At 62.2% G+C, this 56,217-nt stretch carries 54 protein-coding genes and 1 riboswitch (2 of these 55 running past the window's edge); of the genes, 12 read left to right on the top strand and 42 right to left on the bottom strand.

What is annotated here, in order from left to right; all coding sequences use genetic code 11:
* The 9 genes from ABD847_RS01070 to ABD847_RS01030 all read right to left on the bottom strand — a co-directional run.
* On the bottom strand, positions 1-788 hold the 5' portion of the coding sequence (locus ABD847_RS01070; protein ID WP_345009187.1) for a zonular occludens toxin domain-containing protein. Its footprint begins 313 nt before the window's first position; the window shows 788 of its 1,101 coding nt (coding positions 1-788); the start codon lies at positions 786-788; its stop codon lies beyond the left edge, outside the window.
* Entirely contained in the window at positions 785-1,057 is a 273-nt protein-coding gene (locus tag ABD847_RS01065; protein WP_345009185.1) for a DUF2523 domain-containing protein, read from the bottom strand. Before ABD847_RS01065 ends, ABD847_RS01070 begins: the two co-directional genes overlap by 4 nt.
* Positions 1,050-2,399 carry a virulence factor TspB C-terminal domain-related protein gene (locus ABD847_RS01060; RefSeq protein ID WP_345009183.1) on the bottom strand — a complete coding sequence of 450 codons (1,350 nt, stop codon included), beginning with the start codon at positions 2,397-2,399 and terminating at the stop codon, positions 1,050-1,052. Before ABD847_RS01060 ends, ABD847_RS01065 begins: the two co-directional genes overlap by 8 nt.
* 426 nt (positions 2,400-2,825) lie before the next feature.
* Positions 2,826-3,041, bottom strand: coding sequence for a major capsid protein (locus tag ABD847_RS01055; RefSeq protein WP_345009181.1), 216 nt, complete (start codon positions 3,039-3,041; stop codon positions 2,826-2,828).
* A gap of 59 nt (positions 3,042-3,100) precedes the next feature.
* The gene (locus tag ABD847_RS01050) at positions 3,101-3,454 is read right to left on the bottom strand and encodes a hypothetical protein (protein ID WP_345009179.1); all 354 of its coding nucleotides are present in this window, start codon (positions 3,452-3,454) and stop codon (positions 3,101-3,103) included.
* A gap of 14 nt (positions 3,455-3,468) precedes the next feature.
* Positions 3,469-5,025, bottom strand: coding sequence for a replication initiation factor domain-containing protein (locus tag ABD847_RS01045; protein ID WP_345009177.1), 1,557 nt, complete (start codon positions 5,023-5,025; stop codon positions 3,469-3,471).
* Complete coding sequence (locus ABD847_RS01040; protein ID WP_345009175.1) at positions 5,018-5,263, bottom strand: hypothetical protein; 246 nt, start codon at positions 5,261-5,263, stop codon at positions 5,018-5,020. Before ABD847_RS01040 ends, ABD847_RS01045 begins: the two co-directional genes overlap by 8 nt.
* A 106-nt stretch (positions 5,264-5,369) precedes the next feature.
* The gene (locus tag ABD847_RS01035; RefSeq protein WP_345009173.1) at positions 5,370-5,624 is read right to left on the bottom strand and encodes a hypothetical protein; all 255 of its coding nucleotides are present in this window, start codon (positions 5,622-5,624) and stop codon (positions 5,370-5,372) included.
* Positions 5,621-6,295 (bottom strand): hypothetical protein, encoded by a 675-nt coding sequence (locus ABD847_RS01030; RefSeq protein WP_345009171.1) that lies wholly within the window; start codon positions 6,293-6,295, stop codon positions 5,621-5,623. Before ABD847_RS01030 ends, ABD847_RS01035 begins: the two co-directional genes overlap by 4 nt.
* A gap of 128 nt (positions 6,296-6,423) precedes the next feature.
* On the opposite strand from ABD847_RS01030, the gene ABD847_RS01025 reads away from it, so the two are divergent.
* From ABD847_RS01025 to queE, 3 genes are all read left to right on the top strand, one after another.
* Positions 6,424-6,780 (top strand): DUF3693 domain-containing protein, encoded by a 357-nt coding sequence (locus ABD847_RS01025; RefSeq protein WP_345009169.1) that lies wholly within the window; start codon positions 6,424-6,426, stop codon positions 6,778-6,780.
* A gap of 878 nt (positions 6,781-7,658) precedes the next feature.
* A complete protein-coding gene (locus tag ABD847_RS01020; protein WP_345009166.1) occupies positions 7,659-10,847 on the top strand; it encodes a diguanylate cyclase domain-containing protein in 3,189 nt (1,062 codons plus the stop codon).
* Between the two features lie 80 nt (positions 10,848-10,927).
* Positions 10,928-11,599 carry a 7-carboxy-7-deazaguanine synthase QueE gene (gene queE, locus ABD847_RS01015; RefSeq protein ID WP_345009722.1) on the top strand — a complete coding sequence of 224 codons (672 nt, stop codon included), beginning with the start codon at positions 10,928-10,930 and terminating at the stop codon, positions 11,597-11,599.
* Positions 11,600-11,653: 54 nt separating this feature from the next.
* On the opposite strand, the gene ureG is transcribed toward queE, so the two are convergent.
* The 19 genes from ureG to ABD847_RS00920 form a co-directional block, all read right to left on the bottom strand.
* Positions 11,654-12,280 carry an urease accessory protein UreG gene (gene ureG, locus ABD847_RS01010; RefSeq protein ID WP_345009164.1) on the bottom strand — a complete coding sequence of 209 codons (627 nt, stop codon included), beginning with the start codon at positions 12,278-12,280 and terminating at the stop codon, positions 11,654-11,656.
* Between the two features lie 52 nt (positions 12,281-12,332).
* Positions 12,333-13,061, bottom strand: coding sequence for an urease accessory protein UreF (locus ABD847_RS01005; protein WP_345009162.1), 729 nt, complete (start codon positions 13,059-13,061; stop codon positions 12,333-12,335).
* 3 nt (positions 13,062-13,064) lie between these two features.
* The gene (locus ABD847_RS01000) at positions 13,065-13,619 is read right to left on the bottom strand and encodes a HupE/UreJ family protein (protein WP_345009160.1); all 555 of its coding nucleotides are present in this window, start codon (positions 13,617-13,619) and stop codon (positions 13,065-13,067) included.
* A gap of 27 nt (positions 13,620-13,646) precedes the next feature.
* Positions 13,647-14,201 (bottom strand): urease accessory protein UreE, encoded by a 555-nt coding sequence (gene ureE / locus ABD847_RS00995; RefSeq protein ID WP_345009158.1) that lies wholly within the window; start codon positions 14,199-14,201, stop codon positions 13,647-13,649.
* 23 nt (positions 14,202-14,224) lie between these two features.
* On the bottom strand, positions 14,225-15,928 hold the full coding sequence (gene ureC, locus ABD847_RS00990) for an urease subunit alpha (protein WP_345009156.1): 1,704 nt from the start codon (positions 15,926-15,928) through the stop codon (positions 14,225-14,227).
* Positions 15,925-16,260: an urease subunit beta gene (locus ABD847_RS00985; protein ID WP_345009153.1), complete on the bottom strand. Its 336-nt coding sequence runs from the start codon at positions 16,258-16,260 to the stop codon at positions 15,925-15,927. The genes ureC and ABD847_RS00985 overlap by 4 nt, the downstream gene beginning before the upstream one ends.
* A gap of 13 nt (positions 16,261-16,273) precedes the next feature.
* On the bottom strand, positions 16,274-16,576 hold the full coding sequence (locus ABD847_RS00980; RefSeq protein WP_345009151.1) for an urease subunit gamma: 303 nt from the start codon (positions 16,574-16,576) through the stop codon (positions 16,274-16,276).
* Positions 16,577-16,627: 51 nt separating this feature from the next.
* On the bottom strand, positions 16,628-17,473 hold the full coding sequence (locus ABD847_RS00975) for an urease accessory protein UreD (protein WP_345009149.1): 846 nt from the start codon (positions 17,471-17,473) through the stop codon (positions 16,628-16,630).
* Entirely contained in the window at positions 17,470-18,165 is a 696-nt protein-coding gene (gene urtE / locus ABD847_RS00970; RefSeq protein WP_345009147.1) for an urea ABC transporter ATP-binding subunit UrtE, read from the bottom strand. Before urtE ends, ABD847_RS00975 begins: the two co-directional genes overlap by 4 nt.
* Positions 18,159-18,998 (bottom strand): urea ABC transporter ATP-binding protein UrtD, encoded by an 840-nt coding sequence (gene urtD, locus ABD847_RS00965; RefSeq protein ID WP_345009145.1) that lies wholly within the window; start codon positions 18,996-18,998, stop codon positions 18,159-18,161. Before urtD ends, urtE begins: the two co-directional genes overlap by 7 nt.
* Entirely contained in the window at positions 18,995-20,080 is a 1,086-nt protein-coding gene (gene urtC, locus ABD847_RS00960; protein WP_345009143.1) for an urea ABC transporter permease subunit UrtC, read from the bottom strand. The genes urtD and urtC overlap by 4 nt, the downstream gene beginning before the upstream one ends.
* Positions 20,081-20,083: 3 nt before the next feature.
* A complete protein-coding gene (urtB, locus tag ABD847_RS00955; RefSeq protein WP_345009141.1) occupies positions 20,084-21,658 on the bottom strand; it encodes an urea ABC transporter permease subunit UrtB in 1,575 nt (524 codons plus the stop codon).
* Positions 21,659-21,762: 104 nt separating this feature from the next.
* Entirely contained in the window at positions 21,763-23,049 is a 1,287-nt protein-coding gene (urtA, locus tag ABD847_RS00950; RefSeq protein ID WP_345009139.1) for an urea ABC transporter substrate-binding protein, read from the bottom strand.
* Between the two features lie 68 nt (positions 23,050-23,117).
* Positions 23,118-23,864: a GntR family transcriptional regulator gene (locus ABD847_RS00945; RefSeq protein ID WP_345009137.1), complete on the bottom strand. Its 747-nt coding sequence runs from the start codon at positions 23,862-23,864 to the stop codon at positions 23,118-23,120.
* A gap of 8 nt (positions 23,865-23,872) precedes the next feature.
* Positions 23,873-27,541: an urea carboxylase gene (gene uca, locus ABD847_RS00940; RefSeq protein ID WP_345009135.1), complete on the bottom strand. Its 3,669-nt coding sequence runs from the start codon at positions 27,539-27,541 to the stop codon at positions 23,873-23,875.
* Positions 27,535-29,370 carry an allophanate hydrolase gene (gene atzF / locus ABD847_RS00935; RefSeq protein ID WP_345009133.1) on the bottom strand — a complete coding sequence of 612 codons (1,836 nt, stop codon included), beginning with the start codon at positions 29,368-29,370 and terminating at the stop codon, positions 27,535-27,537. Before atzF ends, uca begins: the two co-directional genes overlap by 7 nt.
* Positions 29,371-29,674: 304 nt before the next feature.
* Positions 29,675-30,118: a YcgN family cysteine cluster protein gene (locus ABD847_RS00930; protein WP_345009131.1), complete on the bottom strand. Its 444-nt coding sequence runs from the start codon at positions 30,116-30,118 to the stop codon at positions 29,675-29,677.
* A gap of 14 nt (positions 30,119-30,132) precedes the next feature.
* Complete coding sequence (locus ABD847_RS00925; RefSeq protein ID WP_345009129.1) at positions 30,133-31,068, bottom strand: lytic murein transglycosylase; 936 nt, start codon at positions 31,066-31,068, stop codon at positions 30,133-30,135.
* Positions 31,069-31,094: 26 nt separating this feature from the next.
* Positions 31,095-31,382 carry a YcgL domain-containing protein gene (locus ABD847_RS00920; RefSeq protein ID WP_345009127.1) on the bottom strand — a complete coding sequence of 96 codons (288 nt, stop codon included), beginning with the start codon at positions 31,380-31,382 and terminating at the stop codon, positions 31,095-31,097.
* A 104-nt stretch (positions 31,383-31,486) separates the two neighbouring features.
* Between ABD847_RS00920 and minC the strand changes: the two genes are divergently transcribed.
* From minC to minE, 3 genes are read left to right on the top strand one after another with little or no spacing between them, the layout of a single operon-like run.
* Complete coding sequence (minC, locus tag ABD847_RS00915) at positions 31,487-32,191, top strand: septum site-determining protein MinC (RefSeq protein ID WP_345009126.1); 705 nt, start codon at positions 31,487-31,489, stop codon at positions 32,189-32,191.
* Positions 32,192-32,211: 20 nt separating this feature from the next.
* Positions 32,212-33,024, top strand: a complete 813-nt coding sequence (minD, locus tag ABD847_RS00910; RefSeq protein WP_345009124.1) for a septum site-determining protein MinD — start codon at positions 32,212-32,214, stop codon at positions 33,022-33,024.
* A 2-nt stretch (positions 33,025-33,026) separates the two neighbouring features.
* Positions 33,027-33,326 carry a cell division topological specificity factor MinE gene (gene minE, locus ABD847_RS00905; RefSeq protein ID WP_345009123.1) on the top strand — a complete coding sequence of 100 codons (300 nt, stop codon included), beginning with the start codon at positions 33,027-33,029 and terminating at the stop codon, positions 33,324-33,326.
* A gap of 67 nt (positions 33,327-33,393) precedes the next feature.
* Here minE and rnd read toward each other — a convergent pair whose 3' ends face one another.
* From rnd to ABD847_RS00885, 4 genes are all read right to left on the bottom strand, one after another.
* Complete coding sequence (gene rnd / locus ABD847_RS00900; protein ID WP_345009121.1) at positions 33,394-34,503, bottom strand: ribonuclease D; 1,110 nt, start codon at positions 34,501-34,503, stop codon at positions 33,394-33,396.
* A 66-nt stretch (positions 34,504-34,569) separates the two neighbouring features.
* A complete protein-coding gene (gene fadD / locus ABD847_RS00895; RefSeq protein ID WP_345009119.1) occupies positions 34,570-36,264 on the bottom strand; it encodes a long-chain-fatty-acid--CoA ligase FadD in 1,695 nt (564 codons plus the stop codon).
* A 123-nt stretch (positions 36,265-36,387) separates the two neighbouring features.
* Positions 36,388-38,427, bottom strand: coding sequence for a response regulator (locus ABD847_RS00890; RefSeq protein WP_345009117.1), 2,040 nt, complete (start codon positions 38,425-38,427; stop codon positions 36,388-36,390).
* The gene (locus tag ABD847_RS00885) at positions 38,424-39,542 is read right to left on the bottom strand and encodes an FIST signal transduction protein (RefSeq protein WP_345009116.1); all 1,119 of its coding nucleotides are present in this window, start codon (positions 39,540-39,542) and stop codon (positions 38,424-38,426) included. Before ABD847_RS00885 ends, ABD847_RS00890 begins: the two co-directional genes overlap by 4 nt.
* 340 nt (positions 39,543-39,882) lie before the next feature.
* Between ABD847_RS00885 and ABD847_RS00880 the strand changes: the two genes are divergently transcribed.
* Together ABD847_RS00880 and ABD847_RS00875 are read left to right on the top strand one after the other, a co-directional pair.
* The gene (locus tag ABD847_RS00880) at positions 39,883-40,479 is read left to right on the top strand and encodes an acyltransferase (RefSeq protein WP_345009115.1); all 597 of its coding nucleotides are present in this window, start codon (positions 39,883-39,885) and stop codon (positions 40,477-40,479) included.
* A 4-nt stretch (positions 40,480-40,483) separates the two neighbouring features.
* Entirely contained in the window at positions 40,484-41,515 is a 1,032-nt protein-coding gene (locus ABD847_RS00875; protein ID WP_345009114.1) for a glycosyltransferase, read from the top strand.
* Positions 41,516-41,537: 22 nt separating this feature from the next.
* Here ABD847_RS00875 and ABD847_RS00870 read toward each other — a convergent pair whose 3' ends face one another.
* The 10 genes from ABD847_RS00870 to ABD847_RS00825 all read right to left on the bottom strand — a co-directional run bounded on the left by ABD847_RS00870 (position 41,538) and on the right by ABD847_RS00825 (position 53,568).
* The gene (locus tag ABD847_RS00870; protein ID WP_345009720.1) at positions 41,538-42,938 is read right to left on the bottom strand and encodes a sigma-54-dependent transcriptional regulator; all 1,401 of its coding nucleotides are present in this window, start codon (positions 42,936-42,938) and stop codon (positions 41,538-41,540) included.
* A gap of 33 nt (positions 42,939-42,971) precedes the next feature.
* Entirely contained in the window at positions 42,972-44,483 is a 1,512-nt protein-coding gene (locus ABD847_RS00865; RefSeq protein WP_345009113.1) for a SpoIIE family protein phosphatase, read from the bottom strand.
* Between the two features lie 131 nt (positions 44,484-44,614).
* A complete protein-coding gene (locus ABD847_RS00860; RefSeq protein WP_345009112.1) occupies positions 44,615-44,977 on the bottom strand; it encodes an STAS domain-containing protein in 363 nt (120 codons plus the stop codon).
* Between the two features lie 146 nt (positions 44,978-45,123).
* Positions 45,124-46,233, bottom strand: a complete 1,110-nt coding sequence (gene thiH, locus ABD847_RS00855) for a 2-iminoacetate synthase ThiH (protein WP_345009111.1) — start codon at positions 46,231-46,233, stop codon at positions 45,124-45,126.
* Complete coding sequence (locus tag ABD847_RS00850) at positions 46,230-47,024, bottom strand: thiazole synthase (RefSeq protein WP_345009109.1); 795 nt, start codon at positions 47,022-47,024, stop codon at positions 46,230-46,232. The genes thiH and ABD847_RS00850 overlap by 4 nt, the downstream gene beginning before the upstream one ends.
* Position 47,025: 1 nt before the next feature.
* Entirely contained in the window at positions 47,026-47,262 is a 237-nt protein-coding gene (gene thiS, locus ABD847_RS00845) for a sulfur carrier protein ThiS (protein ID WP_345009107.1), read from the bottom strand.
* Positions 47,263-48,048 carry a HesA/MoeB/ThiF family protein gene (locus ABD847_RS00840; RefSeq protein ID WP_345009105.1) on the bottom strand — a complete coding sequence of 262 codons (786 nt, stop codon included), beginning with the start codon at positions 48,046-48,048 and terminating at the stop codon, positions 47,263-47,265. It lies immediately after the preceding gene.
* The gene (gene thiE, locus ABD847_RS00835; RefSeq protein WP_345009104.1) at positions 48,035-49,540 is read right to left on the bottom strand and encodes a thiamine phosphate synthase; all 1,506 of its coding nucleotides are present in this window, start codon (positions 49,538-49,540) and stop codon (positions 48,035-48,037) included. The genes ABD847_RS00840 and thiE overlap by 14 nt, the downstream gene beginning before the upstream one ends.
* Positions 49,537-51,423, bottom strand: a complete 1,887-nt coding sequence (gene thiC / locus ABD847_RS00830; RefSeq protein ID WP_345009102.1) for a phosphomethylpyrimidine synthase ThiC — start codon at positions 51,421-51,423, stop codon at positions 49,537-49,539. Before thiC ends, thiE begins: the two co-directional genes overlap by 4 nt.
* A 154-nt stretch (positions 51,424-51,577) precedes the next feature.
* Positions 51,578-51,679: riboswitch (TPP riboswitch) on the bottom strand.
* Positions 51,680-51,717: 38 nt separating this feature from the next.
* Positions 51,718-53,568: a glycoside hydrolase family 36 protein gene (locus tag ABD847_RS00825; protein WP_345009100.1), complete on the bottom strand. Its 1,851-nt coding sequence runs from the start codon at positions 53,566-53,568 to the stop codon at positions 51,718-51,720.
* 123 nt (positions 53,569-53,691) lie between these two features.
* On the opposite strand from ABD847_RS00825, the gene ABD847_RS00820 reads away from it, so the two are divergent.
* From ABD847_RS00820 to mltB, 4 genes are all read left to right on the top strand, one after another.
* Positions 53,692-54,063, top strand: a complete 372-nt coding sequence (locus ABD847_RS00820; protein WP_345009098.1) for a CidA/LrgA family protein — start codon at positions 53,692-53,694, stop codon at positions 54,061-54,063.
* Positions 54,060-54,737, top strand: a complete 678-nt coding sequence (locus ABD847_RS00815) for an LrgB family protein (RefSeq protein WP_345009096.1) — start codon at positions 54,060-54,062, stop codon at positions 54,735-54,737. The genes ABD847_RS00820 and ABD847_RS00815 overlap by 4 nt, the downstream gene beginning before the upstream one ends.
* A 144-nt stretch (positions 54,738-54,881) precedes the next feature.
* Entirely contained in the window at positions 54,882-55,793 is a 912-nt protein-coding gene (gene cdd / locus ABD847_RS00810) for a cytidine deaminase (RefSeq protein WP_345009095.1), read from the top strand.
* A 171-nt stretch (positions 55,794-55,964) separates the two neighbouring features.
* Positions 55,965-56,217, top strand: partial view of a lytic murein transglycosylase B gene (mltB, locus tag ABD847_RS00805; RefSeq protein WP_345009094.1) — the start only. The gene runs 890 nt beyond the window's last position; 253 of the gene's 1,143 nt are visible here — the first part of the coding sequence; its start codon is at positions 55,965-55,967; the stop codon falls past the right edge of the window.

Raw genomic sequence — 56,217 nt, 5'->3', positions numbered from 1 at the left:
CCACTGACCCCCACTAGGTAAATGTCATGGGCATAGCGAGGCATCACAAAGCCGTCTGATGGCAGCTCAGGAGCCTGGGGAGCAACCGGAGCACCAGGGCGAGCCTGTGGAGGATTGGACAACTGGACAACCGGGTCATCATGCACAAGCCCCATACGCTCCATGATGCGCTTCGAGAAATGGTAAGCCAGCACCAGGGATATGATGACCGAGCCAATAAACACCTTGAGCGCAGGCGGCACACGAAATTTGACCTTAGTGTGCAAACTGGCGGACTTGTACTTGCCGAACGCTGACTTAGGATGAGACCAGCGAACCTTGGTAAGGGCCGAGCGGACAGAGTCAGGATTGGCACACTCAGACCATTCATAGGCATAAACACCAAGGGCAGTTCGACGGAGATGGATATGCTTGCCCACCAAACGACGCACGTTTGAATGAATCAGACTGGGATGTTGGGTAATAACGATGAAGTCAATACCACGGTGCCGGTGAGTCTCAAGCGCTGCAATATCATCCGTCACCTTGGCAGCCGCAGACGTAGGACGCCAAACACGCTGGCACTCATCAACGACAATCAGACAACCGTCAGGAGCCCACTCATGCCACTTGGTAATGTCGGGAGCAACTTCATGCTCAATCAACAAGTCAGGAATACCGTCCACAAAGATTTTACGACGCTGCTCAGGTGGCAACTTCTGATTAGCTGCATCCAGAGGTAACAAGACCTCAGCGACACAATAGAGCGTTTTGCCCCCACCAGGGACACCAGTAATTAACGTGATCATTTGAATTTCATCCGCTTGAATTGCATCAGTGTCAGGTGAGAGACAATGCCACCGCAAACGATACCCAGTGCGGTATTGAATCCCCCCATTGCCAAGAACACAGCCACATCAGCAGAAACGCCAGAGTAGGAGTTGCGGATATAGTCGATGCAGTAATTAACCGCAGTATCAACGCCGACGTAAGTAACCAAACTCAAACCCAACTGACTCAATACCCGCGTTGCTATAGGCCCACAAACAGACAACACCCATTTGGTTAAGCTACTCATTACCCTTACCCCCTAAACCGAGTGATAGGAGAATGGCGGAAAGCCACGCCACAGCGATGACAATAGGACGTATGCCAGTGAAGAAATCACAGACAGGTTGATATGAAAACTCGATAGACTGACCAAGGATGATTAAAGGCTTAGGAGAAGGGCAAGCAGCATCATCAGCACCAAAAGGAGATAAAGCATTAATCGAGAAATCGATTGTATCAACGTCCAGATCCTCGCTGTCGGGGGAATCAAGAGTTGCACAGCCTGACCGAGTAGGATTATCAACACAGTAATCCACTGAATCAACTTCGGTGACTGAGGAACTAGAAGAACTGCTGTTATCAACGTTAGTGATTGTATCAGCGACATTAGGAGTTGTGGTCGTGTCATCAGATACAAGCACAGGCTCAACCGTCGTAACCGCCGAAGTCCCCGAAGGGTAAACAGTGGTCGTCGCATAATCAGCATACCAAGCACCATCCTTAATATAAGCATTGCCAATCAGTTTGGCGTCAGAACCGCCAACGCTGACAGGGGTTGAATCAATCGGTAATTCATCATCAGAACCGGCAACTTCATTCGCATAGGCCACAGCAACAGCTTGTGATGGTGCGGGAAGATTTGACCAATCAGAGTCAACAACAGGGCGAATAGAATCCGGCAAATAGCAAAGTGGGACACCGTCGGCGTAACGTAACTCAGTGTAGGGAGAACCATCCTCAGGAGGGCAAGATGGATTAGATGCACAATAAGAAGAACCGGAGACATGTGTATCATTAGAACAGTAACCGACCTTATACTGATATGTGAAACCTGTGGCATAACAATATTGGTAAGTTGAACCGCCAACGGAACCACCAACAACAGAGCAAGCCTGCTGCTTAGTCAAGCCGTAATATTCGGTATAAACCAGAGTGCTCGAATTATAATAAACAAGTACATAAACGAGTGGATTTGGAGTCGTAACTTTTGGATCTACATGCTCAGTAGACTGAGCTCTAATAACATATTCACCATCCTCTAAAGAGATCCCGCCCTCAGCCAAATAAGCTAAAAGAGTCGCGCCTAGAATTAACGGATTTGCGGCCCTTAACCCGAGGCCAATAATCGTCCCCATGCGTGCAGCTGCAAGGCGAGCAGTTGCCGAGACGGCAAACTTGCTACCAAGAGCGCGAACCTCACCAGCTATTAGAGCGTCGCCCAGGGGGCTGAACACCGTCACACCCTTACGGATTGTCCCCGCAGAACCGCCAAAGGTGACACCCTGCTCCCACGCTACAGCAGACATGGTGCTGGCCGACGCAGTACCCACCATCAGCATCAGCGAGACACCCAAGAAGAAATAGCGCATAACGCCCCCTATCGGAAATAGAGCCAAGCCGCACCCAGCAGCGCAGCAACAAGGAAGTAGGAGTAAACGGTCATTGCTGCCCCCTATCGTCAACAGAGCGGCCCATCTGGCGATAGCCCCAGGCTATGAGCCAACAGAGGATGACGCCCCAAGAAAGGCCTATGGCCTCAGTAGATTCAACAAGGTGGCAAGGTTGGAGATTCGGAGAAACATAAACGACAGCACCCGTCGAATATGTGGTGACAATGGCAGAGCCATCAGCAGAAACAGCACTAGACCAACTGGCATCAGCACCAGTGCCAAACATGGTTGACGCCATCACAGAAAGCGCCGTAGACGCATCCGAATAACAGCTGTCACCTACTTGATAAGACATAGCGCCCCCAGATCGAAAAAAGGCCCCGAAGGGCCTTTAAATGGCCGGAATCACTTCGCAGAACGCAGATACTTGAACGCCGCGATAGCGATAACGATGACAAGGCCAAGGCCCCCCATGGTGGCCGCATCAGTCTTGGTTTCAGCCATCTGGGTAGAAACTTCGGTGGGCAGCTCAGCGAACGCAGGGGCGGCAGTCATCAGGGCAACGGCGGCACCAGTGGCAACACGGGAACCGTACTTACGAGCAGCTTGGAAATATTTCATGGTCAAATCTCCCTATATGGGTTGATGGAATTTCGACAACGACCAATTGCCGAAATTAGTTAAGCCTTAATAGGCTCAGGCTTTTTTTGAACGAACTCAGTCAGTTTTTGTTCAACACGAACAATAACGTTTTTGGAAAGGTCCTCAGGATGATTGGCGACGTAAATATCGCATGGCTCCAGGAAGACGAGCCTTTCAAAATCATCAAACAACGCATCATCGACAATGCCGCTGATTTCGCGATATTCGAAACCCCAGCCCTTTTTCGAGAAACCTTCTTTTTCGTAATCACGTGCAGGCAGCAGGTAAAGAACCTTTACCATGTCATAGCCCTTATTGGTTTTAGCAGAGGTGCCTGTCAGACGCACAGCAGAGCAAATCCGAACGCCCGGAATTTTTTGACCTTCAATCATTTTTAATTACTCCATTAGATGGCCACTAGGCCGCCGTAATAAACCGGACGCTCATCCGGCACAAACTCCTCAGGGATTGGAATAGACAGCCGTTTAGGCACATCGCCTAATTCCAGGTGACTAATCATCAGTTGCACAATCTCAGTGGGTGAGAGTTGTTCACCGTGATAGAGATAATTCACGACCCGGCCCGCTTGAATAGCAGCGTTGTGCAGAACGGCGGAACGGGTGGCCTTAACCTTCTCAATAAACGCCTTGCCGGTTTTTGATATACCGGACATATCAACGCCGTTAGCCGTGACGGCCTCAGGAATATCAATGGCGCCTTGCTTGGTCTTAATGGCCACAGGCTCAGCAGGTGCCACCAGTTGAGCCAGACAGGGATAAGCACCGGCAAAATACTTGTCTGGATCAATCAAGGCATCCAAGGGGATAACCCTGTCCTTATTGCGAATTTCGACTTCGGCCCGTTGCCAGTTGGGATACTCTTCGGATTCAAGTTGCTTACCCTTCTCATAGCAGCGAAACATGAGGCCATAAGTACGATTGCCAACGTAGAAGGAACGCCCACCACAAGGGTCAAACCCATAGGAACGCCGTTTCTTATCGGCCTCCTTTTTGGTCAATGAGCCAGATTCGATATAGCAGTAAGAAGGCGGCTTACGCTTAGTGAAAAGGCCATCCTCAGCCCACTCCTTGGCCTTGAGAACGTCGAAGCGCTCACCCTCAAAGTCATCCAGAGCAATGTCCACGCGAGTCAGGCGGAAGCCTGGGATTTTACCCAGAACCTTGTAAAGCTCGGCCATGTCCAGGGCAGCACAGCCGACACCAGAGAACGAAATGAGGCAGCCATGGTTTGCAGAGCCCCAGGCAGCAAGGCCAGCCTGCTGGCCGTCACACAGCAGAACGGCAGCGTGGCTATAGCCGAACATGCCGCCATTACGCGATTCCACAGTCCAACGACCATAGTGCGGGCCCTCAATAGACTGATGGCCGGAGAGCTGGGCGTTCAACTGGTACACGAAGTACTCCAGCTCAGAGGCGCACAGGGCGTCGAGCCATTGCACGCCGTACATGCCCAGCAGCTCAGAAAAGTTGCTTTGGAAGTCGCCACCCTCGAGAACGAATTCATCATCCTGTATCGAGTCGGCCATGAGCTGGCGCAGTTCGCGGGAGACACGAAAGCGGGTTTCGTCGCTGCCAGCCGTAACGACGGTTTGCATCGCCTTGTACAGCTCTTTGCGGTACTCGATCCATTCAGCATCCGGCGTGGAGGCCGGCTCAAAATGTTTACCGGCAGCATAGGCAGCGGCGCGGCGCTTACCATTGGCATCCTGCTGGAAGGTATTCCAAGGCAGTTCATGCACCGGAGTATCCGTGGGGGCCTGATTGACATGGATAGGCTCACCCAGTTGATTGAGGCCGAAGTTACCGCCCCAACGCTTGGCAGCCAGGGAGACAAAACGGGGAATGCCCTTGAGCTTGGCGCCCATCTTGGCCATGGCCGTGATGCGCTGGAGGGGCAGGGGAGACCAAGTGCCTGATACGAAGTCAATGATGCACTTACTCATCAAACACCCCCTGGGCTACCAGCTCCAAGCGCTGGGCTTCGGAGGTGATCTCGACAAACGAAACCGAATAACCGAAGTACTGCACAGTGCAATACATATCCAGTTGGCCAAACGAATCGAACTGGTCCCATCCCTGGCCAGGCAGCCATGCAAACACACCAAAGCCGGGTTCGGTCTGCCAGTAGACAGTGACCGGCGGCAGGGCGTCAGGTTGATAGTCGTCGGCAAAGCGCATCATTGCTTGCTCCCGTACTTCACGACCTTACGAATCTCGATAGCGATGAAGACCAATCCGCCAACGCAAACAGAGATGGCCAGGAACCAATAGAGATAGACAACCCAGTTCATTGCTGGCGTCTCCGCTCAATAGCTCGCAAGGTCAGATACTGATCCAAAGCAGCGTAATGACGGCCCCACAACTCAGAGTCCAGATACCAACCGAAGAACATGGCAATCAAGGAATCAAAGAGGCCAAGCAAATCAAGCGGCGAACCCTGAAAAACCAGAGCAAGCAGGAGCCCAGCACAAACCAGGGACACAACAGCAAACCCATAGGCTTGGAAAAGGAACGGATTATGGTCGAACCGGGAGAGCTTCATTCTTCGGCCCCCAGGTAATCCTCAAGGGAACCGTGATCCGAGTCTGAACAGTAATCAGCAGGCGCTGACTGTTCAGATGGATGCAACCAGGAAGGCGCACCGCAAAACTGACAGATATAGGGAGGTTGCTGGTCTGCTGCATTCTCGTCGTCGGCCCCCAGGTGAACAGCAGGGAAACCGTACTTGGCGCGGTACTGTTGATGATCAACACAATCAGCCACCAAGCCCATTGCATCGAGAACGCCACGTTCCCAGGAACCAGGACGGCGAGAACCGTAACACACAGAACGCAGAACGTACTGAATAAGATGCTGCACAGTATCGAACTTGCCCGCAGCACAACCATGGACGTTATACAGCGTCCACATATAGAGAAATTCGTCGTAGATTTCTAAGGGGACAGATACAGAGGGCTCAAAAGGCGAAACAAGCTCAAAGACAACAGATTCAGGCTCAGGGCCAGCAACCATGACAATCGGAAAATCAAGCTCAGGGATTACTTCAGCGCAAGCATCAGCAGCGGAAACTTCATCCTCAAAGCCGCCTGCACTGACATAGATTTCATTGTCACGGTAAAGCACAAAGCCCCATTGGAACGAAGCCGAAAGGGAAACCTCGCCACGATAGGCCGAAGTATCGGTTACTTGCTGGTCTGCTGCTGTCCGTGTCATGGTGTCACCCTGTTAGCTAATCGGCTAATGGGGCAAATCTAGCCAGCCATTTAGCTAATCGTCAATAAGCGAGAAAGCTAACCAGATGATCTAGAATCAACAAAAAACAGGAGGCGGAGAACAACGTAATGAACTCAAAAGACCTGATAACGGCATACATGACCACCAAAAACCTAGCGCAGTTTAAACAGATGGCCGCAGAGCTAGGAATCTCCGCCGGATACCTAGCGGAAATCAACAACGGAAAAAAGGAATTTACCGACAAAACAGCGATTTACATCGCTATCGAATGTGGACTAGATCCACAAGAAGTTGTCATGGGTCTAGCCGAAGCAAGAGCCAAATCACCGGAAGAAAAACGAGTGTGGGCACAACTGCTAAAAAGGTATTGCGCAGGCGCTGAGGCCGCAGCCTGCGCTGGTTTGGGACTGTTTGCGGCCCTGGCTACCACCCAATTTAAGTTCGCATTATGTATATTATGTTAAATATCATAAATGATGAGTCAGTGATGGCGTCCTAGGCACCTTTGCGGTGTTACCGGGCAACTCCCCCTTGTTTTTCAGGCGATTGCATACTCGGCCGTGACAACCGCTTAGCCAGCCAAGACCAGGCGCAGGCCCAGTCATTCCCGGTTTGCTTTCTTTGGCTGACAGATGGTGACGAACAGGCTGAGTCTATGGCCAAGGCACAGTTGTGCTGCTCTCACGGCGCCAGTCGCACATGCAGACACGCCGGCTGGGCCTGTCCCAGCGGCATGGCGGCCGTTGTAGCACCGAGCTGGCGTAACTGGTGACCCCGTGTCTAGGTGAAAAGTTGGCGACTGAGCCCCTGCCAAACGGCCATTTTTCACGTAGCGACGCGTCTTGCGTTTGGGGAGTCCCCATCCCCTTCATCCTGGCGGAACCGATGCCGCCGTCGGGCGGCTGTTGCCGACCTGACGCCCTGCGCCCATGCCGTCGTCGCTGCTATTCCCGTGATTCCATGGGTAAACGCTCCTCTCAGGGTTACTGCCAGTCAGGGGGACTGCCAGGTGCGCCGGGTTGCCATCCTGTACGCCGGCCCCATGTCACCGGAGTGAGTTGGCCTGTTTCGTGTTTGAGCAGACTCCTTGGATTACGGATTCACCTTTCTGCACCTATGCCCGGCTGCACAGGCTTGCCGCCCCTGGAGGAACCGTTTGGTCAGCACTTCATTTACCATAATGTTATCGATGGCGCCCTGTTGTTCAAGTCATTGACCAGCTTGCCCTTTATTAGGATCTCATGATCCATGCCTCGTTCTGAAGCAGACGCCATGGCCGAAGATCAAGCAATTTTTATAATATTGGCTCGATTAGACAATAACTTACATGGGATAGCAGGATTTGGGTGCAACTCGGTTCGACCAATGGCTTAGCACAACCTGGCGGCATGCCAATGAACAGCAGGCCATCTGCGGCTTTATCGCTACCCGTAGCGGTGCTCGGCTACGCACCCGATTCGATGAATTTTGCCTGCGGGAGCATTGCCCGCCCATCAAATGGCGGATGACGCCACAGGATCAGCGTCACCCCTACTCACCTCTGTTACCCCTGCTGCGCCAGCTCATTCAGACCCAAGGAGGTAGCCTGCAGCTGGTGCTGAGCGAATTGCAGCTCTTTGGCCCGGCTCGCAGTCTGTTACTCGATTACTTCGAGGGCCGGCCCTTGAACCGGACCGAGTCCCCGCTGCCTGACGACTTGGGCTTTCAGTGCCAGCAGATCCGTCAGGCTATCATTCGCCTGGTTCAATCCCTCAGCCAGGTGCATCCCATCCTGTTTCTGGTGACCGGTCTGCACCATGCCGGCGAAAGTGCCCTGCAACTCATCAGCGAATTGATGCAGGAGCAGAGCCGTTCACGCTACCTGTTGCTGTTTGGCCTGGATCCGGACTTTCAGCAACCCAGTGAACCGCAGCAGCGCCACTGGGATCAGTTCGTCGGTTTGATTGAGGACACCGGGGTTCTGTTTAGCTTTGACGAAGAGCTGGCCCCGTTGCAATTGCACCCCTGGCCCAGCCTGTATGATGTGCCCCAGTCGCCCATGGAGTGGTTGTATCGCTGCGAGCGGCTGCTGCACAGTCTCTGCCTGCCGGAGGCCGTTCGCGCCTGCGAACATACCCAGGCGCTGGCCGAGTTGCCCAGCACTGAGGCCGATCCACGCTTTGCCATCCGCTTCTATACCTGCTGGGGCCGCGCCGCCATGCTGGCCGGCCAGGTGGAAGATGCTGTCAGTCGCTTCGATCGCATACTGGAGCTGGCCCAGCGCATCAATGATCCGGCGGCCCTGGCCCTGGCGTATCGCGAGCTGAGCCTGGCCCATATCTACCGTTCCGATCTCATTCTGGCCACCCAGTGTGCCCAGCAGGCGGTGAAATGGAGCAACCTCCACGGCGACGAGCTGGATCAGACCCTGAGTCTGTTCAGCCTGTTTGTGGCCAATGACAAGGCCAATGCCCCCTTTGGACTGGGACGGCTGCGCCAGCTGCTCAGCCGGCTCGAGCGCTTCGAGCTGATGGGCGCCCGCATCTACACACTGCGCAATGTCTACGTCCAGGCCACCTTCGATGCTCGGCTGGAGCCAGACTGGATACTGAGCTGTTCCATGCAGGCCATCCGCCTGGCCCGGCACTATGGCTACCTGGCCGATGTGGCGTCGGCCTATCACGGCCGGGGGGTCATCTATACCAACTTGAAGCAGGATCATAAGGCGCTGCGCTGTTTCAAGATCAGTGAGCGGCTGCGGGAGGCGATCAAGCTGCCGTCCCAACTGGCCCGGATCAAGAACGGCATCGGCTACTTCCACTGCCTGCACGAGCGATTTGAGGCGGCCCATGACTATCTGGTGCAGGCCCTCACCACAGTGATGCGACTCAACGACTACTCCGAGGTATCGGTCAGTCTCTACAACCTGGCCTGGCTCTACACCTTGAGCGAGAACTTCGATCACGCCAGCACCCTGCTGATCCGACTCAAGGAGATGGTACGGATCCGCGGCACCACCCATTTCCCCTATCGTAACGAGCACGACATCATACTGTTGCAGGGGCTGGTCCATGCCCTGCAAGGCGAGTGGGTGCGGGCCGAGCAGGCGCTGGATCGCAGCTACGCCCTCAAGTTCGACGTCTCCGCCGACGGCAAATTCATGCGGCCGCTGCTCAAGGCCCTGATCCATACCGGCCAGCTCCAGCCCGAGGCGGCCAAACAGGATCTGGCGCTGGTGCAGGAGGCACTGGATACCAACGCCGGGCTCACACGTCAGCACTGGCTGCTGTATCACGAGGCGCGGATCAAGTGTCATCGGCTCAATAACGAGTTTGAGCAAAGCTATCTGCACTTTCGCCTGGCGGTGGCCCTGTGTCGGGAGCACGGCCTCAAGCACAGCTTTAACAAGATACGTCGTGCCTGGTTCAAGGACAGCGGCCAGGTGGTGAAACTCTCCCTCCCCCTGCCCCAGCTGCAACTGGATAACCTGCTGAGCCTGGTGCGCCAGGAGCAGCAGATCAATGAGCTGTGGGGCAACGTGCGGGAGATGCGGCTGCTGAGTACCCTGCAGCAGTTGGGTCACAGTCATGATGATGAACCGGCCCTGGGCCGGGAAACCCTGCGACTCATCTGTGCCAACTTCAATGCTCAGGCCGGCTTCATCTTGTTGCAGGAGGAAGCCAGCCCCCCGGTGGAACTGGCTCAGTTCAACGAGCTGCCCGAACTACCCGTGGATGCCCTGGCCCTGGCGAGCCGCTTCGGTGGGCAGAACCAGCCCAGCCTGAGCCTGCGGGTCCGCTTCGAGGAGAGCCTGCCCCCCCTGCGTCTCTCCTCCGTGCTGGTGATACCGCTGCACGATGGCAACCGACGGCTGGGTGAGATGTTACTGATGACCTTCGATGACAACCTGCAGATCAGCCTGCAAGACACCGAGGCACTGCGTTTCATCGGTAACCAGTTGACGGCCCAGCTGGTGACACTGCGACAACGCAAACAGCTGCTGCACTTTAGCAGCATCGACAGTCTCACCGGTCTGCTCAACCGGCAGGCCATGCAGCAGGCGCTGCGCAGCCAGCTGAGTGCGCTGGATGCCCAGGTCGCGTCGCCCATGGCGCTGGCCTACCTGGATCTGGACAACTTCAAGTACTACAACGACACCTTCGGTCATGAGGTGGGCGATCTGCTGCTGCGCTGGTTTGCCGCCCTGGTGAAGGAGGAGTTGGCCGACGGCGACCTGTTTGCCCGTTGGGGCGGCGACGAGTTCGTCATCCTGCTGCCCGGGCTCAGCCGCCAGGCCGCACAGCAGCGTCTGGGCCGCGTGCTGCACAAGTTGCAGGACGCCCGGGGCTTTGAGGCCAAACTGCAGCAGCATCTGGGGCAAGTTGCGCTGCCGGAGGCGAAATGGTTGGGTTGCTCCGTAGGGCTGACCGACACGCACCAGCTGACCGACGCCCTGGATGATCGCGCCCTGCTGCGTCTGGCGGATGAGGCCCTCTATCAGGTCAAACGGCAAGGCAAGGGCCATATCCAGCTCAGCAGCTGTCCCAGCTAGCCGGCCAGGCTATGCTTTTTTCAGCCGGGGGATTCTGCTATCCTCCGGCGCCCAATTTCTCCAGCGAGTGTCCCATGTCCCTGCACTATCCCATCAACGAGATCTTCCAGACGTTGCAAGGTGAAGGCTGCCAGAGCGGTCGGGCCGCCATCTTCGTCCGCCTGCAAGGCTGCCCGGTAGGCTGCCCCTGGTGCGACACCCGCCATACCTGGGTGGTGACTCCAGAGCGCCAGGTGCCGGCGGAGCAGGTGCTGGACAGATCCAGCCAGTCTGACGGCTGGGCCCGTATGGACAGTCAGGCCATACTGCACGCCCTGCAGCAGTTGGGCTACACGGCGAAACTCGTGGTGATCACCGGCGGCGAGCCCTGTCTGTACGATCTGCGTCCCCTGTCGGGGGCCCTGCTGGAAGCGGGTTACGAGGTGCAGCTGGAGACGAGCGGTACCCAGCCCATCCTGATCCATCCCGCCGCCTGGGTGACCGTCTCCCCCAAGGTGGCGATGAAGGGGGGCTTTGAGGTGCTGGATGAGGCCCTGGCCCGGGCCGACGAGATCAAGCATCCGGTGGCACGGGAAAAGCACATCGAGGAGCTGGACGCCCTGCTGGCCCGCCGCTGTCACAAGCCCAACGTCCAGATCGCCCTGCAACCCATCAGCCAGCAGCGTCAGGCCACGGCATTGGCCATTCGGACCTGTATCGAGCGCAACTGGCGGCTGTCGGCCCAGCTGCACAAGTACCTGCAGATCGACTGAGCAGACAACAAAACGGCCTCACTATGAGGCCGTTGTTGTCTTGGCTTGGCACCATCAGGCCGCCTTGGGGGTCAGCATGCCGGCCTGGACGATGAAGTCGATGATGGTCTGCAGCCCTTGGCCGGTCTTGAGGTTGGCGAAGGTCCAGGGCTTGCTTGGGCGCATGCGGTTGGTGTCCGACTCCATGACGTCCAGCCGAGCGCCGACGTAAGGCGCCAGATCGATCTTGTTGATCACCAGCAGATCGGACTTGGTGATGCCGGGGCCGCCCTTGCGGGGGATCTTCTCCCCTTCGGCCACGTCGATGACATAGATGGTGAGATCGGCCAGTTCCGGACTGAAGGTGGCACTCAGGTTGTCGCCACCGCTCTCCACAAACACCACATCCAGATTGCCGAAGCGCTCCGCCAGGGCCTCCACCGCCGCCAGGTTCATGGAGGCGTCCTCGCGGATGGCGGTGTGGGGACAGCCACCTGTCTCCACCCCCACGATACGCTCGGGCTCCAGGGCACCGGCCTCGGTGAGGATGCGCTGATCCTCCTTGGTATAGATGTCGTTGGTGACCACGGCTATCTCGAAGTGATCCCGCATGGCCTTGCACAGGGCCTCCAGCAGGGCCGTCTTGCCGGAGCCCACCGGGCCCCCCACACCGACCCGCAACGGGCTGCTCATCGTCGTCATATCTGTATTCCTTGTCCTTGGGTTGTGTCTATCCGGCGCCCCTGGCGAAGGCCTAGGAGCGAAACAGCCGGGTGTATTGAATCTCATGGCAGCTGCTGGCGATGGCCAGCCGAGGCAGACCGCCGCCTAACTCGTCATCCGCCAGGGCCCAGGCGGTGGCCAGCTGCGCCGGCAAGCGCCCGCTGACCCGGCGCAGTATCCCCTGGCCGGCCTGCTGTCCCAGGGGCACCAGCTTGATCCCCGCCATCACGGCACTCTCGATCAGGGCAAAGCCCCAGCCCAGGGCCAACTGCTCCAGGTTCAGCCCCAGGCGGGCGCCGGCCCAGGCAAAGCCCGCCAGCTGACTGGAAGACAAACAGGTCGGCAGCGGACCGTCACTCAGGGCCCAGTCTTTGAGCACCCGGCACAGGGCCTGGCCGCGCTGGGTCTCCTCCAGGCGCAGCTCCTCGCTCTCCCGGCTGGCCAGCAGCAGCTGGGTCCAGTGCTCCAGCGCCGGCTCGTCGGCCGCCAGGGCGGCTTGGTGCAGCCGCTTGAGCAGGGGCCAGTCCAGGCACACCAGGCTCTCGTCCACCTGATCGGTGAGCCAGGCCTCGAAGCCGTCGGCCCCCTTGACCCAGCCCGCCTCCACCGCCCATTCGAGCCCCTGGGAGTAGGTGAAGCTGCCCACCGGCAGGTTGGCGCTGATGAGCTGGAACAGCTGCAACCAGCCCAGGGCAAGGCCCTGGACCGATTGACCTGCGCCCTCGACGGGATGGTTTGCCCCGTGAGCTGACAGCGTCATGGCTTAGCCCAGTAGGCTGGCGGTGAGCACCAGCAGGCCACCGGCCCAGCCCTGTTGCAGGCGCGGATGGGCCTGCAGCTTGCGGCCCAGGGCGAAGCCGGCGACCAGCAGGGCCCCCGCCATCAGGGCCGAGCCCAGGGTGAAGCCCAGCAGCTGGGTCGCCGGCGCCTCGACGCCATGGGCCCAGCCATGGAACAGGGCAAACAGCGGCATGGTCCAGGTCAGGGCGGTGAGGCGGGAGTGGGACAGCAGCAGGCTGGATGCGGCCACCAGGGAGATGAGGATCGCCGGTTCCACCCAGCTGTAGGCTCCCAGGGCAAAGCCGAGGCCGGTGCCCAGCACCAGGGCAAGCAGGGCTATTAGCGGCATCAGCAGGCTGCGGCGGGTGACGCCGGCCAGCAGCCCGGTAGTGAGCAGCATGGCCAGGTGATCCAGGCCGGTGAGCGGGTGCAGCAGGCCATCGGTGAGGCCGTGCTCCATGTGACCGGGGTGGGCGAAGGCCGGTGCAGTGATCAGCAGGCTCAGGGCGGCGACGGAGGCCAGTTTTGCAATCTTCATGGCAATGTCCTTTTGTAGTTGAAGGCGTTAGTTGAATTTCAGATGACCGTGCAGGGCCACCCTGGGGTGATCTGCATGCTCGTGGCCATGAACCCCAAGATGATCATGGCTGTGGTCGTGATCATGGTGGTGATGGTGGCCGGCCCCGGCTTGGGACTGGTAGGCCCCCGCCTCCGGCTCGAACGGCGCCAGCTCTGTGGTCACCGTCAGGCCCAGCCCCACGACCATCTCGTCCAGCACGTGATCCTGCTGGTAGCGGGCAAAGCCGGACTCGATCTGTAGCGGCACATGGCGGTTGCCCAGGTGATAGCAGGCGCGGGTCAGCAGCAGGAGATCGTCGCTGCGCACAGTGCTGACCTTTTCTGGCGCCGCCACCACCTGCACCCGCAGGGTCCCGGCGTCATCGGTGAGCAGCTCACCACCGCGCAGCAGCTGGCCGCGGGGCAGGAACAGGCCCGCCTCGCGTCCATCGTCCAGGGTGACCTTGAGCCGGCTCTTGATCCGCAGATCGATGGGCAGGGTCAGGGTGGTATCGGGGGTCTGCTCGCCACTGGCGGCGACCCTTTGGGTCAATCGGATCATAGGGTCCTCTACAACACAAACCGTTAAAACAGGAAATAGCGTTGGGCCATGGGCAGCACCTCGGCCGGTTCGCAGGTGAGCAGCTCACCGTTGGCCCGCACCTGGTAGGTTTGGCTGTCCACCTCGATCACCGGCTGCCAGGCGTTGTGGATCATGTCTGCCTTGCGCACCCGGCGGCAGCCCTTCACCTCGCCGATGAGGCTCTGCAGCCCCAGCTGCTCCGGCAAGCCCGCCGCCAGCGCCGCGCCGGAGACAAAGGTCATGCGGGTGGCCTGCATGGCACGGCCCAGGGCACCGAACATGGGACGAAAATGCACCGGCTGCGGGGTGGGAATGCTGGCGTTGGCATCCCCCATGGGGGCCGCCGCTATCATGCCGCCCTTGATGATGAGGCTAGGTTTGACGCCGAAGAAGGCTGGCCGCCACAGCACCAGATCGGCCAGCTTGCCCGCTTCCACCGAGCCCACCTCATGGCTGATGCCGTGGGTGATGGCCGGGTTGATGGTGTACTTGGCCACGTAGCGCTTGATGCGGGCGTTGTCATGGCGGGCAGGGTCCCCGGTCAGGCTACCGCGCTGCACCTTCATCTTGTGGGCGGTCTGCCAGGTGCGGGTGATCACCTCGCCCACCCGACCCATGGCCTGGGAGTCGGAGCTGATCATGGAGAAGGCCCCCAGATCGTGCAGTATGTCTTCGGCGGCTATGGTCTCCCGGCGGATGCGGGACTCGGCAAACGCCACATCCTCGGGGATGGCCGGATCCAGGTGGTGGCAGACCATCAGCATGTCCAGGTGTTCGTCCACCGTGTTGACCGTGTAGGGCCGGGTGGGGTTGGTGGAGGACGGCAGCACGTTGGCCTGGCCGCAGGCCCGTATGATGTCCGGCGCATGACCGCCACCGGCCCCTTCGGTGTGGTAGGTGTGGATGGTGCGATCGCCGATGGCCCCCAGGGTATCCTCCACGAAGCCCGACTCGTTCAGGGTGTCGGTGTGGATGGCCACCTGGGTGTCGGTCTCCTCGGCCACGTTCAGGCAGTTGTGGATGGCCGCCGGGGTGGAACCCCAATCCTCGTGCAGCTTGAGGCCGATGGCCCCCGCCGCCACCTGCTCATGCAGGGCCAGGGGCAGGCTGGCGTTGCCCTTGCCCAGGAAGCCCAGGTTCATCGGCAGGCTGTCGGCGGCTTCGAGCATGCGGGCCAGGTACCAGGGGCCCGGGGTGCAGGTGGTGGCATTGGTGCCGGTGGCCGGGCCCGTGCCGCCACCCAGCATGGTGGTGATGCCGGAGCAGAGGGCTTCGTCTATCTGCTGCGGACAGATGAAGTGGATATGGCTGTCGATGCCGCCGGCGGTGAGCAGCATGCCCTCGCCCGCCACCACCTCGGTACCCGGGCCAATGATCAGGGTCACGCCGGGTTGCACGTCCGGGTTACCGGCCTTGCCGATGCCGGCGATGCGGCCGGCCTTGATGCCCACGTCCGCCTTGACGATGCCCCAGTGGTCGATGATGAGGGCGTTGGTGATCACCAGATCCAGGGCCACCGCACAGCTGGCCTGCCCCTGGCCCTGACCGTCGCGGATCACCTTGCCGCCGCCGAACTTCACCTCGTCGCCGTAGACGGTGAAGTCCTGCTCCACCTCCAGCCACAGATCTGTGTCCGCCAGACGAACCCTGTCCCCCGTGGTGGGGCCAAACATGTCGGCATAGGCCTGCCGAGAGATGCTGCTCATACCCCTTGCTCCTTGTCTGCCTGGCCGTCGATGGCCCCCATCACCTCACCGCGAAAACCGTAGATCTTGCGCTCACCGGCATAGGCCACTAGGGTCACGGTGCGCTTTTGCCCCGGCTCGAAGCGCACGGCAGTGCCGGCGGGGATGTCCAGCCGATAGCCCAGGGTCTGGGGGCGATCGAAGTGCAAGGCCGGATTGGTCTCGAAGAAGTGATAGTGGGAGCCCACCTGGATGGGCCTGTCTCCCGTGTTGGCCACGGTGACGCTGAGGCTGGGCCGGCCGACGTTCAAGGCTATTTCGCCGTCCGCCACCTGAATTTCGCCTGGGATCATGGGCGCTCCTTATTTACACAATGGGTTGATGGACGGTGACCAGCTTGGTGCCGTCGGGGAAGGTGGCCTCCACCTGCACATCCGGGATCATCTCCGGCACCCCTTCCATCACCTGCTCGCGGGTGAGTATGGTGCGGCCATGGCTCATCAAGGCCGCCACCGTCATGCCGTCCCGAGCCCCTTCCAAGATGGCGGCACTGATGAGGGCGATGGCCTCCGGGTGATTGAGCTTGAGGCCGCGGGCCAGCCGCCGCTCCGCCAGCAGGGCGGCGGTAAACAGCAGCAACTTGTCTTTTTCTCTTGGCGTCAGATCCATGCTCGTTGTCCTTAGTCTTCTTACTGCGTGTATTCAGTTGATAAAAACCGGCTAGGTGGCCCAGATGCGCGGCGCGCAGGGCACGCAGCCCAGCACCGCCGGGCGCAGCGCCCGCCACAGGGCCTGCATGCGCTGCTGCAGCAACTCGTTGTCGTCACTCAGCAGCCGCACCACCAACAGATCCTGGAGCCGCGTCACCCCGGCCGGAAATGGGTAGTCCGCCAACAGTTCGCGCACGGCCTCCCGCTCGGCCTCGCCGCAGGGGGTTGCCAGCAGGGTGGCCACCAGGGGGAAGCCAGCCAGGCCCGCAGATCGGTTCAGATCCGCCTCATGGCGAATGCGCAGGCAGTCATTGAGCTGCAGCTGCCCATCGCGGCTGAGTTGCAGCCGGCTAAACAGCTGGCCCTGGGTGAAGCGTTCAGCGATGACGGGCCGGCCCAAGGCCTGGGTCTCCCAGGCCAGCAGGCGGGCGCCCGGCGCCAGGGCGAAGTGGCTGTCCAGCCGCAGCCGAGCGCCGGGAAACAGTATGTTGTCCTGGGGCAGCCACTCCAGACTCGCCCCCTCGGCCACCACAAACTGCTGCTGCACGGTGGCCAATGGCCCCAGGCTGCGGTAGAACTTGGTGGCCCCCGGGGTGGTCAGCAGGGCGTGGGCACCGGCTTGCAGCTGAACGTCCAGCGTCAGGCTGTCGCCCCCTACCACACCACCGGGGGGATGCAGCACGTAGAGGTGGCAGGGCGCCCCTTCGGGATGGAAGGGACGCTGTACCGCCAAGGGGCCGAACTGCTGGCGACGGACCAGCTCGGTACGGCCGGCCCGTGGCGCAAAGTCCAGCGACAGGCGGGCTTGCCAACCGGCGCTGGCAGCTTGCTCGGTGAGCGCGGGCGCCGCCGTCATACGGTCAGGTACTCCTTGATCAGCGCCTCATCCAGATCGCCCATGGCGCCGTCGGCCACGTTGCGGCCCCGATCCAGCAGGCAGAACCTGTCCCCCACCTTGCGGGCGAAGGGCAGCTTCTGCTCCACCAATAGCACGGTGAGGCCTATCTCCTTGTTGAGCTTCTTGATGATGTCGCCGATCTCGCTCACCACGTTGGGCTGAATGCCCTCGGTGGGCTCGTCCAGTATCATCAGCTTGGGATCCAGCACCAGGGCGCGGCCGATGGCCAGCTGCTGCTGTTGCCCGCCGGAGAGATCCCCGCCCCGGCGCTGGCGCATCTGGGCCAGTACCGGGAAGAGGTCGTAGACCAGATCCGGGATGGCCTTCTTGCCGTCGCGCCGCGCCGGCAGGCCGATGCGCAGGTTCTCCTCCACGGTGAGCAGCGGGAAGATCTGCCGGCCCTGGGGCACATAGCCGATGCCCAGGCGCGAGCGCTGCTCCACCCCCTGGCGGGTGAGATCCTGGCCATCAAACTCCATCTGGCCGCTCTTTAGGCCCAGCTGGCCCATGATGACGTTGAGCAGCGTGGTCTTGCCCACGCCGTTGCGGCCCATCAGGCAGAGGCATTCGCCCTTGTCGATGTGCAAGTCCAGATCCCATAGGGTGTGGGACTGGCCGTAGAACTGGTTGATCCCCTTGAGTGTCAGCATGCCGCCTCTCCCAGATAAACTTCGATGACCTTGGGGTCGGCCTGCACCTGGGCCATGCTGCCTTCGGCCAGCACGCTGCCCTGGTGCAGTACCGTCACCTTGTTGGCGATGCTGCGGACAAAGTCCATGTCGTGCTCCACCACCACCACGGAATGTTGCCCCGCCAGGGAGGTGAGCAGCTCGGCGGTGCGCTCCATCTCCTGGTGGGTCATGCCGGCCACCGGCTCATCCACCAGCAGCAGTTGGGGCCGCTGCATCAACAGCATGCCGATCTCCAGCCACTGCTTCTGTCCGTGGGACAAGACCCCCGCCAGCCGCTGGCGCTCGGCCACCAGGCCGATGAGCAACAAGATCTGATCCAGGTAATCCTTGTCTTCACCCTGCAAGCGGGCGCGGAAGGTGGCCCATACCCCCTTGGGGCCGGCCATGGCCAGCTCCAGGTTCTCCTGCACCGTCAGGGTCTCGAACACCGTGGGTTTCTGGAACTTGCGGCCGATGCCGGCCTCGGCGATCTCCGGCTCGTCGTGCTCCAGCAGGTTGATGCTCTGGCCGAACCAGGCGCTGCCGGTATCGGGCCGGGTCTTGCCGGTGATCACATCCATCATGGTGCTCTTGCCGGCGCCGTTAGGGCCTATGATGCAGCGCAGCTCCCCCTGATTGATGTAGAGGTTCAGGTTGTTGAGGGCCTTGAAGCCGTCGAAGCTGACGTTGATGTCCTCCAGGTAGAGGATCACCCCGTGGGTCAGGTTCAGGCGCGGTGACGGCGTGGGCGCCAGGCGATTGCGCCAATAGGTAGGCGAAAACAGCGCCTGGGTCTGGGCAAACATGTTCATGCCATGGCCTCCTTGCGATTGAGCCAGCCGGTGACCCCCTTGGGCAGGAACAGGGTCACCAGGACAAACAACGCGCCCAGGGCATAGAGCCACTCATCGGGCAGTATGCCGGTGAACACCGACTTGGCGTAATTCACCAGCAGGGCGCCGACGATGGCGCCGTACAGGGTGGCCCGGCCGCCCACCGCCACCCAGATCACCAGTTCAATGGAGTTGAGCGGCGAGAACTCTCCCGGGTTGATGATGCCCACCTGGGGCACGTAGAGGGCCCCAGCCAGCCCCGCCAGCATGGCGGAGAAGACGAAGATGGCCAGCTTCACGTACTCCACCCGGTAGCCGATGAAGCGGGTGCGCATCTCGGCATCGCGGATGGCGATGGCCACCTTGCCCAGACGGGACTCCACTATGATGCGGCAGGCCAGATAGCCCAGCACCAGGGCGATGGCCGAGGCGGCAAACAGCGCCAGGCGGGTGCTGTCGGCGGTGAGGTCGAAGCCCAGCAGATCCTTGAAGTCGGTGAGCCCGTTGTTGCCACCAAAGCCCATCTCGTTGCGGAAGAACGCCAGCATCAGGGCATAGGTCAGGGCCTGGGTCATGATGGACAGGTAGACCCCGGTGACCCGGGAGCGGAAGGCCAGAAAGCCAAACACCAGGGCCAGCAGGCCCGGCACCAGGCCCACCATCAGCAGGGCGAAGGGGAAATGGTTGAAGCCGCTCCAGAACCAGGGCAGCTCGTGCCAGTTCAAGAACACCATGAAGTCCGGCAGCACGGGGTCGCCATAGACGCCGCGGGGGCCGATCTGGCGCATCAGGTACATGCCCATGGCATAGCCCCCCAGGGCGAAGAAGGCGCCGTGGCCCAAGCTCAAGATGCCCAGATAGCCCCACACCAGATCCACCGCCAGGGCCAGCAGGGCGTAACAGAGGTACTTGCCCAGCAGGGTGACGGTATTGGTGCCCACATACAGGGGGTGGGACGGGTCGAACAGCTGGTTGGCCAGCACCACGTAGACGGTGGCCAGCAGGATCAGGGCCAGCAGCCCCAGCCCCAGCTTGTCCCGCCAGATAGATTTCAGCAGCATGAGTTAACCCTCCACGGCCCGGCCACGCTGCGGGAAGAGTCCGCGGGGCCGCTTTTGAATAAACAGAATGATCGCCACCAGGATGAGGATCTTGGCCAGCACGGCGCCCGCGAAGGGCTCCAGCAGCTTGTTAGCCACCCCCAGGGTCAGGCCCGCCACCAGGGTCCCCCACAGGTTCCCCACCCCGCCGAACACCACCACCATGAAGGCATCTATGATGTAGCTCTGGCCGAGGTTCGGCCCCACGTTGGTGAGCTGGGACAGGGCCACCCCGGCGATGCCGGCCACCCCGGAGCCCAGGCCGAAGGTCAGGGCATTGACCCGGGCGGAGCGCACCCCCATGTTGCGGGCCATGGCGCGGTTTTGTGCCACCGCCCGTACCTCCAGCCCCAGACGGCTGCGCTTGAGCAGCAGCATCAGGCCGGCAAACACCAGCAAGCTGAAGGCGATGATCACCAGCCGGTTGAGGGTCAGGCTGAAGAAGTCATTGATAAACAGGCTGCCGCTCATCCAGGAGGGCATGACGACGCTCTGGTTGAGCGGCGAGAAGATGGAGCGCACCGCCTGCTGCAGCAGCAGGCTGAGGCCGAAGGTGGCCAGCAGGGTCTCCAGCGGACGGCCATACAGGAAGCGGATGACGCAGCGCTCGATCACCACCCCCACGGCACCGGCCACCAGGAAGGCCATGGGGATGGAGAGCAGCAGCGCCAGGCCAGGAGCGTCCGGCAGCAGCTTCTGCATCACGAAGGTGGTGTAGGCGCCCAGCATCATCAGCTCGCCGTGGGCCATGTTGATGACCCCCATGACGCCGAAGGTGATGGCCAGACCGATGCCCGCCAGCACCAGCACGGAGCCCAGGCTCAGACCGAAGAACAGGGTCTCCAGGCCCGAGTAGACCGACTGGGTGTGCTCCAGACTGCCGGCAGCCTTGCCGGCAGCCAGCCGTACCGCCTTGTCGGCATCGGTGTCCCGCACCTGCTGCAGCGCCGCCAGCACCTGGGGGTGATGCCAGTGGGACAGGGTCTCCACCGCCGTCAGGCGCGCCGCCGGCTCCGCGTCCTTGAGCTGCTCGTAGGCCAGCACGCCGGCCAGGGCCGTCTTCACCTCGTCGTCGGTTTCCTTGGCCAGCTGGGCCTGCAACAAGGGCGTCAGGTTGTCATCCAGCTTGCCCAGCAGTTCCTTGGCCGCCGCCAACCGCACGCCGCTGTCGGCATCGCCCAGCTGGCGCTCGGCCAGTGATTGTGAGAGCTGGCGCCGCAGGTTGTTATTCATCACCACCCGCTTGAGCTGGCTGCTGCGCAGGGTCAGGGGCTGGCCCGCCAGATCCTGGTAGCCCTCCGGGGTGCGGACGACCAGCTGGCCGCCTTTTTTCACATAGAAGAGATCGCCGCGGGACAAGGCCGCCAGCAGGGGCGCGCTCGACGGATCGTCGGAGCGGGCCAGTTGGGCGATGGCCTCGCCCTTGGCCTGAAAATCCCGACCGCTCAAGGCGGTCTGGGCCTCTTCCAGGCTCATGGCCCAGCTGCTGGAGGCAAACAGCAGCAGCAGGGCAAGCAGAGGACGTAATGCAATTACCATGGCGCCATCCTGGTAGTCAGATAAAGAGTCAGATAAGACACGCCGGCCCGGCATCATGCCCAGCCGTCAAGCATAAGGGCGGCCTGTTGCCAGGCCGCGAGGTATTACTTGCTGGCACCACCGCACTTGCCGGTCTTCACGTTGAAGTTCCCGCAGGCCAGGGGCTTACGCCAGTCGGAGATCAGATCCTTGGAGCCATCCAGGTAATCGGACCAGGCGTCACCGGCCACGGTACCCTTGGTCTCGGACACCACCTCGAACTGACCGTCTTCCTGAATTTCACCGATCAGCACCGGCTTGGTGATGTGGTGATTAGGCATCATGGCGGCGTAGCCACCGGTCAGGTTGGGTACGCTGATGCCGATCAGGGCCTCTTGTACCGCTTCCGGATCCGTGGTGCCGGCCTTCTCCACCGCCTGCACCCACATGTTGAAGCCGATGTAGGTGGCTTCCATCGGATCGTTGGTCACCCGATCTTCCTTGCCGGTGAACTTCTGCCACTTTTCGATGAACTCGCCGTTGAGATCGTTGTCCACGCTCTGGAAGTAGTTCCAGGCGGCCAGGTGGCCCACCAGCGGCTTGGTGTCGATGCCGGAGAGCTCTTCTTCACCCACGGAGAAGGCCACCACAGGGATGGTCTCGGCGGTGATGCCCTGGTTACCCAGTTCCTTGTAGAAGGGCACGTTGGCATCGCCGTTGATGGTGGAAACCACGGCGGTCTTCTTGCCTGCGGTACCAAACTTCTTCACGTCGGCGACGATGGATTGCCAGTCGGCATGGCCGAAGGGGGTGTAGTTGACCATGATGTCTTCAGCCTTCACGCCCTTGGCCTTCAGGTAGGCTTCGAGGATCTTGTTGGTGGTGCGGGGATAGACGTAGTCGGTACCCAGCAGCGCCCAGCGCTTGACCCCTTGGCCCATCAGGTAATCCACGGCAGGGATGGCTTGCTGGTTCGGTGCGGCACCGGTATAGAAGACGTTCTTGGAGGACTCTTCGCCTTCATACTGCACCGGGTAGAAGAGGATGCTGTTGAGCTCTTCGAACACCGGCAGCACGGACTTGCGGGACACTGAGGTCCAGCAACCGAACACGGCGGCCACCTTGTCCTTTTGGATCAGCTCGCGGGCCTTCTCGGCAAACAGCGGCCAGTTGGACGCCGGATCCACTACCACGGCTTCGAGTTTCTTGCCCAGTACCCCACCCTTCTTGTTCTGCTCGTCAACGAGCATCAGCATGGTGTCCTTGAGGGTGGTCTCGGAAATGGCCATGGTGCCGGACAGGGAGTGCAACACCCCTACCTTGATGGTGTCGGCGGCAAAGGCGCCGCCGGCAACCAGGCTGGCAGACAACACGGACAGACGGACCAACTGATGGACTTTGTTTAGCTTCATGGAAACATCTCCTTGTTAAAACACATGGGTACTGCCTACTTGTTGAGCCTAAAGACTCGATGTGCCACCTAGTCGATGGCGGTTTCCTGCCCCTGCGCCGCCCGCGACCGGGCGCTGTGCAGCATGTGCAGGGTGATCTTGCGTACCTCGGCCTTGCTGGCCGCGATATGACTGCGTAACAGACGCTTGGCCTCGTCGGTGCGGCGTCTGACGATGGCGCGCAGGATGGCGCCATGTTCGTTGTAGGTGGCCTCGACCCGAGGCGCCTTGGTGAAATCCAGCCGGCGGATGATGCGGATCTTCTCGCTGATCTCCCAATGGATCTGGGCCATCTGCCGGTTGCCGCTGGCCACGATCAGCAGGTTGTGGAAGCGCTCATCCTGCCGGCTCACCTCGGCGCCATCGCCAAGCCGCAGCTCCGGCGGCACCAGCCAGAAGGCCAGCAGCTCGGCGAAGGCCGGGTGCTGCTGCTCGCCGTCACACAACCGCTGCACCGCCGCCTCTTCCAGCACGATGCGCACGTCATAGAGATCCTCGAAGTACTCGAAGTCGAAGGGCCGCACCTGCCAGCCGCTGCGAAACTGCACCTCGACGAAACCTTCCTTCTGCAGCCGGTAGAGGGCTTCGCGCACCGGGGTGCGGCTGGCCTGCATCCGTTCGGCCACCTCGGTCTCGCTGAAACGATCGCCGGGCAGCAGGGCGAAGGCGAAGATCTGCTCCTTGAGCGCCTGATAGATGCGATCGGCCATGTTTTCCGGCCTGGGCTTGGGTTGTCCCAGGGGGCGCTGGCCAAGTTGACGCTGACTCGGACTCATGATTTCTCCTATTCCACCGGCTCGGCCAAGGGCGCCAGGTGCAGCAGGGGCTCACCCGCCTGCACCTGCCGGCCGGGCTGGCACAGCAAGGCCCCCACCACGCCATCCACGGGCGCGGCGATGGCAAATTCCATCTTCATGGCTTCGAGGATCACCAAAGGCTCCCCGGCGCTCACCCGTTGCCCCGGACTCACCAGCAGCTTCCAGATGCTGCCGCTGACCTGGGCGGCCACCGGGTGCTGTGACTCGCCTTGGCCGGCCGCCTGCGGTTCGACCGGCGGCGCTGTGTCATGCCACTGGGGTTGCCAGTGGCTCTGCTGCCACAGGGCGATCTCCCGGGCAAAGGCGGCCTGCTGGCGGGCCTGGAAGGCGCAAATGCGCTGGGCCTCGCCGGCGAGCCAGGCCTCATGTTCCGCCAGGCAGAATTCCCCATCCTCGATGCGCAGCGCCAGTCGGCCCTGCTGCTGCGCCTCACGCAGCGCGGTCAGCTCGGTTTCGGAGACAGGGTAGAAGCGGATCTGATCGAAAAACCGCAACACACAGGGCTCCGAACCGGCGTGCCGCTGCCAGATGGGCAGGGTGCGGCCCACCAGTTGATAGCCGCCGGGCGAGTCCATGCCATAGATGCACAGGTAGACGCCGCCTATGCCCACCGCCCCTTCGGCGGTGTGGGTACGGGCCGGGTTGTATTTGGACGTCAGCAGCCGGTGGCGCGGGTCCAGCGGCACGGCACAGGGCGCCCCCAGGTAGACATCCCCCAGACCCAGCACCAGATAGCGGGCGGCATAGAGCGTCTGCGCCACCTGGTCACGGTGGCTCAGGCCGTTGATACGCTGGATGAAGTCCACGTTGTTGGGCAGCCAGGGGGCCGTCTCACGCACCGACTGGCGATAGCGATCCACCGCCGCCAGTGTGCTGCTGTCCTCGAAGGCCAGGGGCAGCCAGAGGGTGCGGCTGGGCACCTTGAGCGTCTGCACATCAGGTAAGGTTGTCTCTTCGGCCATCAGCACCTTGAGCAAGCTGGACTGGGACAGGCGGCGGCTGTCGAAGCGGATCTGCAGGCAACGCACACCGGGGGACAGCTCCTCGACGCCGGCGATGGGGCGCTCTGCCAGGGCCTGCATCAGGGCATGGACCCGCAGCCGCAGGGCCAGACTAAAGGTCTCGTCGCCATACTCCACCAAGAGGCACTTGTCGCCGGCCTGGCGGTAGCTGACCTGCGGACGCCCGTCGTCGGCGGGCAACCGGGCCAACACGCAGGCACTCTCGCCGGCCACAGTAGTCAAGGTGGGAGTCAGGACCGTCTGGGGCAGCACAGGCGCACTCAAGGTGCTCAGCGCCTGATCCCAGGCCTGTTCAGCCATCAGCGCCTGCTCGAAGCTCATGGCCACGAAACGGATGCGATCCCCGGGTCTGAGCTGACCCAGCTTCCATTGCTCGGCGCGTGCCACCGTCACCGGGCAGACGAAGCCCCCCAGGCTGGGGCCATCCGGCCCCAGGATCACCGGACTGTCGCCGGTGAAGTTGATGCTGCCGATGGCGTACTGGCAGTCATGGATGTTGGAGGGATGCAGGCCAGCCTCACCGCCATCCTGGCGGCTCCACTGTGGCTTGGGGCCGCTCAAGCGCACGCCCAGTCGGTTGGACTGGTAATGCACCTGCCAGTCGCTGGCGAAGAAGGTCGCCAGGTACTCGGGGGTAAAGAAATCCGGGGCGCCATGGGGGCCGTGCAGCACACCGATCTGCCAGCAGGCACCGGCCTGAGGCAGACAACCAAAGCCCGGCTGCAGCTGGGCGGCTAGCGGCGTGGTCGGAATAGGACCGGCCACCGCCTGCCCCACCGGCAGTTGATCGCCCGCCTGCAGGCAGCGCCCCTGTACGCCACCCAGCTGCCCCAGGGCGAAGGTGGCGCGGCTGCCCAGGTACTCAGGGGTTGCCAGGCCGCCACGCACCGCCAGATAGCTGCGGCAACCTGCCGTCACTGTGCCCAGGTCCAGGGTCTGACCGGCAGTCACCGAAACAGGACCATGCAGGGCGATGGGCTGACCATCCAGGGTGGGCTGACACAGGCCGCCGCAGATGGCGATGACGCTGTCCTGATGAAAACGCAGCACAGGCCCTTGCAGCGTGCATTCGAGCCCGGCCGCGTCCGGCGCATTACCCACCAGGGCATTGGCCAGCCGGAAGGACCGGTCGTCCATGGGGCCGGAGGGGGGCACGCCGATGGCCCAGTAGCCCACGCGCCCCGGATAGTCCTGCACACTGCTGTAGGTGCCCGGCTGCACCACCTCGATGATGGCCGGCCGATAGGCAAACTGCGCCAGGCTGGCGGTGTGATACTGACCCGCGACCCAGGGCGCCCAGTCCAGCAGCTCCCGCAGGTACGGCAGATTGGTGATGGGGCCAGCCAGTTGGCTCTCTGCCAGGACTTGCTTGAGCCGTTGCAACACTGTGGTCCGATCCGCGCCGTGAACAATCAGCTTGGCCAGCAGGGGATCGTAGTGACTACTGATCTGACTGCCCGCCTCGACCCAGCCATCCACCCGCAACCAGGGGTGCTTCGGGAAGTCGACCTGGCTCAGGGTGCCAGCCATGGGGGCGAAATCGTGCAGCGGATCCTCGGCATAGAGGCGCACCTCCATGGCCACGCCACTGGCCTGGGGCAAGGCCGCCAGATCCGGGGTGTGGCCGGCGGCGATCTGCAGCATCAGGGCCACCAGATCCAGCCCGGTCACCGCCTCCGTGATGGTGTGTTCCACCTGCAGCCGGGTGTTGACCTCGAGAAAGTAGAAGGCCTCCGTAGCCGGCTCATAGATAAATTCCACCGTGCCGACGCTGCGATACTGCACCCACTGCCCCAGGCGAATGGCCGCCTGGCACAAACGTTCGCGGGTGGCGGCGGACAGACCCGGTGCCGGCGTCTCCTCCACCACCTTCTGGTGCCGGCGCTGCAAGGAGCAATCCCGCTCCCCCAGGGCCACCACCTGTCCCAGACCGTCACCGACGATCTGCACCTCCAGGTGGCGGGCGCCCTCCACGCAACGCTCTAAAAACACCCCGGCGTGCTGGAAGTAGGCTTGCCCCTGGTGCTGCACCCGGGCAAATGCCGCGGCCAGCGCCTCAGGGCTGTCGCAGCGGCACAGGCCGATGCCACCGCCACCGGCGGTGCTCTTGAGCATCAGGGGATAGCCCAGGGCCGCCGCCGCGGACATGGCCTCCTCCTGGCTCATCAGCAGATCTGTGCCCGGCAGCAGGGCCACACCGGCCGCCTGGGCCAAAGCCCGGGCCTCATGCTTGAGGCCAAACTGGCGCAGTTGCTGCTCGGTGGGGCCGACGAAGGTGATGCCAAGCTGGGCGCAGCGGCGGGCAAAGTCGGCGTTTTCCGCCAGCAGCCCATAGCCGGGCAGAATGGCTTCGGCGCCACAGGCCTGGGCAATGGTGAGTATCTTGTCGCCATTGAGGTAGGTGTCGGCCACGGCGCTCTGTTCGCCGTCGCTCAGGCAGTAGGCCTCATCGGCCAGGCGCACCGCCGGGCTGAGACGATCGGCATGGCTGTAGACCACCACGGCTGTGATGCCCAGCTCTTGCACGGTACGCAGCAGCCGCAGGGCGATCTCGCCCCGATTGGCGATCAGCACCTTGGCAAACAGCGGCGCTGCCGGTGAGGTCGTTAGCATGCCACCCTCCCCTGACGCTGTTCCGGCTGGGACTGGGCGGCCAGGTAGGCCCGCCAGCCGCCGTAGGCGGTAATGTCCCGGGCGCCCTCAAGGGCCACAGGTTCACAGATGAAACCCGCCACCCGTCGTCCATCGGCCAGCTGGACTGTGCCCAGCCCCAAGGGCGCCGACACCTGTGCCAGCAGATCGGCCCAGGCCGCCTTGGGCAGGGCCCAGAGCTCCAGCTCGATGGCGCTCCCGGACGCCACCGGCAGGGCGCGCCCGGCCACCAGGGCCGGACGGCGGCCATCGGCCAGGGCATAGAGGCGATAGTGAGGGGCACTGCTGGTACGCTCCAGCAGGTATCCACCCAGCTCGGTAACTTGATGATTTAACGGCTGTCCCTCAAGGTGCGCCCCGACCACCGCCAGGATCTGATGATCCGGCGCCAGCACCGGGGCCAGGGGCTGGGATGGCACCGGTCGCCCTGTGGCCCCCAAGGGCCCAGGGAGCAGGCCGGTCAGCTGTCTGGCGAGGCGGGCCAGGGCCCACTCCTGCCAGGCGGTTGCCACCAGGGTCAGTCCCAACGGCAGACCATCGGCACGAAACCCGCCGGGCACCGACAGGGCGCAGCAGTCCGCCAGGTTCACCCAGTTGCAGTAGTGGCCCAGCTGGCTGTTTACTGCGACGGGATCCGCCGCCACCTGGGCCAGGGTCGGCAGCCGCGGCGCCGTGGGCAGCAGGAGCGCATCCAGCCCGGCGAGATGGTGCTGGATCCGGGCCTTGAGTGCCTGACGTCGGTACTCGGCGCTAAACGCCTCACTGGCACTGAGTCTGTCAGCCTGGGCTATGATGCCCGCCACCACAGGGTCCATCTCGTCTGCATGACCGGCAAGAAACGCGGCCAAGGCGGCATGGCGCTCCGCCAGCCAGGGGCCCTCGTAGAGCAGGTGGGCCAGCTCGGCACAGGGCTGATAATCCACCGCCACCAGGTGCACCCCTTGTTCCGCCAGCGCGGCACAGGCTGCTTCAAAAGCCTGGCGCTGGGCTGCATCGCCGAACCACGCCAGCGCCGCAGGCACCCCCAGGGTCAGCGGGCCAAGGGGGCGCGGCATGACGACGGCCTGGCTGGCCCGGCTAAACGGATCGGCGGCATCCTCGCCGTAGACGATCAGTGCCAGTTGCTCGGCGTCGGATACCGTCAGGGCGAAGAGGGAAACACAATCCAGGCTCTTGCACGCCGGCACCACGCCGCGACAGCTGATGGCCCCGCGGGTGGGTTTCCAGCCGACGATGTTGTTAAACCCTGCGGGAATACGGCCAGAGCCGGCGGTGTCCGTGCCCAGGGCAAAAGGCACCAGGCCGCGCGCCACCAGGGACGCAGAGCCCGCACTGGAGCCGCCGCAGATATAGTGAGGGTCGAAGCTGTTGGGCACGGCGCCATAGGGGGTGCGGGTGCCCACCAAGCCAGTGGCAAACTGATCCAGATTGCTCTTGCCCAGCACCACGGCGCCGGCAGCCCGCAGGCGCGCCACCACGGCCGCATCCTCGGTGGGCAAATAACGGTAGGTAGGACAGGCCGCCGTGGTGGGCAGGCCCGCCACATCTATGTTGTCCTTGACGGCAAAGGGCACGCCATACAGCGGTAAGGCCGCCAGGTTGCCCGCCTCCGCCAGCAAGTTCTGCAGGCGCGCACACTCGGCGGCCAGGGTGGCAGGCTCGATCAGGCTGATCCAGGCGGCATCATCCAGGCTCTGGGCGCGCAGCAGCTCACCCAGCAGCTGCTCGGGCTGCTGCCCTGCGCCGTAGGCGTCTTGCCACTCTTGTAAGGTCCATCCCAGGCTCTGCATCCGTGCACTCAACCACATCCAATCTTGTATACATGTGTGTATTACAAGTCGTGTGCCAAGCTGGCTGATGCGAAGTAAACTTTATTGTTATTTCTTTAAAAACATATTGTTATGATTGATAACCTGATTTCCAGGCGGGATTTGACCGCTAAGATAGGTGCCAAGAGAGTGCGACAACTTGGTGCAGTGATTGCGCTCAAACTGTGCGGGCGCCCCGTGCTGAGCCGTCAGACGGGCCCGTTCAGTGCCAAAAAGACAGGGCAAAAAAAAAGCGGCCCGTCCGGCCGCCTTCATCGGATGACAGTCACAGCGGCCAGGTGACGATATGGTCTTCCCAGTCGCCGGCATGGCGCTCATGAATGGCCTTGCCCCGCACCGAGGCGCCGGCGGCATGCATGGCACTGCGGCTGCCGGTGATAAGCGGGTGCCAGTCGGGCAAGGGCTGCCCCTCCGCCAGGCGACGATAGGCACAGCTGGCCGGCAGCCAGTGAAATTCGTCGATGAGATCAGGGGTCAGCCGGGTACAATCCGGCACCTTCTTGAAGCGGTTGGGGTAGTCCTTACATTGGCAGGTCCGCAGATCCAGCAGATCGCAGGCGATGTTGGTGAAGTGCAGCTCCTCTGTCTCATCGTCGATGAGCTTGTTCAGGCAGCACTTGCCACAGCCATCACACAGGGACTCCCACTGGGCCTGACTCATCTGCGTCAGCGTTAGTTGCTGCCAAAAAGGCATCTCCTCAGTTTGCATAGCATGCCTCTTTCCTAGGGGGCCACGATGGCATCGGCCAGGGTGCTGACCGCCAGGGCGAAATAGTGCGAACGGTTCCAGTGCATCAGGGCCCGGTAGTTGTCGTAGACCAGGTAGCTGCGACCGGCCCCATCATCGGGCTGGATCAGGCTGGCCAGCATGCTCCCCTTGGGCAAGGGGCCGCCCCAGGCGTTGCGCACCCCCAGGGCCTGCCATTGGGCCAGGCTGCGTTGTTGCTCCAGCCCCATCAGCTTGGCGTCCAGGGCCTTGGGCCGCGTCACGGCCCGTCCCCAGGTCTGATTGGCCTGCCAGCCTACCTGATGCAGATAGTTGGCCGCCGAAGCAAACACATCCGCCTGGGAGTGCCACAGATCCTTGCGGCCATCCCCATCGCCATCCTGGGCATAGCGCAAAAAGGAGGTGGGCATGAACTGCACCTGCCCCATGGCACCCGCCCAGGAGCCGATCATCTGATCCGCCGGGATATGTCCCTCGTCGATGATCTGCAGGGCGGCGAACAGCTGTTGCTTGAAGAAGGCTTCACGACGCCCCTCGTAAGCCAGGGTGGTCAGGGACGAGATGAGCGGAAATCCGCCGGTGAGCTTGCCGAAGTTGGTCTCGATACCCCACAGGGCAACGATGAAGCGCGGTGCCACGCCATACTCGGCACCGATGCGGGTAAGCAACACCCTATGTTTCTGGTATTGCTGCTTGGCCTGCTTGATCTTCCAGGCCGGTACGGCCTTGGGCAGGTACTCGTCCAGGGTGAGCTTGTGCTCCGGCTGACTGCGGTCATGCTTGACCGCCCGCGCGATGAAGTGCACATCGGCAAAGGCCGTCGCCAGGGTCTGGGGGCGGATGCCTTGCGCCAAGGCTTCCTGGCGCAGGGCCTGCACGTACTGCTGGAAGCTCAGGGGCGATTGGGCCTGTACCGATAGACAAGCGGCCATCCCCAGCCACCCGAGCAACCAAGGCTTCACTTGGTGTGAGGTTCCAGATTAAGGGTCCGTCTGTGCTGCACCAGCAGGCTCTCCGCCGGCGGTGGCAACTGCAGGAAGAAGCCCTGCTTGGCTAAGGCATCCGCCAACGCTTGAGGGTCCACCCCAGGCAGCTTGGCATGCTTTGCCAGTGGCAAGAGCATGACGAATTGGGGCGAGCCAAACAGCGTCATCAGCTCGGCTGGCACCCGGGAGAAATCATCCCGTCGCTCGACGTACAGATAGGTCTGTTCTTTCTTGCGACTTTTATACACGGCACAGATCATGAATCGAGGTAAAATATGCGGGGTTTGTTGCCACGAAAGTGGGCTGACTATAACATGTGAGGCCAATAAGAATAAGGGTTTTCCTCGTCAACGGAGTGCGGTAAATGGCCGATCGCGGCAACGAGCTCAAAGGTAGTAGTTTCACCCTGTCTGTTTTGCATCTGGTGGATATCGATCTCGGTCAAATCAAAGAATTGCTGGAAAGCAAGATCGCCCAGGCCCCCCGTTTTTTCAATTGTGCTCCCCTCGTCGTCAACGTAGAACAGCTGGAAATCGTGCCGGATTTCGAGCAGCTGCGTGCCCTGATCGAGGGACAGGACATGGTGCTGGTGGGCATTACCGGCGCCAAGGACGAGGCCATGAAGGTTGCCGCCAAGGCCGCCGGGCTGGCGGTGATGACCTCGGGTCGTCCCGTCGAGTCGCAGCCTGAGCCCAAAGCCCCTGTGGTGGAACAGCGCAGCGAGTCACAGGCCCTGGTGCCCACCCGTTTTCATCACGGCAATGTGCGCTCCGGGCAGCAGATCTATGCCCAGGGCAGTGCACTGGTGATCCTGGGTTCCGTCAGTAACGGTGCCGAGGTTATCGCCGATGATAGTATCCACATTTACGGCGTATTGCGTGGCCGTGCCCTGGCGGGTGCCCGTGGCAACGGTCAGGCTCGCATCATTTGTCAGGGGCTGGAGGCGGAGCTGGTCTCCATCGCCGGCACCTATCAGGTACGAGATGCCCTGCCCGATGCCAGCCTGGATCAGGAAACCCAGATCCGACTGGAGCAGGACAAACTCATTTTTGAAAGACTGCAGTCTTAACGATTACAAGGAAAGCAGCAATGGCTCGAATTATCGTCGTGACCTCCGGTAAAGGCGGCGTCGGCAAGACCACCAGCAGCGCGGCCATTTCGACCGGGCTGGCCCAGCGTGGCAACAAAACGGTGGTGATCGACTTCGACATCGGTCTGCGTAACCTCGACCTCATCATGGGATGTGAGCGTCGGGTGGTGTATGACTTCGTCAACGTCATCAATGGCGAAGCCAACCTCAACCAGGCCCTGATCAAGGACAAGCGGGTGGAAAACCTCTTCATCCTGCCGGCGTCGCAGACTCGGGATAAGGATGCCCTGACCCGCGAGGGGGTGGACGTGGTGATTGGCAAGCTCAAGGAGATGGGCTTTGACTACATCGTCTGTGACTCCCCGGCCGGCATCGAAACCGGCGCCCTGATGGCACTGTATTTTGCCGATGAAGCCATCGTCACCACCAACCCGGAGGTCTCCTCGGTGCGCGATTCCGATCGCATCCTGGGGATCCTGGCCTCCAAGTCGCGGCGAGCCGAGCTGGGTCTGGAGCCCATCAAGGAGCACCTGCTGCTGACCCGCTACGCCCCCACCCGCGTCAACCGTGGTGACATGCTGAGCGTACAGGATGTGCAGGAGATCCTGGCCATCCCGCTGCTGGGGGTGATCCCCGAGTCTCAGGCGGTGCTGCGGGCCTCCAACTCCGGCGAGCCTGTCATTCTGGACGCCGAGTCCGATGCCGGCCAGGCCTACGACGATGCGGTGGCGCGGCTGCTGGGTGAGAAGCGGGACTTCCGCTTCTTGGAGGAAGAGAAGAAAGGCTTCTTTACGCGACTGTTCGGGAGTTAAGCATGTCACTGTTAGATTTTTTTCTTAAACCGCGTAAGGAGCAGACTGCCAAGTTCGCCAAGGAGCGCCTGCAGATCATAGTCGCTCACGAGCGCAGCACCCGGGGCGGCCCGGACTACCTGCCGCAACTCAAGCAGGATCTGCTGGATGTGATCCGCAAATACGTGGCCATCGATCCCGAGCAGGTAACGGTCCAGTTGGACAAGAAAGGCGATGAGCTCTCCGTGCTGGAGCTCAACATCATGCTCTCGGACGACAAGGACAAGGAAAAAGAGAAAGACAAGGATGCGCCCGCCGCCTGACGGTGCGCCGTGAAAAAACGCAGCCAGCTGGCTGCGTTTTTTTATCGCGTATTCCAGTGGCTTGAGGTTACTCCGCCAGTGAGCCCAGCAATTGCTGACGCCAGCCCCGCAGGATCCGCGGGGTGCTTTGTGCCCGTTCGTCGTCATTGAGCAACCACAACCAGGTCAGGTACTGGTGGATGATCTTCTTGGAGGCGATGAATTCCGCTGGCAACTGCTGCGCCAGGGCCACCTGCTCCACCTTGGCCTTGATGCGCTTGAGCTCGCGCTTGTAGTGGGGATGATCCACCAGTCGTTGCAGGCGGGCCGGCCAGCTGGCGGGATCGCTCTGTACCGCTTCTTGCACCAGACGCAGCAGAGTGCGGCCATGGGTGCGGATCTCCGACGGCAGCAGCCCCAAGCCCTCCAGCTGACGCAGCTGAGTCGGCAGCTGTTGCGCCACGGCGAACAGATGCGTCTCCTTGACCACGAAGTTCAGCGCCAGGTCCCGGCGGCGCGCCTCTTCCTCACGCCAGGTCGCCAATCGCTGCAGCACCGCCAGCTGCTTGCTGCCAAGCAGCCAGGCATTACCCACCTCCCGGTAGGCCTGGGCCGGATCGCCCCGCTCTTGTTTGCGAGCCATCAGTTCCTGGCACTCTTCCTCAAACCAGGCCAGGCGACCCAATGCGTTGACCTGGCTCATCAACTGTTCGTACAAGGGCTGCAGATAATGCACGTCCGCCGCCGCGTACATCAGCTGTTCCGGGGTCAAGGGGCGCGCCAGCCAGTCGGTGCGGGCCTGCTCCTTGGCCAGGGTCACCTGCAGCAATGCCTGAGTCATGGCGTTGAAGCCGACCGACATGCCGTGCCCGGTAAAGGCGGCCGCCAGTTGGGCATCATGCAGCTTGGAGGGCAAAGCGCCGGCCTGGTGCAGTATGACCTCCAGATCCTCGCTGGCGGCATAGAGCACCACAGGCTGCGGGGCGCTAAGCAGACGCTGCCACAGGGGGCTCATGTCCCCCACGCCCAGGGGATCCACAAGCGCCAGCTGCTGGCCATCAAACACTTGAAACAGCCCCAGCTTGGGATAGAAGCTGCGGGTACGGACGAACTCGGTATCGACAAACAGGGGGCCATCAACCAGCTGGCTGCAATAGGCCTGGAGGGCCTCGGTGGAGGAGATAATCTGGTAATCCATGACAAGCGTGCTCTTGGTCAGGTGAGATAAGGAAAAGGGAGGCATCACCCTCCCCCTGACATCTGGTTATTCGGCGGACTCCGCCTGTATGTGCTGCAGCGCCTCGTCCCGCAGGACCCGGCGCAGAATCTTGCCCACATTGCTCTTGGGTAGCTCAGTGCGGAATTCTATCAGCTTGGGCACCTTGTACGCAGTCAAATGTTTACGGCAATGGGCCCGCAAGGCCGCCTCATTCAAGGTGCCCTCCTTGCGAACCACGAAGATCTTGACCTGCTCGCCGGTCAGATCCGACGGGATACCTATGGCCGCCACCTCCAGCACCTGAGGATGCATGGCCACCACGTCTTCGATCTCGTTGGGATATACGTTGAAACCGGACACCAAAATCATGTCCTTCTTGCGATCCACGATGCGTAGCATGCCAGCCTGCCACATCACGATATCACCTGTCTTCAGCCAGCCATCGGCCGTCAGCACCTCCGAGGTGGCCTCCGGTCGTTGCCAATAGCCCTGCATCACCTGAGGACCTCGTACCTGCAACTCGCCCGCTTGTTCTTCTCCCGTGACCTCTTCACCGGCATCATCCACCAGACGAACCTCGGTGGAAGCCACGGGCAAACCTATGCCCCCGGTGTGTTTGAGCAGATCATAGGGATTGCTACAAACCAGGGGCGAGCACTCGGTCAGCCCATAGCCTTCGATCAGCCGGGTCTTGGTGAGGGATTCCCAGCGCTCGGCCACCGCATGCTGCACCGACATGCCACCGCCGACCACCAGCCGCAGCTCACTGAAATCCAGCTCGCGGAAGTCTTCGTTGTTCAGGAGTGCATTGAACAGGGTATTGACCCCGGTGATACAACTGGGCCGGTACTTGCGCAACTCCTTCACCAGCCCGGGAATGTCTCTGGGGTTGGTGATCAGCAGGTTGGCCGCCCCCAGGCGCATGAAGGCCAGGCAGTTCACCGTCAGGGCAAAGATGTGATAGAGCGGCAAGGCGGTGACCACCAGCTCCTGGCCATCCCGCAAGGCGGGCAGGTAAAAGGTAACGCTCTGCTCCACATTGGCCTGCACGTTGCGGTGAGTCAACATGGCGCCTTTAGGCAGCCCGGTCGTGCCGCCCGTGTATTGCAAGAAGGCCAGATCGTCGTTGTGGATCCTGGGTTTGACATACTGCATCCGCCGCCCCTGTGCCAGGGCGCGGCGCAGGGAGATGGCGCCAGGCAGATCGTACTTGGGGATCAGCTTCTTGATGTACTTGACCACAAAGTTGACCAGGGTGCCGCGCGCCAAGCCCAGCTGATCCCCCATGCGGGTGAGGATGACGTGTTTGACATCCGTGTTGTAGACCACCTTCTCCAGGGTATTGGCAAAGTTGGAGACGATGACGATGGCCGTGGCCCCGGAATCCTTGAGCTGATGTTCCAGCTCCCGTGGAGTGTATAGCGGGTTGACATTGACCACCACGAGTCCGGCCCGCAAGGCGCCAAACAGAGCGATGGGATACTGCAGCAGGTTGGGCATCATCAGGGCGATCCGCTCCCCCTTGCGCAGCTTGAGCCCCTGTTGCAGATAGGCGGCAAAGGCACGGCTTTGCTCCTCCAGCCCCCGATAGGTCAGCACCTCACCCATGTTGATAAACGCAGGCTGATCCTGATAACGACGGACGGTTTCTTCAAACAGCCCGACCAGCGATGGGTGGGCATCGGGATTAATCTCGGCAGGTACCCCGGCGGGATACCGCTGCAGCCAGATCTTGTCCACGATTGTCTCCTCTTATCCTCAAGGCCAGCTCGGTTCTGGCAGACTGCGGGGGAAGGATTCTACCTTTTGTGCCATTTAATGCGATGATTTAACGTCTTTTTTGTGTATAGACAGCGTGAACGTCTAACCCTTGTCCTGTGGCGGATTGGCCATGCGACCCTGAAAATGCGCCTCCAGCGCCAGGCGAGTTTGCGCCTGGATCTGCGCAAGCTCCTGACACAGGGCGGCGAGTTTGTCCCGCTCCCCCTGTCGGGATAACTGCTCAAGCTGGCTGCTGACCTGATGCAACGCCTTGGCGCCCATGGCCCCGGCACTGCTCTTAATAGCATGGGCCAGCTTGGTAAATTGCTGCCAATCTCGATTGACCAGACAAGCCTCCAGGGCCGTCAGATTATTCTTGGACTCGGCCAAGAAGAGATCCAGCACCTTGAGTAAGACGGCTTCACTGGTGTCATTGGCCAGCTGTGCCAAGACCTGCTCATCTATGATGGGCAGGCTCTTCTCCGACGCAGCCGGCACAGGCTCACCCACTGGGCTGCCACCCTGCTGCTGCAGCCAGCGCGCCAGCATGGCATGCAGCTGTTCGCGGTGTAGCGGCTTGGTGAGGTAATCATTCATGCCAGCGGCCAGACAGGCCGCCTTGTCTTCGGCAAACGCATGGGCCGTCATGGCGATGATAGGCACGGCGGAGGGGGGGCCCATGATGGCGCGGATCCGCCGCGTGGCTTCCAGACCATCCATGCCGGGCATGGACACATCCATCAGCACCAGATCGAAGGGCTGAGCCGTGACGGCGGCGATGGCATCCTGACCGTTGTCCACCACAGTGATCTGGCACCCCACCTTGGACAGCAGGGCCGACGCCACCATCTGGTTGGTGGGACTGTCTTCCACCAGGAGTATTTTTCCTTCCAGCTGGGCCGCTACGGCGCTGTGGGCGACGGTGGCTGGCAGGGAGAGGCGCTGATACGGCAAGGTGAACCAAAAGGTGCTGCCTTCGCCGTAGCGAGACTGACAACCGATGGAGCCCTCCATCATCTGCACCAGACGGGCGGCGATGGCCAGTCCCAGCCCGCTCCCGCCAAAACGGCGGTTGAGGGCGGGATCCATCTGATGGAACTCCTCGAACAACTTGCCCTGCTCCTCGTCCCGGATGCCGATACCGCTGTCGATGATCTGAAACATCAGATCCCGGCCGGCCGGATTGGGCTCCGTCATCCGCACCGCCATGTGCACCCGACCCCGCTCGGTGAACTTGACCGCATTGGAGAGCAGATTCTGCAACACCTGGCGCAAGCGGGTTTGGTCACAACTGAGCATCCGCGGCACGTCTGGCGCTATGCTCAGGCCAAACTGCAATCCCTTCTGGGTGGCCTGCTGCTCGAACAGGTTGCATACCCCCTCCAGCAGACTGCGCAACTCCACGTTGCTGTACTGGATCTCCATCTTGCCGGCTTCAATCTTGGAGAAATCCAGCACATCGTTGACCAGCTGGAACAAGGAGACGCCGCCCTGGCAGATGCCCTCCACCAGTTCCCGTTGCCGCGAGGTCAATTCGCTTTCCAATAACAGCTCGGACAAGTTGATCACCGCATTGAGTGGGGTACGGATCTCATGACTCATGGTGGCCAAAAAATTGCTCTTGGCACGGTTGGCGGCCTGAGCCGCATCTCGGGCCCGGGCCATCTCCTGCTGGGTCGCCTGCAGGCTGGCAAACTGCCGGCAGGCCTTCAACGCATGGCCAAGCTTGTAGACCAGCGGCGCTATCTCCAGCTGCAGGGCCTCGGGTATCGGGGTACTGCGCCCCAGCAGCAAGGCACCACTTTTTTGATCGCACAGGTGCCAGGCGTAGTAATACAAGCCTGACGCCGGTGTCTCCAATAAGGCGGGTAGGGTCATCTGGGGCAGTTGACGGGCATAGCGTGCCAGTATGTCATTGAGTTGCTGGTTACGCTGGGCCGCGCGAGGCAAGATAAACACGGGGCCGGCCTCTCCCCCTTCCTCTTCCTCGCCACATAACAACATGGCCGCGGTGGCACAGCCGAGTCCTCTTAGAAAGATCGGGATGGCATGGTTGAGCATGGCGTCCATCTCGAGGCTCTCGCCGATGGACATGGCGATCTCGTGTAATACCTCTTGTTCGATCAGGCCTGGCTGGATCACGATTTAATCAACCCCACCACGGATGTCTTGTTGAAAAACTCCAGGTAGTCTCGCCCGCTGTTGGCGATCTCCCCCAGGGTCAAGGCCCCAATCATGGGAGTGCCAGGCAAGCTGACCGCTTGCAGTTCCCGATGGAATTCCGCACCGAGGAACAAGGAGCGGGAGACACAGTTAACAAACAACATGATCTCGGCATCCGCCTGCCCCAACTCCCTGACGGCCATGTCCCGGGCATGGCGAGCGGCCTGAATAATGGTGTTGGTCCCACCGTGCATCACATGTACATAGGCGCCTTTGCGTACCTCACCGACACACAAGAGCGCATCGCCTTGCAGACGCACCGGATCACGGATCACCAGCTCGGACCCCAGCTTGGCAATCCCCAGGGGGTATGCCTTGGCGATCTCGAAAAAGTTCTCTTCGCTGATGCGCACCCCGGCATGCTGCTCCACCACCTCCTGATAGACGGTCCAGGCCGGCATCCAATCCAGCCCCTGCAGCAGTCCCTCCTGCGATGCCGTCACCTTGAAGGCGCCGGAGATAGACTCCCAGCCGTGGGCAACGCCAATACCGCTGGCCGCCTGACATAACACCAGCACGGCCGCATCCTGCAAGACGCCCTGCGGAGTGATGACGCAAGGGCCAGACTCCATCGACAAGGAACCACAGCCGCCGCCGATATAGTTCAACTCGAGGCCATAGTGGTTGAACAGTTCCTGGATCAGCGGGTGAATACGATGACCAAAACCATCGATGAAGGTGAGCAGCATGGCCCTTTGTTCACCGGCCAGCCGGGGCAGCGGCGGCAGATAGCGGCTGATATCCTCATCCTGCAGACGCTGCTGCGGCAATACCGCCAGTTGCAATGGACAACACAGCCCCAGCAAGATCACCCCGGTGCTGTATTGCACCTCCTCATACAACACATAGGGAAAAATGCCGCCAAAGATGGGAATGGGGCTGTGTTGTAACAGGGCATCGAGTTGCGCCAGGTCGTAGTGATTGCCTTCGGCGGTCAGCATCAGTATGCCACGCAGGCCCGGCTCAACACTCATCTGCCCCAGCGCCTGGGCGACACACTCCAGATCGGTTCTGGGAGAAAAAAATAGCTTCATAGGTAATGTCAGGATCCGCCGAACTCGGGCTGTCCCCAATTATGTCCAGTCCGCGGTGAAAATACCAAATCAGCCTGTGGCAATGCTTTGTTAATCACGGAAATTTTGCCATTGACCACCACCATGGGCACCAAATGGCACGAAACACGGCCGGCTATGACTCGAAAGACGCGCTTTTCGATTTATTACCTGGCGCTGCCAAATGCAAATTCAACCCCCCTTTTGCAAATTGCAGTGTGCATGCCAGCTGCATTTTTAATCAATACTCAATAAAAACAATTGTTTAAAAATTGGCCCGTTTTATGCCATCCCAGGAGTACGCCCATTACGGAGTCTCATCATGCTACCCGTCCCAGTGATTCCAGAAGCCAGCCCCCCGGCCATCATCGCATTACCTCTGGCGCTCATTCGTTTCTGCTACCGCAGTGTGCGGCGCGGCATTCGACGCTGGTGGCATTTGCCGCGCTTCGAACGCCATCTGGTGGCCAAGGCAGAAGGATTGAGCCTGGCCAATGAAATCCCAAGGGTGCAGGGCAACCCACTGATCCAACTGGGTCGGCAATGCCGCTTGGGCGGGCAGGTGCAGATCTTGTCCTCGAACCGAACCACCACGCCCCCCGGGCTCCTGAGTCTGGGTCACCAGGTACATATCGGACATCACACCACCTTGGTGATTGGGCAACGGATCTGCCTGGGCAATGGTGTGCGCATTGCCGCAGGCAGCCGCCTCCTGGGGCAAGATGACGACCGGGGTGACATCTTGCTCGAAGACGGCGTCACCATAGGCACGGGTTGTACCCTGCTAGGCAGTGTGCATATCGGGCAAGGCACTCTGGTGGCCCCCGGTAGTCTGGTAACCTCCGATCTCCCCGCTGGCGTCTACGCCGCGGGACGACCGGCGCGCGCCTTGTGTTTATTGGCCAACCCGCAGGAGTAGTCTTATGCGAAACGATCTCATCATTCTGGGTGACAGTTGGCATAAAGACAGTGCCACCAAGCAGCTGATCGAACCCCTACTGTCGGGCCGCAAGGTGCTCTGGCTAGAACCGGACACCGACACCGCCGAAGCATACTGGCCGCAGGGACAGGCATTCGCCAATCTGTACCGCTTAGGCTTGAAACAGTACCACTGGAGCCGATGGTTGGGTCGCAGTCAATGGCAACAGCAGGCCCGGCAAATACGCCAGGCGATCAGTGATCATGGCTTGCAGGATCCCGTGCTTTGGGTGACACGAGCCGAGCTGGAACCTCTGCTGGAGGAGCTGAGCGACATCAAGGTGGTCTACTTCTGCAATCAGGCCCCGGGGGTAGGTCATCCGTTGGTGGAGCGCGCCGAACTGATCTTGGCCATCCGTCCTGAGCCGGTGCAACAGTGCCCGGCGCACAAGACCCAGTTGCTCTGTAGCCAGCCGTTACCCTTGCAGCTGCGGCCAAAGGATTTGCCGGCCAACCGCCCCTTGATCGGCTTTTGCGGTCGCCTGGATGATCGGCTGGATTGGGAACTGATCAACGACGCCGCCCGCTGGCGCCCAGACTGGAACTGGGTGCTAATTGGACCCAAACAGACCCGTCGCCTGGATACCCTGTTGCGGCTGCCCAACGTCCTCTGGTTGGGGGAAAAGACCCAGCAAGAGTACGGCGCCTACCTGCAATACTGGCATGTTACGCTTTTGCCCTTGCTGGAGTGCCCCGGCATTGCCAATAGCTATGGGCTGACCATCCGCGAGTCATTGGCACTGGGGAAACCCGTGGTGACCCGGTTCAAGAGCCAGCACGGGGGATATCAGCCCCTGCTGACCCGCGTGAGTAGAGGGGCTGACCTGGCCGAATTGCTGCCGGTGTTGAGTCTCGCTCCTGTCCACCCCCAACTGGGGCAACGGCAAGGCTGGCTGGGCGAACCGGCAAGAGCACATACCGGCAGCTGGGCGGATCAGGCGGCCAACATAGATGCCTGGTTGCAACGGCTAAGCTAGTTAATCTAGCCGACCGGCAGCCTTACTCCTGCGAGGAGGCGGCCCACGCCAGCCGTTTGCGGTAAATGGTGGATGGACTCAGCTCCAGCAGGGCGGCCGCCTGAGGAATGTTGCCATCACATTGGTCGATGGCCTGCTCTATGGTTTCTTTTTCCACCAGCCACATGGGTCGGATAGCCTGGTTTGCCAAAGATGGGAGACCAGGCTGTTCGCCTGGTTCCGGCATGACATATTTCGGTCTAAGCTGATCCAGCGGCGGGGGCAACATGCCCACCTCGACCCGCGGGCCGGACTGCAATACCACTATGTTACGCACCACATTCTGCAACTGGCGGATGTTGCCCGGCCAGGTATATTCCAAGAGCAGCCGCTCAGCCTGAGGGCTGAAACCGTCGAAACGCTTCCCTTCCTCCTTGGCAAACTCAGCAAGAAAGCGGCGAGCGATCTGCAGTACATCCTCACCACGCTCACGCAGGGGCGGCAGTTGGATGGGGATGACATGCAGGCGATAGTAAAGATCTTCACGAAAACGTCCGGCCTTCACCTCTGCAAAGGGATCCCGGTTAGTGGCGCAGACGAAGCGCACATCCACCTTCTCCTGTTTGCTGCTGCCCACCCGAGAGAAGGTGCCGCTTTGAATGAAGCGCAACAGCTTGCTTTGCAGCTCCAGCTCCATCTCGCAGATTTCATCCAGAAACAGGGTGCCGCCATCGGCACGGGCCGCGGCGCCTTCCCGGTCACTCTGCGCCCCGGTAAAGGCACCTTTGACATGGCCAAAGATCTCGCTCTCGATAAGATCCCGCGGGATGGCCGCACAGTTGAGCACCACCAGCGGCCGCTCACGCCGCGGACTCAGCTGATGTAATGTCTCGGCACAGACTTCCTTGCCGGTGCCGCTCTCCCCCGTGATAAACACGGTGGCCTTGCTGGCCGCCGCACTCTCAATGATGCGGTAGACCCCCTGCATAGGCAGTGAGCTGCCCAAAAAGCCACCGAATTGGTTGCGATCGTAATTGTCCCGGTAGCTATCCACCAGAGAGCTCAATTGTTGGTGACGCACGCCGTTGTGTACCGTGGTACACAGACGCTTGCCGTCGAAGGGCTTGGTTAGGAAGTCGAAGGCGCCAAGACGCATGGCCTCCACCGCCACATCCACAGAGCCGTGGGCCGTGATCACCACCACGGAACAGGGCAGGCCCTGCTCGCTGATAAACTTGAGGATCTCCATGCCGTCCATGTCCGGCAGCTCTAGATCCAGCAGTACCACCTGCGGCAACCGCTCCGGCAAGGCCGCCAAGACGGGCTGACCCAGGGCAAAATGGCATACCTCGTAACCCTCGTTACGCAGATAGTCCTGATACAGCAGGGCCAAGGTGGGGCTGTCTTCCACCAAAAAGAGTAGGGGTTGGCTCGATCGATTCATCATTATTATTCCCGCGTGCGTCTTAGGGTGTTTCTAGCAAAGCCGCTCCAGCAGGACAAGGGTTAGGTCATCCTGGATAAGGTCGGCGTGATGGGCATCAAACAGCTGCAAAATACTCTCTTGGGTCTCTTTAATCGGTACCATGGCGCTAGAACGCAGGTGTGCCACCAGATCCTGCTGCCAGCGACTGGGCAATTCATCGTTACTTTGGCAACGCAAACCATCGGAATGGATCAGCAGGCGTTCCCCCTGGCGCAAGGGCACCACAGACTCCTGGGCATGAAAATCCCCTCCCAGACCGGTCATTTGCCCCTTGTCCGGCAAGGGCACTATAGCCTCTTCACCGATCAGCCAGGGCATGGGGAAGCCGGCGGAGGCCAATGTCACCTCGCCACTCTCTTCCAAGGTCAAGGCCAGCACATGCACCTGAGTCTGACTCAGCAGGGGATCCTCCAGCATGATCTCGGCCAGGCGATGGAGCACCTGCGCCGGCCCCCAGCCATGGGGCAAGGCACATAACAAACCCCGCAGGTAACCGGCATAGGCATGGGCAAAACTCCTGGCCTGCTCGGCCCGTCCCATCACATCCCCCAGGATCAGGCGCCGCCCCTGTTGGATGATGAAGTCACTCCCCCCCAGCTTGGCGCCACGGATCCCCATGCTCAAACCAAACGGCGCTATGCTGGCGGGCAGATGGGGACGCAACGAGGCCGTCACCAAGGGATCCAGGTGATCGGCACAGCGCTCCTTGCGGTTCTGCTGGCGAAATAGCACCCGACTGACCACCGCCAGCAACTCGGCCTTGCACACCGGGGTCAGCAGGTAATCCTCCGCCCCCAGGCCGGCGGCCAGCAAGCGGGTCTCCGGATCCTGGCTGCCGGTGAGAAACAAGAAGGGCGGCAGATCCTGGCGTTGCTGCTCGGCCAACGCAAACCGCAAGGCCAGGCCGTCGAAGGGCTCCTGGCCAACGTCGGAGATCACCAGATCGGCGCCCTGCCGCTCCAGCACAGACAAGGCCTCCCGAGCCGAGCCGAAGGTCGATACGGTGAAGCGTTCACTCAAGTAGTCGGCCAGCAGGGTTCGCATGATCAACTGGTGATGGATCAGCAGGATCCGCCCATGCAACTCGTTTTGCCTGAGTTCCAGGGTGCAGAGGTTGGCGAGCGGCAGACGCCGATAGACCACCTCCGCCAGCATGGGATCCGGCAGCTCCCAGCCAGGTTCTGCCAGCAGGGTGTCCTCATCCAGGGCCAGATCTATGGGTTGTGGTTGGCAGGGATCGAACGGTGGCGCGTCGTCCTCGATCTCCAGTTGCCAGACCTGTTCCAGATGGTACAGACGTACCCTGAGACAAGAGGGATGGGCATGATGCACGCTGCGGGAGGCCAGCTCGGTGAACAGGCGGCGCCAATGACCTATCTGCCGCTCCCCCCAGCCCTGGCAACGCAATACCCGATCCAGGCTCTGTCGGCCCAGCCGGATACCACTAAAGTCTGCTGGCAGGTGTGCTTGCCATACCAGCGTTTCCTTGTCCTGAGTCTTCATGCAGGAACGACCGCCTTCTACTCCAAGCAGTTGAAAACCAACGAGGGGCTACCCCACCAGTTTGGGCAACGCCTTGCGGCGAAGAGGCTGAATTTACAAGAAAGTGGGATGGCCCGCACACATTAATTGGACTACTGCCAACCTTGCTCCAGTGCGGCCTCGGCGGCATCGGCGTCCAACATGGCCTGCTCATCGGCAAAACAGGGGATCAGCCCATCGATGCCATGGATAGTCAGTTGTTCCAGCAGCGGGCCGGCCGGGCACAACAGGCGCAGCCGCCCACCAAACCAGCGCAGTCGCTTGTACAGATAGACCAAGACCCCGACGCCGGTTTCATCCAGGTCACTGACGGCCCGCAGATCCAGCACCAACCGACAGCGCGGCGCCAGTTTCTCTTCGCACAGGCTCAGCAGTTCGCCGGCGGAGACTTCGTCCAGTTCACCACCCAGCACCACATATTGATACGGCTCGGGCAGTCGTGTGGCTGATAACATAAGGACACCTCGTAAGACGAACAAAGATGTCCTTGTCCTGCAATTGCCAAGCCAGCTTTTAAGTCTCGTCCGCCCGGCAAATGCCGGCCTAGCGCTGCAATCTGCGCATGAGGCCCATCGGCTGGCTGGCAATTTGCAAATTGCAGCTAGTTTACCGCCGGCCCCCGCTCCAGCCAGATGAGCTCCAGGCCGCGCTGTTTGAGGGCCTGGGCCACCGCATTGGTCGGTCGCTCATCACTGATGTGAAACTGCTCCAACTCCTTGGCCGGCTGGGCATAGCCGCCGGGCTGGGTGCTGGAGCCGGCGCTGACGCTGGTGATGGCCAGGGGGATCAGGGCATCCCGCAGCTCGGGGCGCTCCCGGGTGGACAACGATAGCTCCAGTTCCGGATCCAGCAACCGCCAGGCACACACCAGCTGCACCAGCTGACGCTCGCTCACCGGGCTGACCGGTGATATGCCACCGGTACAGGGCCGCAGCCGCGGAAATGACAGGCTGTAGCGGCTGCGCCAGTAGGTCTTGCGCAGATACTGCAGGTGATGGGCCAGCATCAGGCTATCGGTGCGCCAATCCGCCAGCCCCAGCAGCACCCCCAGGCCTATCTTGTCCACCCCGGCCTGCCCCAGCCGATCCGGCGTGTCCATGCGCCAGGCCATGTCCTGCTTCTTGCCCCGCAGATGGTGTGCGGCATAGCTGGGCGCATGATAGGTCTCCTGATAGACCATGACGCCATCGAGTCCCATCCCCACCAGCTCGGCGTACTCGTCCGTCGCCAGAGGTTGCACCTCCATCATCAGGTAGGGGGCATAGGGCTTGATAAGCGGCAGCATGCGGCGAAAATAGTCGATGCCCCCCTTGCGCTCATGCTCGCCGGTAACCAGCAACAGGTTCTGGTATCCCAGCCTGGCAATGGCCTCGCACTCCGCCAGCACCTCCTGCTCGTTCAAGATCTTGCGCTTGATGGCGTTGCTCATGGAGAAACCGCAGTAGCTGCAGTCGTTGGCGCAGAGGTTGGTCAGATACAGGGGCAGATACATGCTTACCCCCTGGCCAAAGCGCTGGCGGGTGAGTCGCTGGGCGGCCTGCATCATCTGGGGCAGATAGGGCTCGGCGGCGACCGAGATGAGGGCGGCAAAATCCGCCAGGCTCTTTCTGGGCCGCGCCAGGGCGGCGGCCACCTGCTCGGCGGTGGCATTCACCACCTGGGCTTGCAGCTGGTCCCAATCCAGTTGCTGCCACTGCTGATAGAAGCTCATGCGGGATCCTCCAGCAGGCGCAGCAAGAAGGGATCCAGCGGACTGCTGGCCACCGCCCGTTGGCTCACCGCCCCCAGTCCATGCTCATAGGCCAGGCGGCCGGCCTGCACCGCCAGGGCGAAGGCTTGCGCCATAACAACAGGATTGCCGGCCACCGCGATGGCGGTATTCACCAGCACCGCATCGGCCCCCAGCTCCATGGCCTCGGCGGCATGGGACGGTGCCCCCAGCCCCGCATCCACCACCACGGGGACACCGGACTGCTCCATGATGATCTGCAGCATCTGCCGGGTCGTCAGCCCCTGATTGGAGCCGATGGCCGCCCCCAGCGGCATGACGGCGGCACAACCCGCCTCCTCCAGCCGCTTGCACAGCATGGGATCCGCGCCGCAATAGGGCAGCACCACGAAACCCTCCTTCACCAGCTGCTCGGCAGCCTTGAGGGTCTCGATGGGATCGGGCATCAAGTAGCGTGGGTCGGGGTGGATCTCCAGCTTGACCCAGTGGGTGCCCAGGGCCTCCCGAGCCAGGCGGGCCACGTAACAGGCCTCCTCGGCGGTACGGGCCCCCGAGGTGTTGGGCAGCAGGTTGACCCCCAGGCCGCGCAGGGGCGCCAGGATCTGCGGGTCCTCGCCGGTCAGCTTGACCCGCTTGATGGCCAGGGTGGTCAGCTCGGAGCCGCTGGCGGCGATGGCCTGGGCCATCAATTCGGCGCTGGCGAACTTGCCGGTGCCGGTGAAGAGCCGGCTGGCAAAGCTGCGGCCGGCAATCTTGAGTGGTTGAGTCTGCATGCTAGCCTCCGGCTATCACGGAAAAGATGTCGATACGATCCCCGGCCGCCACCGGCGTCAGGGCCCATTTCAGACGGGGGATCACCGCCTGGTTCAGTGCCACCGCCACTCCGGCGGGGATCTGGGGTGGTTCGCCCCGCCCCAGTCCCTCGGCCAGCAGCAGGCCAGCCAGGCTCAGACCGATGAGCCCCTGGCGGGGGCTGTCATTGACAAAAAAATCCATCGTTTGCTTATTCATTCATTGCTCCTCCAACGACGCGGCACAGACGGGGCAGCCGGGATCCCGACTCAGGGCAAAGCGCTGCCAACGCCCGCTTAAGGCCTCGTGGCGCAGCACCTGGCCGGTATTCGGGCTCGGCAGGTCGGCTAGAAAGCGCAAGGCCTCCAGCGCCAGCTGACTGGCGATGAGCCCCGCCATGGGCCCCAGGATGCCGGCATTGGCGCAGCTGTCGGCCTCATCCTGAGCAGAAAACAGGCAGTGATAGCAGCCCTGGGTGCCACGCAGTCCGGGCTCAAACAGCGCAATCAGCCCCTGCCAGCCCGCCACGGCCCCGCTTAACAGCGGCACGGCGGCCGCCACACAGGCGGCGTTGACCGCTTGGCGACTGGCCAGGTTGTCGGTGCAGTCGATGACCAGATCCAGCGGCTGCCCTTGGGGACACAGCAGTTCGGGCAGCGAGTCCGGGCTCACCGCCGGCAGCGGACATACCCGGCAGCCGGGGTTGAGGCGGGCCAGATGGCGCTGGGCGGCCTGAGTCTTGGGCTGGTTGAGATCCGCCTGGGTAAACAGGATCTGCCGGTGCAGGTTGGACAGCCCCACCCGGTCGCCATCGCTGAGATACAGTTGCCCCACCCCGGCTCCCGCCAGATAGAGCGCCACCGGCGAGCCCAGACCGCCGGCCCCCACCAGCAGGACCCTTGCGCAGGTGAGACGCCCCTGGGCCACCTCGCCCCACTGGGGCAGGCTCAGCTGGCGGGCATAGCGAGCCCAGTTGGCCTCGGAGAACGGCTCAGCAGACGACATTCGACACCTCCGCCTCGCCACCTGCCCCCACCTGGGCCAGCAGCGCTCGGGTGACGGCCTGGGGATCCGCCGCCTGGGTGATGGCGCTCACCAGGGCCACACTGGCGACGCCGGTGGAGAGCACCCCCGCCACCCGCTCGATGCTGATGCCGCCGATGGCCACCGCCGGGTAGCCTTCCAGCAGTTGCACCGCCTCCGCCAGCCGCTTGAGTCCCTGAGGCGCGGACGGCATCTGCTTGGTCTGGGTGGGGAAGATGTGCCCCAAGGCGATGTAGGAGGGCCGCAGCGCCAGGGCCCGGGCCAGCTCGCCGTGGCCGTGGGTGGAGACGCCCAGCCGCAGGCCGGCGCGGCGGATGACCGCCAGATCCGCAATCTCCAGATCCTCCTGTCCCAGGTGCACGCCGTAGGCGCCATGGCGAATGGCCAGTTGCCAGTAGTCGTTGATAAACAGCCGCGCTCCGTATTGCCGCCCCAGGGCGATGGCGCGGATGATCTGCTCTTCAAGGGTCGGATCATGCGGATCCTTGATGCGCAGCTGCAGGGTGCGCACGCCCCACTGCAGCAGCCGCTCGATCCAGGCAAGGGAGTCCACCACCGGATAGAGCCCCAGCCGGGCAGGGCAAGGGGCGAATGGCTCAGATGCAGGCGCCAGAGCCGCTGCGGCGCTGGCAAAGACCAGCGGCAGGTGCTGCCGGCCATGGGGTACGCCCAGCCGCGCCAAGGGGCCAGGCCCCTGCCCCACGCCCTCGGCCGCCGCGAGCCCCTGTTGCAAATAGGCCCGCGCCAGGGTGACGGCGTCAACCAGGGCATCCCCCCGGGCCAACAGGGTGGCGATGGCACTGGCGTCGCTGCAGCCGGTGCCGTGACCGTGGCGGGTAGTGAGTCTGGGTGCCGCCAGCCACAGGGATTGACTCGATGTGAGCAGGTAATCGAGACAGATCGGCCCCGCCCCGTGCCCCCCCTTGACCAGCACGGCGGCGGCGCCCCGGGATTGCAGCTCGGCGGCGGCGCGCTCAATCTGCTCCGGCGTGTCCACCGGCAGCCCGGTGAGGGCCGCCAGCTCCGGCAGGTTGGGGGTGATCAGGGTCAGCTGCGGCAGCAGCCGATCCCAACCGTCGGACTGGACCAGCCGGCCCATGACCTGGCCCGTGCTGGCCACCTGCACAGGATCGTAGATCACCGGGGGCCGCTGCCCGGGCGCCAGTTCGGCCAACCAGTCGCTGAGCCAGGCTAGCTGCTCATCGCTTGCCAATAGCCCCACCTTGATGGCGGCGGGCCAGAGGTCTTCGGCCAAGGCGGTGCGCTGGGCCTCCAGCAGCGCCAGGCTGACGGGCGCCACCGCCGTGACCGCCACGGAATTTTGCGCCGTGATGGCGGTGACCAGGGTGCAGCCATGGCCCCCCAGATCCTGGATGGTCAGCAGATCCGCCTGCAGGCCGGCACCGCCGCCGCAATCCGACCCCGCCAGGCTCCAGACGATGGGACGGCTCATGGCCGGCCCTCGCCGTCCAGCACCGGCTGGTAGAGTTCGCTGCCTTCGGCCACGAAGCGCGCCGACTGGGCCTGCATGCCGGCCTGCCGTGCGGCCTCTTTCTCGGCCTCCATGGCCCGCACCTCTTGGCTTATCTTCATGGAGCAGAACTTGGGGCCGCACATGGAGCAAAAATGCGCCAGCTTGCCGGAGGCCTGAGGCAGGTCCTCGTCGTGCAGCGCCCGGGCCGTCATGGGATCCAGTGCCAAGTTGAACTGATCCTCCCAGCGGAACTCAAAGCGCGCCTTGGACATGGCGTCATCCCGTATGCGGGCGGTGGGATGGCCCTTGGCCAGATCGGCGGCATGGGCGGCAATCTTGTAGGCGATGAGCCCCTGCTTGACGTCCTCCTTGCCGGGCAACCCCAGGTGCTCCTTGGGGGTAACGTAGCAGAGCATGGCGCAGCCAAACGAGCCGATGAGTGCCGCACCTATGCCGGAGGTGAAGTGATCGTAACCCGGGGCTATGTCGGTGGTCAGGGGACCTAGCGTGTAGAAGGGGGCGCCGTGGCAGTGTTTCAACTGCTCGTCCATGTTGGCCTGGATCAGGTGCAGCGGTACGTGGCCCGGGCCTTCTATCATCACCTGCACATCGTATTGCCAGGCGATCTGGGTCAGCTCGCCCAGGGTACGCAGCTCGGCGAACTGGGCCTCGTCGTTGGCATCGGCGATGGAGCCGGGCCGCAGGCCATCCCCCAGGGAGAGGGCCACGTCGTACTGGGCGCAGATCGCGCAGATCTCGCGAAAATGGGTGTAGAGGAAGTTCTCCTCATGGTGGGCCAGGCACCACTTGGCGATGATGGAGCCGCCGCGGGAGACGATGCCGGTGACCCGCTTGGCAGTGAGGGGCACGTAGGCCAGCAGCAGACCGGCGTGAATGGTGAAGTAGTCCACCCCCTGCTCCGCCTGCTCGATCAGGGTGTCGCGCATCAGCGCCCAGGTCAGATCCTCGGCCTTGCCGTTGACCTTCTCCAGCGCCTGGTACATGGGCACGGTACCGATGGGTACCGGGCTGTTGCGCAAGATCCACTCCCGGGTCTCGTGGATGTGCCGGCCGGTGGAGAGATCCATCACGGTGTCGGCGCCCCAGCGGGTGGCCCACACCAGCTTCTCCACCTCCTCTTCGATGCTGGAGGTGACCGACGAGTTGCCTATGTTGGCGTTGATCTTCACCAGGAAGTTGCGGCCTATGATCATGGGCTCGGCCTCCGGGTGGTTGACGTTGGCGGGGATGATGGCCCGGCCGGCGGCCACCTCGGCTCGCACAAACTCGGCGCTGATCCCCCCATCGGCCAGCCCCTGGCTCTCCCGCAGGGCGATGAACTCCATCTCCGGGGTGATGATGCCGGCCCGGGCATAGGCCAGCTGGGTGGGACGTTGACCCGGTTTGGCACAACGGATCGGCGCCGTCTGCGCCATGCGCGGCAGATCCGCCGCCGTGATGGCCTGGCGATGAGCCCGGGTCAGGCTGGCGGTGGCGGCCACGGGCGCACAATCCCCCCGTTCTTCGATCCAGGCATCCCGCAGGCGAGGCAGCCCCTGGCTCACATCCAGCTGGGCCGCGGGATCGCCGTAGGCGCCGGCGGTGTCATACACCAGCACGGGGGCATTGGCCTCCAGCACAGGCGCCTCCGGCGTGCCCCCCACCAGGGTCGGCGAGAGGTGGATGCGGCGCATGGGTACCCGGATATCCGGCCGGCTGCCGGTGACGTACAGGCGATCCGAGTTGGGGAAGCTCTCCCCGGCCAGCTGGCCGATATAGGCCCTGGCCTGGGCACGGCGCTCGCGGCGGGAGGGAGCGGTAGCGTCAGTGAGGGACGCGCGGGTTTGAGTTTCTGTCGACATAGCAAAGCTCACCTTGGGTTGTGGGTTTGCTTGTCTGAAGTGTTGAGGGCGGGTTGGCGGACTCCCGGGGTGGGAGCTGGACGCCGACAAACAGACAGGTCGTCTGGGTCGGCGCCCTTCCAGTGTCGTCCTGGCGATCTATCGGTGGACGGCAAGCCATTGGCGCCTTGTATCCCTTCGCAGGTATTAACCTGATCAGGTTCAACGGATCCCGAATTAACGGTCTCAGCCCCGGGGGGCACTCCGACAAGTGGCCAAAAGTATGCCCCGCTGCTGGGCAGGGCACAAGTCCGACTAGCTCAGGGGGATGGACACGGCAGCACTATTCCCCGTCTGAGTGGCAACCTGGCCCCCCTCCGGCAGTCCCAAAGCCCGATGGGGCGCCACCGGCACCTGGATCACCAGGGCGCCGTAGGGTGCCAGGATCTGTTCGACCGCCAGCGGCCGCTGTTCCCAGAAGTCCTGACTGCCCAGCGGCAAGGTGACGGGCTTGGGCTCGCCCTGCCAGTTGAACAGGCAGCCCAGCCAGTGATCCTCGAAGCGCACCCACCCCTGATCAAAACTGGTATCGGTGAAGCGCAGCGGCGGCACCCCCGCCTCGGTCAGGGCTTGCAGGCGGGCCACCTTGGCCTGCCATGCCGAGCCCAGGGCCTGCAGCCGATCCCCCAGCAGCAGGCTGCCACCGGCGGCCACCAGGGTGGCCAGGTGAAAGTCGTATTCGGCCGGGCAGGCCTGCTGACCCGGAATGTCCAGCAGGCACAGGCAGTCGGGATCCAGCCGCCACAGGCGGTCCGCCTGCCAGCTGCGGTAGAAGATCTCCCGCGCCAGCTGACGAAAGCGCGGGCCGCTGCGCTCCACGTCATCCGCCACCCGCATGCCGTGTACCAGCCCCAGGCTGGGCCACAGGGGCGCGTTGCACCCCAGCAAGAAGGCGTCCGCCCCGGCCCCCGCCAGCATGGCCGCCAGGCCCGCGCGATAGGCGGCCACCCGGCTGCCCCCATCGTGCCGGTCACCCGCCGGCAGCAGCCCCCAATAGAGGGCATCGAGCTTGAAGTAGCGGATGCCGTAGTCGCGCCGCAAGGTGGCAAACAGCCCCCGCAGGTGGGCCTGCACCTCAGGATGACTGCCATCCAGGCAGTACCAGGGAGTGCAGCGCCAGCCGCCATAGGTCACCTGCTCGGCGGGAATGGGCCGACCCTGCCGGTCGTGGATAAACCACTCCGGATGGGACTGGAACAGCTGGGAATTGGGTTCGGCAATAAAGGGCGCCAGCCACAAGGCAGGCTCTGCCCCTTGCGCCCGGATCTGCGCCACCAGGGGCGCCAGACCGCCGGCGAACTTGTCGCTGGGCCGCAGCCAGTCCCCCATGGCGGCCTGAAAGCCATCGTCGATCTGCACAAATTCCAAGCCAGGCCAGTGAGCCTGCAACTGGCTGAGGTTCTCTTCGATGTCGGCGCGGCTGACATCGGCATAGTAGTGATACCAGGAGCACCAGCCGGTGGGACGGCCGGCCGAGGTCAGGGGCGGATGCTGGGCGCAGATCCGCTGGGCCAGCTGCTCCAGCACAGCTTCGCGGGTCGGCCCCTGGGTGATAAACAGCGGCTCGCTCTGCCAGGTTTCGCCATTGGCTGGCTGTCTCCCATCGGTATCCATCAGGATCTGTAATCGGCCCCCCGGATAGAGCCGGAACACGCCGACAAACTCGCGGCAGGCGGTAAAGCCCATCAGGGTCCAGCCGTTGGCCTGACGCACCAGCAGCAGGTTGTAGCAGCTGTGATAGCCTTTTTCCGCCCCCAGACCATAGCTGGCATCGGGGCAGCGGCCCACCGGCTTGGGGGCATCCCAGGTGCCGGCGGTCTGGGCCAGCATCTGATAACCCTCACCGTAGATCTCGAACACAGGTTCCTTGAAGGGATGGCCGTCATACAGGATCCACTCGGTGGCCTCATGGCCCTCCTGGGAGCTAGTCAGTGACTGACGACCGGCGGCCTGCTGCAATGCGGGGCCGTCCCAGCGCACCACCACCTCGTCGGCCTGCCACATGGGCAGAGCAAATCCCGGCAGCGCTTGGGCCTGGATAAGCAAGCCTTGGCGAAAAGCCTGCAGCCAAGGGGTTGGCCCCTTGGGCATGGGTTGACTACTCATAGCGTATTACCCTGATTTCCTTCGTTTTTATGATATTTGTTTTGGATGGACAGCCTAATGCCGACTTTCGTCCTAGGTCAACTCTGCTAAACTGTGACCCCCTCTTCATTTTTCGGAGTCATCATGGCGTGGTTGTTGCCCCGTTTGCGCTTAGCCTGCGTGCTGTTACGGGATGCCTTGGTGCTGTTTGCCTGCCTGTGGGCCGGCAAAGCCATGGCCGCCCTGCTGCCATTTAGTTTTCCGGGCAGTATTCTGGGCATGTTGCTGCTGTTTGTCCTGCTGAATCTGCAAGTAGTGAAACTGCGCTGGGTGGAAGCCGGCGCCGGTGTGCTGCTGCGGCACATGGCCCTGCTGTTTATTCCGGTGGGAGTCGGCCTGCTGGCCTATCTGGACGCCTTCGCCGATTCCCTGCTGCTCATAATGCTCAACGTGTTGGCCGGCATCACCCTGATATTGCTGGTGGTGGGCCGTCTGTATCAGAGGTTGAACCAATGATCTTCTACCTGGCCCTGCCCTTGACCCTGGCGCTCTACCTGCTGACCCGAGCCCTCTATCGCCGCTTCCCCCTGCCGTTCATCAATCCCGTGCTGATCCCCATGCTGATCATCATGGGCCTGCTGGCCATCTGGCAACTGCCGCTGGAGCAGTACAAGGCCGGCACGGCGCCCATCACCTTCTTCCTGGAGCCGGCGGTGGTGGCCCTGGCACTGCCCCTGTACAGCCAGATGCGCCACATCCGTGCCAAGCTGCTGCCGATCCTGCTGTGCTGCCTGCTGGCGGTGCTCATCAGCGTGGCGGGCACTCTGCTGCTGGGACATTTCCTGCATACGCCTCGCGACATGCTCAGTTCGGTGGCAACCCGTTCCATCACCACCCCCCTGGCCATGAGCGTCAGCCAGAGCCTGGGCGGGATCCCGGATATTGCCGTGGCCATCGTCATCCTGGTGGGCATACTGGGGGCCCTCATCGGTTTTCCGCTGCTCAAGCTGTTCGGTGTCAAGGATCCCCACGCCCAGGGGCTGGCCATGGGGGCTTGCTCCCACGCGGTGGGCACGGCCGCCGCCGCAGAGCAGGGGGTGGAACAGGGCGCCTTCTCCTCCCTGGCCATGGTGCTGTGCGGCATCCTCACCGCCCTGGTGGCACCCCTGCTGTTTCATCTGCTGGCTTGATGGGGCAGTTCACGGCGTCAGAATTTAAAAACGTTTGATTTTAAAACGGTTCCTCAAGCACGATAGGGATCACATTTTGACGGGGCGCTCCCTCCTACCATGGCGCCCCGTTTATGTTTCCCTCATCCGAGCCAGGAGCGCCTCATGTTCACCGCCGTCCTCGATGCCATCGCCACCCTGCCCACCCCACTGGCCAGCCTGTTAGCCGAACAGCTCGAAGCCAACCAGGCACACGGGGCGGCGGCCCGTTTGAGTGCAAGCCAATGGCAGGCCTTGCAGGGCCGAAGCGGCCTGGACGATACGGCCTTGAGTCTGGCCCTGCTGCCGGTGGCGGCGGCCTATGCCCATACCCCCATCAGCCATTTCAACGTGGGGGTCATCGCCCTGGCGGCCAGTGGCACTCGCTACTTCGGCGCCAATTTCGAATTCCCGGATCAACCATTGGGCGCCAGCATTCATGCCGAGCAGTCCGCCATCAACCACGCCTGGCTGGCCGGTGAAACCCGCCTCCTCAGCCTGACGGTCAACGCCTCCCCCTGCGGCCACTGCCGGCAGTTCATCAATGAGACCCAGGGCGGTCCAGGGGTGCAAATCCAGCTGCCCCAGGGCCGCTTTAGCCTGACGCAGCTGCTGCCGTACGCCTTTGGTCCGACGGATCTGGGCATCACCCAGGTGCTGATGAGTCCGCACTGCCAACCACTGGCGCCCCTGGATGGCGATAGCCTGTTGCAGCACGCCCGCACCGCCGCCGAGGCCAGCTATGCCCCCTATTCCGGCGCCTTGGCCGGGGTGGCATTGGCATCGGCCACGGGCCAGATCATCACGGGCCGCAGCGCCGAGAATGCCGCCTACAACCCCTCCCTGCCGGCCATGCAGTCGGCCTTGGCCATGGCCCATCTGCAGGGCTGGGATCTGCGCCAGATCCGCCGTGCCGCCCTGGTGGAGGCCCGGGCCGCGACCTCCCAGTTGACCAGTGCCCAAACCGTGCTGGCCAGCTTGTGTCCGGCGACACTGGACTACCTTGCCGTGCCCCAGCCGGTGGCGGAGCGGCCGTAGTTTATGCCCGGTTCAGCCTGCATCCTGGTCGTCAGGCTGAATGGCGGCTGAGCCATCGATTTTCCGGCCACATTCCGGGTTTTACTGGCGCCATCGGCTGGGGTAAAGTGCCGATCCCGCCAGGACTCAACCTCGGCTATTTTTTGGATTTCACCCCGATAGGGACACCTCATGCGCCACCACGTCGCCCCCATATTAGTGGGCCTGTTGCCACTGCTGAGCGCCTGCAGCAGCAACGCGCCCGTGACTCACGCCGCCACTGTCCAGACCGACAGCAAGTTGTTACCCTCCGTCCCCCCTGCCACCACCGGCTCCTGGTTGCAGGACCAGCGCAAGCTCAAGGCAGGCCAGCCGACTGACGACCAGCCGCTGGGGGACTATGCCGCTCACCCCAAGGCCCAGCAGTTCATCGATTACATGGTGG

Source organism: Pseudaeromonas paramecii (assembly GCF_039540575.1).
GTDB lineage: Bacteria > Pseudomonadota > Gammaproteobacteria > Enterobacterales > Aeromonadaceae > Pseudaeromonas > Pseudaeromonas paramecii.
This window is presented reverse-complemented; position numbering and strand designations above follow the sequence as displayed.

What these genes read in the sequence shown, in the direction of transcription:
- thiH (WP_345009111.1), bottom strand. Translation starts at nt 46,233, where the DNA reads ATGAGCTTCTATCAGCAGTGGCAGCAACTGGATTGGGACCAGCTGCAA.
- ABD847_RS00975 (WP_345009149.1), bottom strand. Translation starts at nt 17,473, where the DNA reads ATGACGGCGGCGCCCGCGCTCACCGAGCAAGCTGCCAGCGCCGGTTGG.
- cdd (WP_345009095.1), top strand. Translation starts at nt 54,882, where the DNA reads ATGTTCACCGCCGTCCTCGATGCCATCGCCACCCTGCCCACCCCACTG.
- urtE (WP_345009147.1), bottom strand. Translation starts at nt 18,165, where the DNA reads ATGCTGACACTCAAGGGGATCAACCAGTTCTACGGCCAGTCCCACACC.
- ABD847_RS01040 (WP_345009175.1), bottom strand. Translation starts at nt 5,263, where the DNA reads ATGATGCGCTTTGCCGACGACTATCAACCTGACGCCCTGCCGCCGGTC.
- minC (WP_345009126.1), top strand. Translation starts at nt 31,487, where the DNA reads ATGGCCGATCGCGGCAACGAGCTCAAAGGTAGTAGTTTCACCCTGTCT.
- ABD847_RS01000 (WP_345009160.1), bottom strand. Translation starts at nt 13,619, where the DNA reads ATGAAGATTGCAAAACTGGCCTCCGTCGCCGCCCTGAGCCTGCTGATC.
- ABD847_RS01050 (WP_345009179.1), bottom strand. Translation starts at nt 3,454, where the DNA reads ATGATTGAAGGTCAAAAAATTCCGGGCGTTCGGATTTGCTCTGCTGTG.
- ABD847_RS00985 (WP_345009153.1), bottom strand. Translation starts at nt 16,260, where the DNA reads ATGATCCCAGGCGAAATTCAGGTGGCGGACGGCGAAATAGCCTTGAAC.
- urtA (WP_345009139.1), bottom strand. Translation starts at nt 23,049, where the DNA reads ATGAAGCTAAACAAAGTCCATCAGTTGGTCCGTCTGTCCGTGTTGTCT.
- rnd (WP_345009121.1), bottom strand. Translation starts at nt 34,503, where the DNA reads ATGGATTACCAGATTATCTCCTCCACCGAGGCCCTCCAGGCCTATTGC.
- ABD847_RS00920 (WP_345009127.1), bottom strand. Translation starts at nt 31,382, where the DNA reads ATGATCTGTGCCGTGTATAAAAGTCGCAAGAAAGAACAGACCTATCTG.
- ABD847_RS00925 (WP_345009129.1), bottom strand. Translation starts at nt 31,068, where the DNA reads ATGGCCGCTTGTCTATCGGTACAGGCCCAATCGCCCCTGAGCTTCCAG.
- urtB (WP_345009141.1), bottom strand. Translation starts at nt 21,658, where the DNA reads ATGGTAATTGCATTACGTCCTCTGCTTGCCCTGCTGCTGCTGTTTGCC.
- ABD847_RS01005 (WP_345009162.1), bottom strand. Translation starts at nt 13,061, where the DNA reads ATGACGCTGTCAGCTCACGGGGCAAACCATCCCGTCGAGGGCGCAGGT.
- minE (WP_345009123.1), top strand. Translation starts at nt 33,027, where the DNA reads ATGTCACTGTTAGATTTTTTTCTTAAACCGCGTAAGGAGCAGACTGCC.
- ABD847_RS00860 (WP_345009112.1), bottom strand. Translation starts at nt 44,977, where the DNA reads ATGTTATCAGCCACACGACTGCCCGAGCCGTATCAATATGTGGTGCTG.
- ABD847_RS01025 (WP_345009169.1), top strand. Translation starts at nt 6,424, where the DNA reads ATGAACTCAAAAGACCTGATAACGGCATACATGACCACCAAAAACCTA.
- urtD (WP_345009145.1), bottom strand. Translation starts at nt 18,998, where the DNA reads ATGAACATGTTTGCCCAGACCCAGGCGCTGTTTTCGCCTACCTATTGG.
- ABD847_RS01060 (WP_345009183.1), bottom strand. Translation starts at nt 2,399, where the DNA reads ATGCGCTATTTCTTCTTGGGTGTCTCGCTGATGCTGATGGTGGGTACT.
- atzF (WP_345009133.1), bottom strand. Translation starts at nt 29,370, where the DNA reads ATGCAGAGCCTGGGATGGACCTTACAAGAGTGGCAAGACGCCTACGGC.
- ureC (WP_345009156.1), bottom strand. Translation starts at nt 15,928, where the DNA reads ATGAGCAGCATCTCTCGGCAGGCCTATGCCGACATGTTTGGCCCCACC.
- ABD847_RS01065 (WP_345009185.1), bottom strand. Translation starts at nt 1,057, where the DNA reads ATGAGTAGCTTAACCAAATGGGTGTTGTCTGTTTGTGGGCCTATAGCA.
- minD (WP_345009124.1), top strand. Translation starts at nt 32,212, where the DNA reads ATGGCTCGAATTATCGTCGTGACCTCCGGTAAAGGCGGCGTCGGCAAG.
- ABD847_RS00850 (WP_345009109.1), bottom strand. Translation starts at nt 47,024, where the DNA reads ATGCAGACTCAACCACTCAAGATTGCCGGCCGCAGCTTTGCCAGCCGG.
- urtC (WP_345009143.1), bottom strand. Translation starts at nt 20,080, where the DNA reads ATGCTGCTGAAATCTATCTGGCGGGACAAGCTGGGGCTGGGGCTGCTG.
- ABD847_RS00930 (WP_345009131.1), bottom strand. Translation starts at nt 30,118, where the DNA reads ATGCAAACTGAGGAGATGCCTTTTTGGCAGCAACTAACGCTGACGCAG.
- ABD847_RS00865 (WP_345009113.1), bottom strand. Translation starts at nt 44,483, where the DNA reads ATGAAGACTCAGGACAAGGAAACGCTGGTATGGCAAGCACACCTGCCA.
- ABD847_RS00945 (WP_345009137.1), bottom strand. Translation starts at nt 23,864, where the DNA reads ATGAGTCCGAGTCAGCGTCAACTTGGCCAGCGCCCCCTGGGACAACCC.
- ureG (WP_345009164.1), bottom strand. Translation starts at nt 12,280, where the DNA reads ATGACGACGATGAGCAGCCCGTTGCGGGTCGGTGTGGGGGGCCCGGTG.
- ABD847_RS00870 (WP_345009720.1), bottom strand. Translation starts at nt 42,938, where the DNA reads ATGAATCGATCGAGCCAACCCCTACTCTTTTTGGTGGAAGACAGCCCC.
- thiS (WP_345009107.1), bottom strand. Translation starts at nt 47,262, where the DNA reads ATGAATAAGCAAACGATGGATTTTTTTGTCAATGACAGCCCCCGCCAG.
- ABD847_RS01055 (WP_345009181.1), bottom strand. Translation starts at nt 3,041, where the DNA reads ATGAAATATTTCCAAGCTGCTCGTAAGTACGGTTCCCGTGTTGCCACT.
- ABD847_RS01030 (WP_345009171.1), bottom strand. Translation starts at nt 6,295, where the DNA reads ATGACACGGACAGCAGCAGACCAGCAAGTAACCGATACTTCGGCCTAT.
- ABD847_RS00980 (WP_345009151.1), bottom strand. Translation starts at nt 16,576, where the DNA reads ATGGATCTGACGCCAAGAGAAAAAGACAAGTTGCTGCTGTTTACCGCC.
- ureE (WP_345009158.1), bottom strand. Translation starts at nt 14,201, where the DNA reads ATGATCCGATTGACCCAAAGGGTCGCCGCCAGTGGCGAGCAGACCCCC.
- ABD847_RS00825 (WP_345009100.1), bottom strand. Translation starts at nt 53,568, where the DNA reads ATGAGTAGTCAACCCATGCCCAAGGGGCCAACCCCTTGGCTGCAGGCT.
- ABD847_RS00820 (WP_345009098.1), top strand. Translation starts at nt 53,692, where the DNA reads ATGGCGTGGTTGTTGCCCCGTTTGCGCTTAGCCTGCGTGCTGTTACGG.
- ABD847_RS00840 (WP_345009105.1), bottom strand. Translation starts at nt 48,048, where the DNA reads ATGTCGTCTGCTGAGCCGTTCTCCGAGGCCAACTGGGCTCGCTATGCC.
- ABD847_RS00885 (WP_345009116.1), bottom strand. Translation starts at nt 39,542, where the DNA reads ATGAAGCTATTTTTTTCTCCCAGAACCGATCTGGAGTGTGTCGCCCAG.
- ABD847_RS00875 (WP_345009114.1), top strand. Translation starts at nt 40,484, where the DNA reads ATGCGAAACGATCTCATCATTCTGGGTGACAGTTGGCATAAAGACAGT.
- ABD847_RS01035 (WP_345009173.1), bottom strand. Translation starts at nt 5,624, where the DNA reads ATGAAGCTCTCCCGGTTCGACCATAATCCGTTCCTTTTCCAAGCCTAT.
- ABD847_RS01045 (WP_345009177.1), bottom strand. Translation starts at nt 5,025, where the DNA reads ATGAGTAAGTGCATCATTGACTTCGTATCAGGCACTTGGTCTCCCCTG.
- uca (WP_345009135.1), bottom strand. Translation starts at nt 27,541, where the DNA reads ATGCTAACGACCTCACCGGCAGCGCCGCTGTTTGCCAAGGTGCTGATC.
- thiE (WP_345009104.1), bottom strand. Translation starts at nt 49,540, where the DNA reads ATGAGCCGTCCCATCGTCTGGAGCCTGGCGGGGTCGGATTGCGGCGGC.
- ABD847_RS00815 (WP_345009096.1), top strand. Translation starts at nt 54,060, where the DNA reads ATGATCTTCTACCTGGCCCTGCCCTTGACCCTGGCGCTCTACCTGCTG.
- ABD847_RS00880 (WP_345009115.1), top strand. Translation starts at nt 39,883, where the DNA reads ATGCTACCCGTCCCAGTGATTCCAGAAGCCAGCCCCCCGGCCATCATC.
- thiC (WP_345009102.1), bottom strand. Translation starts at nt 51,423, where the DNA reads ATGTCGACAGAAACTCAAACCCGCGCGTCCCTCACTGACGCTACCGCT.